At 37.6% G+C, this 57,671-nt stretch carries 54 protein-coding genes, 1 tRNA gene and 1 pseudogene (2 of these 56 only partly in view); 32 read left to right on the forward strand and 24 right to left on the reverse strand.

Annotated elements, in window-relative coordinates; all coding sequences use genetic code 11:
• Positions 1–794, reverse strand: the 5' portion of a protein-coding gene (locus B5X53_RS02020) for an MATE family efflux transporter (RefSeq protein WP_079711559.1). It extends 535 nt beyond the left edge of the window; only the first 794 of its 1,329 coding nucleotides appear in the window; its start codon is at positions 792–794; the stop codon falls past the left edge of the window.
• Positions 795–867: 73 nt separating this feature from the next.
• Positions 868–1,377: a GNAT family N-acetyltransferase gene (locus B5X53_RS02025; protein ID WP_079711560.1), complete on the reverse strand. Its 510-nt coding sequence runs from the start codon at positions 1,375–1,377 to the stop codon at positions 868–870.
• A 71-nt stretch (positions 1,378–1,448) separates the two neighbouring features.
• On the opposite strand from B5X53_RS02025, the gene B5X53_RS02030 reads away from it, so the two are divergent.
• Positions 1,449–1,522 (forward strand) — tRNA-Ala (locus tag B5X53_RS02030).
• A 294-nt stretch (positions 1,523–1,816) separates the two neighbouring features.
• On the opposite strand, the gene B5X53_RS02035 is transcribed toward B5X53_RS02030, so the two are convergent.
• From B5X53_RS02035 to B5X53_RS02055, 5 genes are all read right to left on the reverse strand, one after another.
• Positions 1,817–2,719 carry an alpha/beta hydrolase family protein gene (locus B5X53_RS02035; RefSeq protein ID WP_079711561.1) on the reverse strand — a complete coding sequence of 301 codons (903 nt, stop codon included), beginning with the start codon at positions 2,717–2,719 and terminating at the stop codon, positions 1,817–1,819.
• A 6-nt stretch (positions 2,720–2,725) separates the two neighbouring features.
• Positions 2,726–5,461 carry a PD-(D/E)XK nuclease family protein gene (locus B5X53_RS02040; protein ID WP_079711562.1) on the reverse strand — a complete coding sequence of 912 codons (2,736 nt, stop codon included), beginning with the start codon at positions 5,459–5,461 and terminating at the stop codon, positions 2,726–2,728.
• A 62-nt stretch (positions 5,462–5,523) separates the two neighbouring features.
• Positions 5,524–6,945, reverse strand: a complete 1,422-nt coding sequence (locus B5X53_RS02045; RefSeq protein ID WP_079711563.1) for an OmpA family protein — start codon at positions 6,943–6,945, stop codon at positions 5,524–5,526.
• A gap of 193 nt (positions 6,946–7,138) precedes the next feature.
• On the reverse strand, positions 7,139–8,332 hold the full coding sequence (kbl, locus tag B5X53_RS02050; protein WP_079711564.1) for a glycine C-acetyltransferase: 1,194 nt from the start codon (positions 8,330–8,332) through the stop codon (positions 7,139–7,141).
• A 32-nt stretch (positions 8,333–8,364) separates the two neighbouring features.
• Positions 8,365–11,496, reverse strand: a complete 3,132-nt coding sequence (locus B5X53_RS02055; protein ID WP_079711565.1) for a UvrD-helicase domain-containing protein — start codon at positions 11,494–11,496, stop codon at positions 8,365–8,367.
• A 166-nt stretch (positions 11,497–11,662) separates the two neighbouring features.
• Here B5X53_RS02055 and B5X53_RS02060 point away from each other — a divergent pair, with 166 nt between their 5' ends.
• On the forward strand, positions 11,663–12,271 hold the full coding sequence (locus B5X53_RS02060) for a superoxide dismutase (RefSeq protein WP_079711566.1): 609 nt from the start codon (positions 11,663–11,665) through the stop codon (positions 12,269–12,271).
• A gap of 765 nt (positions 12,272–13,036) precedes the next feature.
• Here the strand turns inward: B5X53_RS02060 and B5X53_RS02065 are convergent.
• The 4 genes from B5X53_RS02065 to purN form a co-directional block, all read right to left on the reverse strand.
• Positions 13,037–14,935, reverse strand: a complete 1,899-nt coding sequence (locus B5X53_RS02065) for an amidophosphoribosyltransferase (RefSeq protein ID WP_079711567.1) — start codon at positions 14,933–14,935, stop codon at positions 13,037–13,039.
• A gap of 63 nt (positions 14,936–14,998) precedes the next feature.
• Positions 14,999–15,922, reverse strand: coding sequence for a PfkB family carbohydrate kinase (locus tag B5X53_RS02070; RefSeq protein WP_079711568.1), 924 nt, complete (start codon positions 15,920–15,922; stop codon positions 14,999–15,001).
• A gap of 172 nt (positions 15,923–16,094) precedes the next feature.
• Positions 16,095–16,562: a ribonuclease HI gene (gene rnhA / locus B5X53_RS02075; protein ID WP_079711569.1), complete on the reverse strand. Its 468-nt coding sequence runs from the start codon at positions 16,560–16,562 to the stop codon at positions 16,095–16,097.
• Positions 16,562–17,161 carry a phosphoribosylglycinamide formyltransferase gene (gene purN / locus B5X53_RS02080; protein WP_079711570.1) on the reverse strand — a complete coding sequence of 200 codons (600 nt, stop codon included), beginning with the start codon at positions 17,159–17,161 and terminating at the stop codon, positions 16,562–16,564. Before purN ends, rnhA begins: the two co-directional genes overlap by 1 nt.
• A 148-nt stretch (positions 17,162–17,309) precedes the next feature.
• Here purN and B5X53_RS02085 point away from each other — a divergent pair, with 148 nt between their 5' ends.
• The 5 genes from B5X53_RS02085 (at position 17,310) to pyk (ending at position 21,589) form a co-directional block, all read left to right on the forward strand.
• Complete coding sequence (locus B5X53_RS02085) at positions 17,310–17,546, forward strand: acyl carrier protein (RefSeq protein ID WP_013069791.1); 237 nt, start codon at positions 17,310–17,312, stop codon at positions 17,544–17,546.
• 16 nt (positions 17,547–17,562) lie between these two features.
• Positions 17,563–18,816 (forward strand): beta-ketoacyl-ACP synthase II, encoded by a 1,254-nt coding sequence (gene fabF, locus B5X53_RS02090; protein ID WP_079711571.1) that lies wholly within the window; start codon positions 17,563–17,565, stop codon positions 18,814–18,816.
• A 9-nt stretch (positions 18,817–18,825) separates the two neighbouring features.
• Complete coding sequence (gene rnc, locus B5X53_RS02095; protein WP_079711572.1) at positions 18,826–19,557, forward strand: ribonuclease III; 732 nt, start codon at positions 18,826–18,828, stop codon at positions 19,555–19,557.
• A 113-nt stretch (positions 19,558–19,670) separates the two neighbouring features.
• Positions 19,671–20,159, forward strand: coding sequence for an IPExxxVDY family protein (locus B5X53_RS02100; protein ID WP_075325310.1), 489 nt, complete (start codon positions 19,671–19,673; stop codon positions 20,157–20,159).
• Entirely contained in the window at positions 20,159–21,589 is a 1,431-nt protein-coding gene (gene pyk / locus B5X53_RS02105; RefSeq protein ID WP_079711573.1) for a pyruvate kinase, read from the forward strand. Before B5X53_RS02100 ends, pyk begins: the two co-directional genes overlap by 1 nt.
• 57 nt (positions 21,590–21,646) lie before the next feature.
• Here pyk and dinB read toward each other — a convergent pair whose 3' ends face one another.
• Entirely contained in the window at positions 21,647–22,750 is a 1,104-nt protein-coding gene (gene dinB / locus B5X53_RS02110) for a DNA polymerase IV (RefSeq protein ID WP_101023001.1), read from the reverse strand.
• Positions 22,751–22,869: 119 nt separating this feature from the next.
• Here dinB and B5X53_RS02115 point away from each other — a divergent pair, with 119 nt between their 5' ends.
• The 6 genes from B5X53_RS02115 (at position 22,870) to B5X53_RS02145 (ending at position 26,304) form a co-directional block, all read left to right on the forward strand.
• A complete protein-coding gene (locus B5X53_RS02115; RefSeq protein ID WP_079711574.1) occupies positions 22,870–23,109 on the forward strand; it encodes a hypothetical protein in 240 nt (79 codons plus the stop codon).
• A 292-nt stretch (positions 23,110–23,401) separates the two neighbouring features.
• Positions 23,402–24,067: an NAD(P)H-binding protein gene (locus B5X53_RS02125; protein ID WP_079711575.1), complete on the forward strand. Its 666-nt coding sequence runs from the start codon at positions 23,402–23,404 to the stop codon at positions 24,065–24,067.
• Positions 24,068–24,535: a CYTH domain-containing protein gene (locus B5X53_RS02130; protein ID WP_079711576.1), complete on the forward strand. Its 468-nt coding sequence runs from the start codon at positions 24,068–24,070 to the stop codon at positions 24,533–24,535.
• Positions 24,536–24,543: 8 nt separating this feature from the next.
• Positions 24,544–25,044: a YciI family protein gene (locus B5X53_RS02135; RefSeq protein WP_079711577.1), complete on the forward strand. Its 501-nt coding sequence runs from the start codon at positions 24,544–24,546 to the stop codon at positions 25,042–25,044.
• A 35-nt stretch (positions 25,045–25,079) separates the two neighbouring features.
• Positions 25,080–25,361, forward strand: a complete 282-nt coding sequence (locus tag B5X53_RS02140) for a GNAT family N-acetyltransferase (protein ID WP_079711578.1) — start codon at positions 25,080–25,082, stop codon at positions 25,359–25,361.
• A 16-nt stretch (positions 25,362–25,377) separates the two neighbouring features.
• A complete protein-coding gene (locus tag B5X53_RS02145; protein ID WP_079711579.1) occupies positions 25,378–26,304 on the forward strand; it encodes a DUF5996 family protein in 927 nt (308 codons plus the stop codon).
• Positions 26,305–26,397: 93 nt separating this feature from the next.
• Here the strand turns inward: B5X53_RS02145 and trxA are convergent, their stop codons facing one another.
• The 7 genes from trxA to B5X53_RS02180 all read right to left on the reverse strand — a co-directional run bounded on the left by trxA (position 26,398) and on the right by B5X53_RS02180 (position 35,185).
• Entirely contained in the window at positions 26,398–26,697 is a 300-nt protein-coding gene (trxA, locus tag B5X53_RS02150; protein WP_079711580.1) for a thioredoxin, read from the reverse strand.
• A gap of 142 nt (positions 26,698–26,839) precedes the next feature.
• Positions 26,840–28,246 carry an efflux transporter outer membrane subunit gene (locus tag B5X53_RS02155; RefSeq protein WP_079711581.1) on the reverse strand — a complete coding sequence of 469 codons (1,407 nt, stop codon included), beginning with the start codon at positions 28,244–28,246 and terminating at the stop codon, positions 26,840–26,842.
• 2 nt (positions 28,247–28,248) lie between these two features.
• Positions 28,249–31,410 (reverse strand): efflux RND transporter permease subunit, encoded by a 3,162-nt coding sequence (locus tag B5X53_RS02160; RefSeq protein ID WP_079711582.1) that lies wholly within the window; start codon positions 31,408–31,410, stop codon positions 28,249–28,251.
• 9 nt (positions 31,411–31,419) lie between these two features.
• Positions 31,420–32,553 (reverse strand): efflux RND transporter periplasmic adaptor subunit, encoded by a 1,134-nt coding sequence (locus B5X53_RS02165; protein WP_079711583.1) that lies wholly within the window; start codon positions 32,551–32,553, stop codon positions 31,420–31,422.
• 20 nt (positions 32,554–32,573) lie between these two features.
• Complete coding sequence (locus B5X53_RS02170; protein ID WP_079711724.1) at positions 32,574–33,062, reverse strand: GbsR/MarR family transcriptional regulator; 489 nt, start codon at positions 33,060–33,062, stop codon at positions 32,574–32,576.
• A gap of 70 nt (positions 33,063–33,132) precedes the next feature.
• Positions 33,133–33,975 (reverse strand): phospholipase A, encoded by an 843-nt coding sequence (locus B5X53_RS02175; RefSeq protein WP_079711584.1) that lies wholly within the window; start codon positions 33,973–33,975, stop codon positions 33,133–33,135.
• 133 nt (positions 33,976–34,108) lie between these two features.
• The gene (locus tag B5X53_RS02180; RefSeq protein ID WP_079711585.1) at positions 34,109–35,185 is read right to left on the reverse strand and encodes an isoaspartyl peptidase/L-asparaginase family protein; all 1,077 of its coding nucleotides are present in this window, start codon (positions 35,183–35,185) and stop codon (positions 34,109–34,111) included.
• 200 nt (positions 35,186–35,385) lie between these two features.
• On the opposite strand from B5X53_RS02180, the gene B5X53_RS02185 reads away from it, so the two are divergent.
• From B5X53_RS02185 to B5X53_RS19580, 4 genes and pseudogenes are all read left to right on the forward strand, one after another.
• Positions 35,386–35,928, forward strand: a complete 543-nt coding sequence (locus tag B5X53_RS02185; protein WP_079711586.1) for a 3-hydroxyanthranilate 3,4-dioxygenase — start codon at positions 35,386–35,388, stop codon at positions 35,926–35,928.
• Positions 35,929–35,989: 61 nt separating this feature from the next.
• A complete protein-coding gene (gene amaB, locus B5X53_RS02190; RefSeq protein ID WP_079711587.1) occupies positions 35,990–37,543 on the forward strand; it encodes an L-piperidine-6-carboxylate dehydrogenase in 1,554 nt (517 codons plus the stop codon).
• A gap of 147 nt (positions 37,544–37,690) precedes the next feature.
• Positions 37,691–38,557 (forward strand): tetratricopeptide repeat protein, encoded by an 867-nt coding sequence (locus B5X53_RS02195; RefSeq protein WP_079711588.1) that lies wholly within the window; start codon positions 37,691–37,693, stop codon positions 38,555–38,557.
• A 385-nt stretch (positions 38,558–38,942) separates the two neighbouring features.
• Positions 38,943–39,047, forward strand: a pseudogene (locus tag B5X53_RS19580) (YkvA family protein); the annotation flags it as partial.
• 165 nt (positions 39,048–39,212) lie between these two features.
• Here the strand turns inward: B5X53_RS19580 and B5X53_RS02205 are convergent.
• The 3 genes from B5X53_RS02205 to B5X53_RS02215 form a co-directional block, all read right to left on the reverse strand.
• A complete protein-coding gene (locus B5X53_RS02205; RefSeq protein ID WP_079711590.1) occupies positions 39,213–40,217 on the reverse strand; it encodes an acyl-ACP desaturase in 1,005 nt (334 codons plus the stop codon).
• A 163-nt stretch (positions 40,218–40,380) separates the two neighbouring features.
• Complete coding sequence (locus tag B5X53_RS02210) at positions 40,381–41,109, reverse strand: metallophosphoesterase family protein (RefSeq protein WP_079711591.1); 729 nt, start codon at positions 41,107–41,109, stop codon at positions 40,381–40,383.
• Position 41,110: 1 nt separating this feature from the next.
• On the reverse strand, positions 41,111–42,247 hold the full coding sequence (locus tag B5X53_RS02215; protein ID WP_079711592.1) for an ATP-binding protein: 1,137 nt from the start codon (positions 42,245–42,247) through the stop codon (positions 41,111–41,113).
• A gap of 243 nt (positions 42,248–42,490) precedes the next feature.
• Here B5X53_RS02215 and B5X53_RS02220 point away from each other — a divergent pair, with 243 nt between their 5' ends.
• The 11 genes from B5X53_RS02220 to B5X53_RS02270 all read left to right on the forward strand — a co-directional run bounded on the left by B5X53_RS02220 (position 42,491) and on the right by B5X53_RS02270 (position 54,641).
• Positions 42,491–43,309 (forward strand): DUF4382 domain-containing protein, encoded by an 819-nt coding sequence (locus B5X53_RS02220; RefSeq protein ID WP_079711593.1) that lies wholly within the window; start codon positions 42,491–42,493, stop codon positions 43,307–43,309.
• 135 nt (positions 43,310–43,444) lie between these two features.
• On the forward strand, positions 43,445–44,449 hold the full coding sequence (locus B5X53_RS02225) for an AAA family ATPase (RefSeq protein ID WP_075325291.1): 1,005 nt from the start codon (positions 43,445–43,447) through the stop codon (positions 44,447–44,449).
• 67 nt (positions 44,450–44,516) lie between these two features.
• Positions 44,517–45,383, forward strand: coding sequence for a DUF58 domain-containing protein (locus tag B5X53_RS02230; RefSeq protein WP_079711594.1), 867 nt, complete (start codon positions 44,517–44,519; stop codon positions 45,381–45,383).
• 6 nt (positions 45,384–45,389) lie between these two features.
• Positions 45,390–47,024, forward strand: a complete 1,635-nt coding sequence (locus B5X53_RS02235) for an LPXTG cell wall anchor domain-containing protein (protein ID WP_079711595.1) — start codon at positions 45,390–45,392, stop codon at positions 47,022–47,024.
• Positions 47,024–48,028 (forward strand): VWA domain-containing protein, encoded by a 1,005-nt coding sequence (locus tag B5X53_RS02240; RefSeq protein WP_079711596.1) that lies wholly within the window; start codon positions 47,024–47,026, stop codon positions 48,026–48,028. Before B5X53_RS02235 ends, B5X53_RS02240 begins: the two co-directional genes overlap by 1 nt.
• A 20-nt stretch (positions 48,029–48,048) precedes the next feature.
• Positions 48,049–49,095 carry a VWA domain-containing protein gene (locus tag B5X53_RS02245; RefSeq protein ID WP_079711597.1) on the forward strand — a complete coding sequence of 349 codons (1,047 nt, stop codon included), beginning with the start codon at positions 48,049–48,051 and terminating at the stop codon, positions 49,093–49,095.
• A gap of 4 nt (positions 49,096–49,099) precedes the next feature.
• Positions 49,100–49,981, forward strand: coding sequence for a tetratricopeptide repeat protein (locus B5X53_RS02250; RefSeq protein WP_079711598.1), 882 nt, complete (start codon positions 49,100–49,102; stop codon positions 49,979–49,981).
• A gap of 58 nt (positions 49,982–50,039) precedes the next feature.
• Positions 50,040–51,794, forward strand: coding sequence for a BatD family protein (locus B5X53_RS02255; protein WP_079711599.1), 1,755 nt, complete (start codon positions 50,040–50,042; stop codon positions 51,792–51,794).
• Position 51,795: 1 nt separating this feature from the next.
• Positions 51,796–52,545 (forward strand): tetratricopeptide repeat protein, encoded by a 750-nt coding sequence (locus tag B5X53_RS02260; RefSeq protein WP_079711600.1) that lies wholly within the window; start codon positions 51,796–51,798, stop codon positions 52,543–52,545.
• 114 nt (positions 52,546–52,659) lie between these two features.
• Entirely contained in the window at positions 52,660–52,914 is a 255-nt protein-coding gene (locus tag B5X53_RS02265; protein WP_079711601.1) for a hypothetical protein, read from the forward strand.
• Between the two features lie 167 nt (positions 52,915–53,081).
• Entirely contained in the window at positions 53,082–54,641 is a 1,560-nt protein-coding gene (locus B5X53_RS02270) for a SulP family inorganic anion transporter (protein ID WP_079711602.1), read from the forward strand.
• Positions 54,642–54,769: 128 nt separating this feature from the next.
• Here B5X53_RS02270 and B5X53_RS02275 read toward each other — a convergent pair whose 3' ends face one another.
• Positions 54,770–55,315, reverse strand: coding sequence for a CvpA family protein (locus tag B5X53_RS02275; RefSeq protein WP_079711603.1), 546 nt, complete (start codon positions 55,313–55,315; stop codon positions 54,770–54,772).
• A 203-nt stretch (positions 55,316–55,518) separates the two neighbouring features.
• On the opposite strand from B5X53_RS02275, the gene B5X53_RS02280 reads away from it, so the two are divergent.
• The 4 genes from B5X53_RS02280 (at position 55,519) to B5X53_RS02290 (ending at position 57,566) form a co-directional block, all read left to right on the forward strand.
• The gene (locus B5X53_RS02280; protein WP_079711604.1) at positions 55,519–55,875 is read left to right on the forward strand and encodes a hypothetical protein; all 357 of its coding nucleotides are present in this window, start codon (positions 55,519–55,521) and stop codon (positions 55,873–55,875) included.
• A gap of 66 nt (positions 55,876–55,941) precedes the next feature.
• The gene (gene pheS / locus B5X53_RS02285; RefSeq protein WP_079711605.1) at positions 55,942–56,961 is read left to right on the forward strand and encodes a phenylalanine--tRNA ligase subunit alpha; all 1,020 of its coding nucleotides are present in this window, start codon (positions 55,942–55,944) and stop codon (positions 56,959–56,961) included.
• A gap of 42 nt (positions 56,962–57,003) precedes the next feature.
• Positions 57,004–57,171 carry a hypothetical protein gene (locus B5X53_RS18985; protein WP_157822059.1) on the forward strand — a complete coding sequence of 56 codons (168 nt, stop codon included), beginning with the start codon at positions 57,004–57,006 and terminating at the stop codon, positions 57,169–57,171.
• Positions 57,171–57,566 (forward strand): hypothetical protein, encoded by a 396-nt coding sequence (locus B5X53_RS02290; protein WP_079711606.1) that lies wholly within the window; start codon positions 57,171–57,173, stop codon positions 57,564–57,566. Before B5X53_RS18985 ends, B5X53_RS02290 begins: the two co-directional genes overlap by 1 nt.
• On the opposite strand, the gene B5X53_RS02295 is transcribed toward B5X53_RS02290, so the two are convergent.
• Positions 57,567–57,671 carry the end of an NAD(P)H-dependent glycerol-3-phosphate dehydrogenase gene (locus tag B5X53_RS02295; RefSeq protein ID WP_079711607.1) on the reverse strand. Its footprint extends 891 nt past the window's final position, so 105 of the gene's 996 nt are visible here — the last part of the coding sequence; the start codon falls outside the window, past its right edge; the stop codon is at positions 57,567–57,569. It lies immediately after the preceding gene.

Here is a 57,671-nt window from a genome sequence, read left to right on the forward strand (position 1 = left end):
CCGTAGTCTGTGGCGTAAGCATTGGCCAGGTAGATGGCAAAATTTAGGGCAGCTGTTCTTACGAAAAGATTGGCGGCCATAAGCAAAAGTCCTTTTAACCGCGGATTGATATTAAAACTCAGTTTTAAATGAAAAGGGGTCTTTTTAAAGAAAAACCAGAGTGCCATGATTAACATTGTAGCTTGTGCAGCAAGACTGGCATAAGCGGCTCCTTTAAGGTGCATTGCAGGAATAATTCCGTCTATGCCGTAAACGAGCAGGAAATCCAGCGCTACATTAATCCCGGCACCAGCGAGGCTGCATTTCATAGCCCAGAGGGTATTCTGAAGCCCGCGAAATACACCGAAAATTGCGAAAGTTACAAGCGTTAACGGATACCCCAAAGCACGAATCTGATAATATTCTTCTGAATATTGCAAGATCAAACCATCGGCGTTGTAAGCGCTAAAAATACTTTCGGCAAAAAAAGCGGTGGTAAAATAAATTACCAAACTAAAAGCAAAATTGAAATAAATAGCCTGCGGAATAAGAGTTTTTACAGCGTGAAGTCTGTTAGCTCCCAAATGCTGCGAAACAATGGCAGAAATTGCGGTTTTGGTTTGCGCTACTATCCAAATAATAGCTGAAAGAAATGAACCCACGATCCCGGCCGCCGCAAGTGCTTCAACCGAATTGTTTTCTACATTCCCAATTACCGCGATATCGGTAAGGGAAATGAGCGGTTCGGCAATTCCGGCGATAATCGCGGGAATGGCTATGCGGTTTATATTTTTAAAACTAACGGAAGACTCCAAAAACTGGTTTTTTTCAGCAGCAAATATAGAATGCTTTATTGTAAAGCTTTAAACAAGCCAGAATTTCTTATAATTAAACCTGATTTAATATTAATTCGTAGCAATGAAAAGGATGCTCATTTTTATGCGGAAAATAAACGTCGCCTAATTTCCTATATCCGCGGTTTTCATAGAATTTTTGATTCCGAAGGTTTTTACTGAAGGTGTCCAACCTGATAGAAATGAAATTTGATTTTTTAGCTAACTCTTCAGCAAAATCCATCATTTTTCTTGCATAGCCATATCCCCAGAATTCGGGGTGCGTAGCGAGCCTGTGAACGTATAAATTGTTACCGGTTTCGGTAAGCCATTCGATATTCTCATAAACCGCCTCCATTTTAGAGGTGAGCACCATAATAGCAATAATGCGATCCTGATCTTCGTAAACGAATAAATCTTCCCTCTGAATATCATTTTTGAGCTTTTCACGGGATGGGTAATTTTCGTTCCACTGAAAGATATTTTGCTCCTGAAGCGCTTCAGCACAAGCTTCAGTTAGTTCTTTAATTTTGTTGAGATCTTCTAAGCTTGCATTTCTAATCATTTTTATTCAGAATAATTAATAAAAGTTCTTGGTTGGAATTTACAGAAAATTATTACATTTGCCATCCAATTGGGGGATTAGCTCAGCTGGCTAGAGCGCCTGCCTTGCACGCAGGAGGTCATCGGTTCGACTCCGATATTCTCCACAAAACCACCGTATTTTACGGTGGTTTTTTGTTTCTGAGTTTTTTATTTCGATTTGTTAGGACCGGCTAGAGAATTCCTATGCAGGATCGGTAAATATTCCCTAGCATTCAATCGTATACTGCCACCAACTAATAAAATATAAAAGAAGCTATCTTAAAGGGCTTAATGGCGTCAAGCTGAACTTGTTTCAGCTTCTAACTTGTTTAGATTATCAACATCTTAGATTCTGAATTAAATTCAGAATGACGATTAAAAGCTTCTAGACAGCCTCAGTTATATATATATTGAAAAGCTTACGAATCAGCTTCGTCGTTATCTATGTATTCATCTTTGAGATCCTGAACGCTGGCATCGAGAAAAGTTGCGGTTCTATTTAATACGTGCTGAAATTCTTTGGTTAATTCATCTTTATTCCACGGGTGGGAAATTCCAAAAACGTGATCGGCATTCTCTACCAAAAGCAGTTTTGAAATCGCGCTCCATTCAAATAAATTTCCAGCATCTGCTATGGAAACGGTGGTGTCGTTACTTCCATGGGCAATAAAATGAGGAATGCCCAGCTTTTTGGTTGCTTTTTGAATATTTAAGCGCTCTCTGTTTTCTCTAAAATTCTTATAAAACTGGTAGTGATGCGGTAATTGCTGACCTGTTCTGGTATTTTTTATATACTGTACACCCTTTTTCTCCCAGGCCTCCAGTTCCTTTTCCTTGGGAAAACGGGAAGCAAAATCGCTTACCGCGGCAAGGGTAATTAGTTTATTAATCCTTTCTTCTTCAGCGGCTTTTAAAATGGCAATGCCACCACCACGGGAGTGCCCAATTAAGTTGATGCTTTTCACATCAATTTGCTGGGCTTCATTAAAATCGGGCGTTAAGAGCCAGTCTATCACTGTTTGTAAATCGTCTAACTCCTTTATATAATTATTATCTCCAAAAGCTTCAATATTTAAAAACTCGGTTGGATTATCCGGTGAAGTCCCGTTATGAGAAAAATTGAATTTCACGAAGAAATATCCTTTTTCAGCATAAAATTCTCCCATTTTATCCCAGGCGCCCCAATCTTTAAAACCTTTATAACCGTGGCAAAAAATCACGATTGGTTTGGGTTTTTTATCGTCGTTATAAATTAAATCTATAAGAATAGGCTTATTGTGCTTTCCATCTATCTGGATGTTGGTTCTTTTAGTAATTTCCATAGTTTTTTATAATTCTTTTTCCTTAAAAGGAATTTCAGGATCGCAAATTTCCGTAATTAATTTCTTTAATTCTATCTCAAATGCGTCCAGAATCTCTTTATTTATAGCAGTTTCTTTATTTTTTGTTCTTGGTTTATCTTTCTTGCCGAATTTCAGGAATCCGCTTTTTAAATTTTTAAATGAAATGATGCCAGCTTCAACCGGTAGCTCCAGTAAATTTTGGTCTTCCATCATTTTTGTGTACGCCAAAACCTGAAAACTCTTGCTGTATTTATCGTAATCTGAAGTGAGATCTTCCCAATCTACAATTTCAATTTTATCTTGGGTAACCTTCCCGGTTTTATAATCAATTATCCTGGTGGTACCGTTAGAATTTTCAGCGCGATCTACTTTACCGCGCATAAAGATCGGAAAATCAAGATGCTCTATCCTAATTTCAGATTTTAAAGTTTTCTCAATTTTTAGGATTTTAATCTCTTCGGTTTCAAGTCGATTTAATTCCAGGTTTAAAAAATTGCGGAGATAACGCTTTGCAACTTCATAAATCAGCAGATTTTTTCCCTGGTTCACCGGCCCGTTCATATAAGATTTTTTAAACTGAAGTGTGATTTCTTCTTCAATTCTTGCCTTAAATGCTTTTATATTTTCTGCTGTCAGAATTTTATCCTCCAGTGGTTTATAAAAGTTTTCAAGACTATCGTGTACCACGGTTCCCAGTGTGTTGTAAGCAACAGTTTCTTCTACTTCCTCCCGGTCACGAACGCCTAACACGTACTGACGATAAAAATCTAAAGGATTTCTAATGTAGGAAGTTAAGGCCGAAGGAGAAAAACCGGAACCAGCGAGGGATTTTAATTTCTCCATAATTTCGGGAGTTTTTTTTACTTCCCGAAGTTCATTTTTAATAGCAGGAACTTTTGGACTCACCATGGTGTGAGTGAGTTGATGTGCCGGTTGTTTCTCAATCTCCAATTGGGTAAGAAACCTGCTTTTTTCCCCCGAATTTAATCCGTCCGTTTCTGTGTTATAGAGCAAATGCACATTTTGAGCACGTTGCAGTAATCGATAAAAGTGATAGGTATAAACCGCGTCTTTTTCTTTGTATGTTGGCAGTTTGTAGGTTTGTTTTAAATCGAAAGGAATAAACGAACTCCCCGATTTCCCTGAGGGTAAAACGCCCTCATTCACAGAGCAAATAATAACATTTTTAAAATCTAAAGCCCGTGATTCCAGCATTCCCATAAGCTGTAAACCTTTAAACGGTCGTCCCTGGAAGTCTAAACTCTGGGTACTCATTATTTCTTTATAAAACTGGTAAAGCGATTTAACCGACTTTAAATGCGGATAGGTTTGATTTAAATTCTCCAGTTTATTGAAAAGAACGTGAAATTGATATAGAAACTCTAAACCGAGTTTATTTTGATCAGTTTTATAGTGATCCTTTATCTGATTAATTATTTGCTGAAAAGCTTCAATTGCTTTTAAAGGGGAATTCTCCAAGTCTTTAAAACAAGCTTCAATTAAAGGTTTTGCTCCAGCAGAAAACGAACTTATAATTTCCTTTTCTGAAAGATTTACCGTGTTTTCCGATTGAATTTTTTCTATAAAAATTTCGGTTTCCTGTTTTAATAGTTCGTGAAGGGCAGGATGATTAATAACCGAAATTACATCTTTATAATAATAACCTGAAGCGGTATTTTGATGTATTTGAAAAAGCCTGTCAAACAAGGAAGCAATTGGAGCATTTTTAAGCGGAAATCCCATAGTGATATTCAAATCTTTCACGTTGGGTGGCAAACTGTTTAATACCGGGAGCAAAAGGTCTTCTTCTCCCAACACAACGGCGGTTTCCTGAAGCGTTTCTTTATCTAAATTTGCTAATAGCTCACCTAAATATTTCGCCTGGCCTACGTTTTTTGGAACGCCGGTAACTTGAATATTTTTCGGTTTACTGTATTCACTTACATTAAGTTTTGCCTCTTTTTCCCGATAAACCGGCCAGTCTTTTACATACTGATTTATAAAAAGCGAAGCATCGTGTTGACGGTCTTTTACAAAAACCTCGTCTAAATCCCAGTAGATCTCTGCACGATCGTTTTCTACAAGATGTTGAACAATTAATTGCTCTGCCGTATTTAATGCGTTAAAACCAATAAAAACGTGCTTTGCGGTGTGTTTTTGGGTGTATTCGGGAATATTTTCTGAAGCTTTTCTATAAATTAATCCCTGGTAGCCGGTGTTTTTTGAAAGTAATTCCTCTTTTAAAGCTTCATAAAAAGCCGGTAAACTATTCCAAAACGATAAATAATTATTTATGAGATCTGTTTTGGGTTCCTGGATAGACCAGTGTTTTAGGTCTTGAATATCTGCCAGATAATTGAAAAAGCTTTTGTAATCTATTAAATATCGGTCTATTTCATTAAAATCGTGGATAAGGCTTTGTGCCCAGGCCGTAAAAGTTTCAAAATCTTCCTGTTCTTCTAGGGGCGTAATTTTTTTGTAGACGTTATAAAATTCAAAAAGTGTAAGGGTATTATCTACGGTTTTTGTTTCAGAAATAACTTCTGTGAACTCTTCAATACTGTAAACTTTAGGGGCGAAAATGTGATTTTCGCTCAAGGCAGAAAGCTCTTTTAATAGAAAACTTCCCGCACGTTTGCTGGGAAGAATAAAGATAATTTCTGAAATATTTTCTTCTGAGGAAATGAGTTCTTTAAGAACTCCTGAAATAAAAGATACCATAGGCTAAAAATAAAAAACGCCCCGGAAACCGGAGCGTTTTTCTATAATAATTATCTAACTAATTATTGATTATCGTCTTCCATAGAAGATTCAGAATCTTTTACTTCTTTATTCTTGTCTAAAGAAATTTCAACTCTACGGTTATCCTGTCTTCCGGCAGCCGTATTGTTAGTAGCAATTGGTCTTTCTTCACCATAACCTTCTGAAGTTAATCTGTTGCTTGGCACACCATTTTCTTCCAACCAAGATTCTACTGAAGCAGCACGCTCACGTGATAATTTCTCGTTGTATTCGGCACTACCTGTACTATCAGTATGGCCTTCAATATGGAATATTGTATTCGGATATTCATTCATTATATCAGCAATAGACTGAAGTGCTTCTTCTGAATCATCTCTAATTGTAGCCTTGTTCAAGTCGAACAATACAGTTTTAGAATATTCATTCAATTCAGAAATAACTTCTACGTCTGGTTCTGGACATCCGTTGTTAGCTGCAGTTCCAGCAACCTCAGGACAATCGTCGTCTTTATCTAAAACACCATCACCGTCCATATCTTCATAAGGACATCCGTCGTTTTCAGCAGGACCAGCTTCGTTTGGACAGTCGTCTTCGTTATCGGCAACTCCATCACCATCAGCATCAGGGCATCCATTAAGTTCAGCCAATCCGGCTACTTCTGGACAGTCATCATTAGGATCAGCTATACCGTCGCCATCGGTATCAGGACAACCGTCAAATTCAGCTAAACCAGCTTCATTAGGACATGCATCCATACGGTCTTCAATTCCGTCACCGTCAGAATCCGGACATCCGTTAAACTCAGGTAAACCTGGGGTTTCTGGACATTCATCATCTTTATCGTAGATTCCGTCACCGTCAGAGTCGGTTCCACCGAACATAAATTTCACACCACCTGCGTGTTGAAAGTGAGTTGCACCATCAACATCAAATACGTGCTTGTAGTTAGACTCAAGAGTTAAAGCAACATTATCTGTAAACCAGAAATTTAATCCGAATTTACCATTAAGAGTTGCTGCACTAAGATCTGAGATTGGGTAATCACCATTATCAGCAATGCTGGTGTAACCACCACCAATACCAACAAAAGGATCAAGCCAACCATCGTTTAGTAAAGCTCTTAAGCTATAATTAAAAGATCCATCTACAGCATAGTATGCCATTTGTGGAACGGCTTCAGCGCCATATTGTTCTATTTGGTTTACAGAACCCGCAAGTTCAAATACAAAACCACTTCCAATATAACGACCTACTGTTAATCTAGACATAGATGGCAAGATATTCCAGTGATCTCCAACGTTAAAATAATCGTCAAAAGTTCCTCCTACATCAGTGGTAGGGTGAAAATCTACCGCATTGGTCTGGATCCCTATAGACCAGGGATTGTTAGCATCCTGTGCAGATACCGAAGTAATGCCCAGAACCAACATTGTAGCGAATAAAATTTTGCTAAGATGTTTCATATTCAATAGTTTAGTTTTAAGTGTTAATTGTTAACAAAAGTAGACTGTTAAAGCTTATCGGCAAAGCATAAAATAATAAAGTTTTCTTAATAAACCCTTAGATAATGGCGTTTTTGAGAGCTTTTTAAGATTTGTAAAGCCTTGTTTTTGCTAATTTTTCATTATAAAGTTCAGCTACTCTTTAACATTGAAACTAAATTACTTCCAATTCTTTACCAACCTTAGTAAAGGCGGCAATGGCCTTGTCTAAATGCTCCTGCTCGTGTGCGGCAGATAATTGTACTCTTATCCTAGCCTTTTCTTTTGGAACTACGGGATAAAAGAATCCTATTACATAAATTCCTTCTTCCAGTAATCGCTCTGCCATTTTTTGAGATAATTTGGCATCGTAAAGCATTACCGGAACAATAGCCGATTCTCCATCTATAATATCAAATCCGGCATCTTTAATTCCTTTTTTGAAATATTGAGTGTTGCTTTTTAGTTTTTCGCGAAGGCTGTTGTCATTTTTAAGCATATCAAAAACCTTTAGCGAAGCGCCTACAATAGAAGGAGCCAGGGAATTTGAAAACAAATAAGGTCTTGAACGCTGTCTAAGCAGTTCTATAATTTCTTTTTTAGCAGTGGTATAACCGCCCATAGCGCCACCAAGTGCTTTTCCTAAAGTTCCGGTGATAATATCTACGCGATCCATCACTCCTTTTTCTTCCAGGGTTCCAATTCCTTTTTCTCCAATAAATCCTGTAGCGTGGCATTCATCTATCATAACCAACGCATCATATTTATCGGCCAGGTCGCAAATTTTATCCAACGGAGCTACAAGTCCGTCCATAGAGAACACACCATCGGTAACAATTAGTTTAAATCGCGCTCCTTTTTCGTTAGCATCCTGAAGTTGCTTTTCCAAATCTGCCATATCGCCATTCTGATAGCGATATCTTGCCGCCTTACATAAACGCACCCCATCAATAATAGAAGCGTGGTTCAATGAATCTGAGATTATCGCGTCTTCTTTGGTTAAAAGCGGTTCAAAGATTCCGCCATTGGCGTCAAAACACGCAGCGTAAAGAATGGTATCTTCAGTTCCGTAGAAATCGGCGATTTTTTGCTCCAGTTCTTTATGAATATCCTGGGTTCCGCAAATAAACCTAACGCTAGACATTCCAAATCCGTGGGTATCCATGGTGTCTTTTGCCGCTTTTATAACTTCCGGATGGGAAGAAAGTCCCAAATAGTTATTAGCGCAAAAATTTATCACTTCCTGTCCGGTAGAAATTTTAATTACCGCATCCTGCGGGCCGGTGATTATTCGTTCTTTTTTAAAAAGGCCGTCTTCTTCAATTTGTTTCAGTTCCTCTTGTAAATGTTCTTTTATCTTTCCGTACATAATTTTCTATTTTTTGCAAATTTACATTTCTTTTAAACAAGGCGCACTTTAAGCGCTTTATTTGTATACACAAGGTTTTTACTGCCAATTTGGTAACCCATATCCAGTAAAATCCCGGCGTAGCTATTAATTTGAGCTTCATGCGAAACATCAAACTTTCCGGTTTTATAATCTATAATATTCACCGTATTTCCTGCAAAATTAATTCTATCAGGTCTTAATCTTTTACCTTCCGGAGTTAAAATATCTCGCTCATTAAAACTTGTAGCGTTCTCTGTATAGTATTCTGAAAGCTGCGGATGGCTGGTGATTTCAATAAGTAGTTTCTCAATTTTTTCTGCGGAATCTTTAGTGATTATTCCATCGTTTACAGCTTGGGCAACCACGGGTTTTACCTGTTCTTTATAATCTATTTGCGCAAGTAATTCGTGCAGAATTTCTCCTTTTTCAATAGCTTCTTCCTGTTTGCTGTCCCAAAGCATTCCCGATTTAGTAACGATATTCACTGCTTGATTTTGCGTTGCTGAAGAATAAAATTTTTCGGAAATAATATTTGCTGACTGTGTTTCTTCTGAAGTTTTTGGGACTCCAATTTCTCCAAATTCATAAGTATTAATATTAGTATCCCATCTCCCAATTTCTTTTAAAAATCCGATTAATAAACCTGAAGTTTTATAAGACTTTTCGTTGCCTTTGGAATCAATTTCTTTCTTACTCAATAAATATAGCTGCTGGGAAGCCCGGGTACAGGCAACATACAGCACATTTAAGGTGTCGAGTTCCTTTTGATGTAATAATTCAGTATAGATATCTGAAGCTTTTGGCCCCCAATTCAGCATTTTGTCTGATGCGCTTAGATAACTCATAGGAATTTCATTTAATGGAGGCTCCATGGGCAACCAAAGCGAATCCATTCTCGTGCTTTTGGAATCTGAATTTGCATAAGGATAGATCACCACCGGAAATTCTAATCCTTTAGATTTATGAATGGTCATAATTTGCACGGCATCTTCAGCTTTTGGAACCACAATACTTAAACTCTCTTTTTCCTGAAGCCAGAGATCAATAAAATCGGAAATTCCTGCGGTTGCCTTTTGTGTGCTTTCAAAGATAAAATCCAGGAAAAACTGTACATAAGCATTTGATGTTCCTACCAGCGAAAAACTCCTGATAATATATTCTGCAGCTTCGTAAACCGAAAGGTGCCTTATTTCATCCAGGTCAAAACCGATATCATAATCCTTTAACCAGTGGAAAAATAATTTTCCGTCCTTCGGCAGATTAGATGAAATAATAGGGTAGCGGTTCTCTATTTTCAGAAAATCGGCCAGGAAATCAAAAAGTTCCAGTTTTAAAGTATTATCCTTCGGACTTAAAGAAAATTCCAACAAATTGGCAATAAAATTCACTTTAGGAGAATTGGCAACCAGCAAAGTTTCCGAAGAAACCACAGGAATATCATTTTCGCTCAAATAGCCGGCGATAGTAATACCTTCTTTCTTCTTTCTGGTTAAAATGCAGATATCTCCTTTTTTGAACTTTTTCTCCTCTAAGTTCTGAATAATTTCGAGGATTTTTTCAGGATAAATCTCGTGTTCTTTAGCAGCATTTTCGGCTTCAATAAAGTCAATATTTACATATCCAAAATTGCCTTTTTTTGGCTTTTGACCGCTTTCCTGAAATAAATTAGAATAAGCAGGATGTTGTAAGGTCCCGGCTGCAAAATTAAATAAGCTATTGTTGAAATTTACGATCTGACTTCCGCTTCGGTAATTATCTGGCAGATTCTCTACGCATTTTTCAATACTAAACGGGTTAGTATCCAAGCACAGGTCTATAAACTGTTCTGCTTTGCCGCCTCGCCAGCGGTAAATAGATTGTTTAGCATCCCCAACCAGCATCGCACTGGCCGGATCCTGGATATTTTCAGAAGAAAGTTTATTATCTATTAGCGGAATTAGGTTTTCCCACTGCATTTGCGAAGTATCCTGAAATTCGTCTATAAAATAATTTTGATAGCGTTCGCCGAGCCTTTCATAAATAAATGGTGCCGGCTGATTTTTAACCTGCGCGCTTATTTTCGGGTTAAATTCTGAAATTAAAATAAGGTTGCGCTCTTTTTTAATCAGTTCTACTTCCTTATTTATGGCGTTAAGCAAAGAAAGTTGGGTGAGGTTTTTTTTAATTGCGCTTAGAAAATCCAGGTTTAAATACGCTCTTTTGGAAATCTCGAAGAGACTAAAAATTAAAGATTGAATACTATCCAGCGCATCCTTTACCGCCTGGTTTTTATGCGATTTAGCATAAAGTGGAGCTGTTTCCAGTTTCTGCATCCAGGCTTTTTCAAAACCGTCTATGGATTTTTGATCTCTTAACTTTACAAAATGCTTATAAACATAACCGCCACTAAAATCTTTTTCTTCTATATTATTACTTTCAACAAGATCAAAAAATTCGTGGCTGGTTTCAGCAATTAAGGCTTCGGTTTTCTTAATTTCTGAACTTATTCTTTCCTTGAATTTTCGAAAATCTTCTGGAGTTTTTCCCTTTAATTTTTTTAGCGCTTCCTGGTGGTTTTCGCCAATAAGTAGTTCAGAAATTTCGAAAAGATCTTTTGCGATATCCCAGCTCTTATCGTCATCGGTTTTACTAATGGCAAAAGCGATAAGGACTTTGGTAAGATCTTTATCTGTGCCGGCTTTGCTTATAAGTCGCTCAACGGCTTCCATTAATATCTGCTGCGTATTCAGAGCAATTTCAAAGTTTACCGGAAGGCCAAGATCCTTGGCGAAAGTTCTAAGTACCCGGTGCGTAAATCCGTCTATGGTAGAAACTTCAAAAGCCGCGTAATTATGAATGATGTTTTTTAGGATTTTCGCAGCTTTGATTTTAAGCTCAGCTTCAGATAAACCGGTTTCTTCGGCAATAATTTTAAATAGCGGGTTGGTGGTAGTTGAGGTTTCTTCCGCAGTAAAATCTCTTAAACTGCTAATAATCCTGGATTTCATTTCATCTACCGCCTTATTCGTAAAAGTAATAGCGAGAATATTTTTGTATGCATCGGGTTTTTTGCTTTTAAAAAGCAATAGCAAATATTCTTTAACCAGGGTAAAGGTTTTTCCCGATCCCGCCGAAGCATTATAAATAGTAAAATTATTAGTCAAAAATGCTGGATTTTAATGAAAATTTTGAATTTTAAAGGTAAAATAAAAATGTTTTGTATTCTCTCCCGGCTTTTAAGTATTTTATAACATTAAAATGTTTTTATTAAATAGCTTAATACCTAAATTTGAGTGAATTTTATTACTAATCACTAAAAAATAGATACAAATGGCATTTGAGTTACCAAAGTTAAAATATGCATTTGATGCATTGGAACCACATATAGATGCGAAGACCATGGAAATTCACCATGGAAAACACCACGCGGGTTACACTAAGAAATTAAACGCTGCAGTAGAAGGTACCGATCTTGAGGGAAAAACTATAGAGAATATTCTTGAAAATCTTGATAAAGAAAATACTGCCGTAAGAAATAACGGTGGTGGATTTTATAACCATAACCTGTTTTGGGAAATAATGTCTCCAGACGGTGGCGGAAAACCAGAAGGCGATCTTGCAAAGGCAATAGATACCGCATATGGTTCTTTTGAAGCTTTTAAAGACGAATTTGCTAAAGCTGCTGCAGGACAGTTTGGTTCTGGATGGGCGTGGCTTTGTGTTCACCAGGGTGGAAAAGTAGAGATTTGCTCTACTGCAAATCAGGACAATCCATTAATGCCAGGAATTGGCTGTGGAGGAACTCCTATTTTAGGTCTTGATGTTTGGGAACACGCTTATTACTTAAACTATCAAAACCGTCGTCCAGATTATATCGATGCATTTTTTAATGTGATTGATTGGAAAGAAGTAGGAAGCAGATATGCGAAGCAGAAATAATAACTAAGTTATTATTCATTATATTAAAAAGACCGTCTTTTGGACGGTCTTTTTTTGCCAGAATGTTAAATAAAAAAAGGCGGATTTTTAGATCCACCTTTCTTTGCCCCAAATCTACCATGAACTTAACCTACTTATGTTATGGTGAGTCTAAAGTATATTGAATAAATCTTGCCCGCAAATTTTTTAGATCACTTAACCTACTTATGTTATGGTGAGTCTAAAGTATATTGAATAAATCTTGCCCGCAAATTTTTTAGATCAACGGCGTAAATATATGTTAAAGTATTGAAATTCAATATTTAATGTAAGAAAGTTTGAGTTTTTGTGTAAGATTCTGATTTCTGACGAATTTTCAAAATGTTAAATAAAAAAAGGCGGATTTTTAGATCCACCTTTCTTTGCCCCAAATCTACCATGAACTTAACCTACTTATGTTATGGTGAGTCTAAAGTATATTGAATAAATCTTGCCCGCAAATTTTTTAGATCAACGGCGTAAATATCTGTTAAAGTATTGAAATTCAATATTTAATGTAAGAAAGTTCGAATTTTTGTGTAGGTGAATTGTGTAAGGTTTTGATTTCTGAAGAATTTTCAAATTCGGGTAAAAATAAAAAAAGGCGGATTTTTAGATCCACCTTTTTTTGCCCCAAATCTACCATGAACTTAACCTACTTATGTTTATGGTTCTGCTAATGTATATAATCTTATTCCTCTAAAAAATCATTTTAGACGAAAGGCAGAAAAACTTGTTAAACTGCACTTAGTAGGCTCTTCCCGCGTTTCCTTCGTAAAAATTAATAAAAGCTCTATTTACTACACGGTTACCACCAAAGGTTGGATAATTCCCTGTGAAATACCAGTCACCCAGGTTTTTAGGGCAGGCGGTGTGCAAATTATCTACCGTTTGGTAAATCACTTTTACCTTTGCTTTCACATCGGTATCGCAAAGTAACTTTGAGATTTTATCCGAAATTTGCCCGTCGGTAAAAGGTTCGTAGATTTCTTTTACAAAATTCTTTACATCTACATCGGCAAGATCTACCTGTAATTTACATTTTTCGTAAACCTTCTCTACAATATCATATTGATTGTTATCCTTTAAAAGATCCAGTGCTGCTCTAAAAGCAACCAGGTCTTCCAGTCGCGCCATATCTATCCCATAACAATCTGGATAGCGAATTTGTGGTGCCGAAGAAACTACAACAATCTGTTTTGGATTTAACCTGTCCATCATTTTAATGATGCTTTTCTTTAAGGTTGTTCCCCTAACAATACTATCGTCTATAATTACCAAACTGTCTTCCGGTTTTACCACTCCGTAGGTTACGTCGTAAACGTGAGCTACTAGATCATCACGACTACTATCTTCAGTAATAAAGGTTCTAAGCTTAACATCTTTAATCGCAATTTTTTCGGTGCGTAAACGATGCGCTAAAATCTCCTGGAGTCTGGCATCGGTTAAAGTATCTCTTTCAGCAAGGATGGCATCGTTTTTCTGTTTATTCAATTCATCCTGTGCGGCTTCAACCATTCCGTAGAAGCTGGTTTCAGCAGTATTTGGAATAAAAGAGAAAACCGTATTAATGGTATCGTGATTTATAGATTTTAAAACCTCGGGCATTAATAAGCGCCCAAGCATTTTTCGTTCTTTATAAATTTCGGCATCACTTCCGCGGGAAAAATATATACGCTCAAAAGAACAGGCTTTTCGTTCCAGTGGCTCCAAAATTTGGGTGATATTTACTTCTCCACTTTTTTTGGTGATAATGGCGTGTCCCGGCGGGAGCTCATGTACATCATTAAAATCTACGTTGAAAGCAGTTTGAATTACCGGTCTTTCTGAAGCAACAACTACCACTTCATCGTCTTTATAATAATAAGCGGGGCGAATTCCTGCAGGATCACGAAGCACAAAAGAATCACCGTGCCCAAGCAAACCGGCCATAGCGTAACCACCATCCCAGTTTTTAGACGATTTTCTTAGAATTTTGGCAACGTTTAATTTTTCAGCAATGATAGGCGAAGCAGAAACTTTAGAATAACCTTCTTTTTTTAATTTCTTGTAAAGTTTTTGAACTTCAGAATCTAAAAAGTGACCAATTTTTTCCATTACCGTAACGGTATCGGCCTTTTCTTTGGGGTGCTGCCCTAATTCTACCAGGTTATTAAAAAGCTGGTTTACATTGGTCATATTAAAATTTCCGGCCACAATAAGATTACGGTGCATCCAGTTATTCTGCCGAAGAAATGGGTGTACACTTTCTATACTATTCTTGCCAAAGGTTCCGTAGCGAACGTGCCCAAGATAAACTTCCCCTACATATGGGAGGTTTTTCTTCTGCAAAGAAACATTATCGGCATACTCAGGATTGGCTTTAATCTCTTCGTTAATTCTGCCGTTAATCTGTTCAAAAATATCCTGAATGGGCTGAGCCGCATTAGATCTTATTCGGCTTATATAGCGATCTCCGGGAGCGGTATTTAATTTAATGTTGGCAAAACCGGCGCCATCCTGGCCGCGGTTATGCTGTTTTTCCATCATTAAATACATTTTGTTAATCCCATAAAAGGCGGTACCATATTTTTCTTTATAGTAATCCAGGGGTTTTAACAACCGTATTTGTGCAATTCCACATTCGTGTTTTAAGGCGTCACTCATAATTCGTGGCAGATTTTATTCCTGCTTTATATAAAAAATGCCCTGAAAATTCAGGGCATAAGTTTAGGTTAATTTTATTTCAAATTGAGTTAATTTCTTAAACTCTGCGAGGCGCGAATTTACTTCGGCGCCCGAAAGTTCCTCCATCCTCTCGGTTCCAAATTTCTCTACACAAAAAGATGCGAGATTGGAGCCGTAGATAATTGCGTTTTTCATATTCTCAAAGCTAATATCTCCTGTTTTGGCAAGGTAGCCTGCAAAACCACCTGCAAAAGTATCGCCGGCACCGGTTGGATCAAAAACTTCTTCCAGTGGAAGTGCGGGAGCGAAAAACACCTGCTCTTTGTGGAATAATAAAGCTCCATGCTCTCCTTTTTTTATCACTACATATTTTGGGCCCATTGTGGCGATCTTCTTAGCCGCTTTCGCCAAAGAATATTCGCCTGAAAGTTGCCGGGCTTCTTCATCGTTAATCGTGATTACATCTACTTTGGCAATTACCTTCATTAAATCTTCCAGGGCATTATCCATCCAGAAGTTCATAGTATCTAAAATGGCGAGTTTCGGAGATTTAATTTGTTCTAAAACGCTAAGTTGTACCAAAGGATGCAGGTTTCCAAGCATTACAATTTCAGCATCTTTATAAGCGTTTGGTACTACCGGGTTAAAATCGGCAAGTACATTTAATTGTGTGTCTAAGGTATCCCTGGAGTTTAAATCGTTATGGTAGCGGCCACTCCAAAAGAAGGTTTTTCCACCGGGAACCACTTCAATTCCATCTATATTTATATTGTTTTTGGTAAGCAGGTCAAGGTATTTTTGTGGAAAATCATCTCCTACAATAGATACCACTGCGCTGTCTACATTAAACTGTGAAGCCGAAAGCCCAATATAGGTACCTGCGCCTCCAAGAATTTTATCGGTTTTCCCAAATGGGGTTTCAATAGCATCAAAGGCTACAGTGCCTACAATCAGTAATTTACTCATAAATTGGTTTAAAAAATGTGCTGCAAATATACAGTTTGTTTTTCAAGGGCTCAATCAAAATTACCCGATAATCGAGATTTAAATGTTGTACGCTTTTCTTCGAAATCCATATATATTATTAATAATGTCTTTATGTCTTGCCTCAGCTAACTTACATATATAATAGTTCGCTTCAACTTTGCTGAAAACCTTCATCTATTAAAAGTCTTTTTTCTTTTGAGGCCGCCACCGCAAGCGCGTCACAACGTTCATTTTGTGGATGGTCATTATGTCCTTTTATCCACTTAAAACTTACATTATGTTTTCGAAATTCTTTTAGGAATTCTATCCAGAGGTCGGCGTTTTTTCGGTCTTTAAAATTTTTCTTTTCCCAGCCAAAAATCCATTTCTTATTAACGGCATCTGCAACATATTTTGAATCGGTAAAGACTACGGCAGAAACTCCGGGCTTTTTCAGTTTTTTTAGAGCCTCAATTACAGCAAGCAATTCCATCCTGTTGTTGGTGGTATGTTTAAAACCTTTTGCAAATTCTTTGCGGTATGCTTTTCCTACCCATTCCATCACAATGCCGTAACCGCCGGGACCGGGATTTCCTCTCGCGGCGCCATCTGTATAAATGTGTACCTGAGCTGTTTGCACTACTGTGATTTCTTTTGAAGTATTTGCTGAAGAATTTCGGGGAAATGTCTATACTCCAGTTTATGAATTTTTTGTGCGAGCGTGTCAGGCGTATCTTCTTCTGAAATTTCTGTTTTCGCCTGAAAAATCACTTCGCCTTCATCATAATTTTCATTTACATAATGAATGCTTATGCCGCTTTCTTTTTCTTTATTCTGAATTATAGCTTGATGAACGTGCATTCCATACATTCCCTTGCCGCCATATTTTGGAAGTAAGGCTGGATGAATGTTTATTATTCTGTTTGGAAAGCGTTTTAAAATGTCTGTTGGGAAAATCCACATAAATCCTGCTAAAACTATCAAATCTGGATTTATATCTTCTAAAATATGCAGAACATCGTGACTATTGTAGAGTGCATCACGGTCAAAATAAAGCGCTTTAACATTTAGATCGTGAGCTCTTTTCAGCACTTTGGCAGATCTTTTATTAGAGAAAACCGCCACCACACTGGCATCTGGCTGTTTTTGAAAATATTTAATGATATTTTCGGCATTGGTTCCGGAGCCGGAGGCAAAGACAACTATTTTTTTTTGTGCGGTATGCGTTGGATTGCTCAAAATAAGCTTATTAACAATTATTAGAATGTAAAATTAAGTCCTTTCAACTAAATTTATGTAAATTACGATCACATTTTTAAAGTAAAAATCGGTTTTAAAATAAAGTTTTTTATTTTTGCCACCTAATCAAAATTAAAATAAAAGTATTATGTCAGACATTGCATCAAGAGTAAAAGCGATTATCGTTGACAAGTTAGGTGTTGACGAGAACGAGGTTGTTAACGAAGCAAGCTTCACAAACGATCTGGGTGCTGATTCATTGGACACTGTGGAATTGATCATGGAATTCGAGAAAGAATTCGATATCCAGATTCCTGATGACCAGGCTGAGAACATTGCCACAGTAGGTCAGGCAATTTCTTATATTGAAGACGCAAAAAAATAAAAAGAGTATAGACCATATGGAGTTGAAGCGAGTTGTAGTAACGGGCCTGGGAGCCCTAACCCCCATTGGTAACAATATTGAAGAATATTGGGAGGCTTTGGTAGCCGGAAAAAGTGGTGGTGCACCTATTACCTATTTCGATACTGAAAAATTCAAAACCAAATTCGCTTGTGAACTCAAAAATTTTGACCCGCTCGATTTCTTTGACCGTAAGGAAGTAAGAAGGCTGGACAGGTTTGCCCAATATGCCATTGTAGCTTCAGATGAAGCAATAAAAGATTCCGGCATCAACCTTGAGACTGTAGACAAGTACCGGGTTGGTGTAATATGGGGGGCCGGAATTGGCGGATTGGAAACTTTTCAGAACGAAGTGATAAACTTTGCGACGGGAGATGGTACACCAAGGTTTAATCCTTTCTTTATCCCCAAAATGATTGCAGATATTGCCCCGGGTAATATCTCTATTCGTCACGGGTTTATGGGAGCAAATTACACTACCGTTTCAGCGTGTGCATCTGCAGCAAATGCTATGATAGATGCATTGAATAATATTAGGCTGGGACATAGTGATATTATTGTTTCCGGAGGTTCTGAAGCTGCGGTAACTATGGCTGGTATGGGTGGTTTTAATGCTATGCACGCCCTTTCTACACAGAACGAAAATCCCGAAACAGCATCAAGACCTTTTGATGCTACTCGAGACGGATTTGTGTTAGGGGAAGGTGCAGGTACACTTATTCTTGAAGAATATGAGCACGCCAAGGCCAGAGGAGCTAAAATTTATGCTGAAGTACTTGGAGGAGGATTATCTTCTGATGCTTACCATATGACGGCACCACATCCTGAAGGAAACGGGGTTGTTGCGGTTATGGAAAACTGTCTTCGAAATGCAGAGATGAAACCCGAAGATGTAGATGCCATTAACACGCACGGAACTTCTACTCCATTAGGAGATGTAGCCGAATTGAAAGCGATAAGTAAGGTTTTTGGTGAACACGCCAAAACGATGAATATCAATTCAACAAAATCAATGACCGGGCATTTGCTTGGTGCTGCAGGGGCCGTAGAGGCAATTTCAGCAATTTTGTCTATGAAACATGGAATAGTACCACCTACTATAAACCACGAACACAAAGACGAAAATATTGATCCTGAATTAAACCTTACCTTAAACAAGGCCCAGAAACGTGACGTAAAGGTGGTAATGAGCAACACGTTTGGATTTGGAGGTCACAACGCTTGTTTACTATTTAAAAGATTTGATGAATAACCTTTAAGTATGGGCGTTCTTCGAAATATATTAAATTCCCGTTCTGATAAAGGCGGGAATTTTTTTTCAATTTTATATAAAATTCTGGGTTTTAAGCCCAAAAATATACTTCACTACCGCAAAGCCTTTACCCACCGTTCTTTAAATATTAAAGATGAAAAGGGAAATGCGGTGAGTTTTGAACGCCTGGAATTTCTGGGAGACGCGATGTTAAGTGCTGTAATTGCTTCCCATCTTTTTAAAGCAGTACCCGGCGGTAACGAAGGTTATCTTACCAAGATGCGCTCTAAAGTAGTTAGCCGAAAGCATTTAAATGAACTTGGCAAAGACCTGAATCTTATAGACCACGTTCAAACCAATATTCCAAAAGATCAATTTGGATCAAATATTCATGGCAATTTATTCGAAGCCTTAATTGGTGCAATATATCTTGACAGAGGTTATAAATATTGTAAGCGCTTTATTTATGAAAGAGTGATAGATCCTTATGTGGATATAGAGCAATTAGAAGGCCAGGTAATAAGTTATAAAAGCCTGTTTATAGAATGGTGTCAAAAAGAAAAGCGGGAATTCGACTTTGAAGTTTATGAAGATACCGGGAACGACGAGATAAAACATTTTGCCGTAAAATTGCGGTTAGACGATAAGGTTGTGGCAAAAGCAAGGGCAACCTCAAAAAAGAAAGCCGAAGAAAAAACTGCGAAAAGGGCCTATTATGCACTTCAAAATAAAATCACTTAAAATTGTGAAAGTAGCGCAAACTATAACGTTTTCGTAGATAAATATGAAGTTTTGGCACTCTAAACCTTCATTTTTCTCAATCTTATCTTATCTTTAACCTTAAATTAAAAGCTATGCAATCTCATAAAATGCTGCTTGAGGATGTAGAAGAAGATGATTTTGGCTTAATAGCACTATACGGTGATTTAGAAGAATATAAGATGGCTTATTTATTAAATAAGCATCTTAAACTTCAATTAAAAAGAGAACGCAGGGATATAGACTTCAACCATAAATCGGTAGAAGCTTTCTACGCCCATTATACCTTTAAAGATCTGGCAAATTTCAGATCTTATCACCTTGTGGCCAATAAGTTTAAAGGAGAACCTAAAAAAATATTAAGTTCGGGTTCTTTGTTTGAAGAAGAAGAAGTGAGACCCTTGCAGGTAAACCTGGTACCTGAGTATAAAAAGGTTGATTTCTTTCTTAAAATAGACGAGGAGCTAAATCAAAAAGACCTCAATTTACTTGTTAATGCCATAAGTCAGATACCGCAGGTAATAGCGGTTTATAAAATTGACACAGATTTATTAAAATCTAAACAAAATTTAATTTTTGAATAATGCCAACAAATAAGAAGACTAAAATCGTTGCAACCCTAGGCCCGGCAACGAGTTCCAAAGAAACCTTAGATAAAATGCTCCAGGCCGGAGTAAACGTTTTTAGAGTTAACTTTTCCCACGCTAATTATGAAGATGTAAGAGAACGCATCAAAATGATTAGGGATCTGAACAAAGAAAAAGGGTATAACGCTGCAATTCTTGGAGATTTACAGGGCCCTAAACTTCGGGTAGGAGTCATGAAAGACGAAGTGGTAGTTTCTGAAGGTGATGAGATTATTTTTGCTACCGGAAAAGAATTTAAAGGAACCGCAGAACGTGTTTATATGAATTACGAAACTTTTCCGCAAGATGTATCAGCGGGAGAGCGTATTTTGTTAGACGATGGTAAACTTATTTTTGAAGTAGTAAGTACAAATAAAAAAGATGAAGTTAAAACCCTTGTTATTCAGGGTGGACCTTTAAAATCAAAGAAAGGTGTAAACCTTCCAAATACCAATATTTCCCTTCCTGCTTTAACTGAAAAGGATGTAAAAGACGCCATTTTTGCCTGTGAAATGCAGGTAGACTGGATGGCTCTATCATTTGTTCGTCATGCTGAAGATCTAAAAGAACTTCAGGATTTAATTAAAAAGCACAGCGAATATAAAATCCCCATTATAGCTAAAATCGAAAAACCGGAAGGTGTAGCCAATATCGATAAGATCGTGGCCTACTGTGATGGTTTAATGGTGGCTCGTGGAGATTTAGGAGTAGAAATTCCGGCGCAGGAAGTTCCGCTTATTCAAAAGAAATTAGTATTAACAGCTAAAAAAGCAAGAATTCCGGTAATAATCGCTACCCAAATGATGGAGACGATGATCACCAGTCTTACCCCAACAAGAGCAGAGGTTAACGATGTTGCAAACTCTGTAATGGATGGTGCTGATGCGGTGATGCTAAGTGGAGAAACTTCAGTAGGGCAGTACCCTGTGCAGGTGATTCAAAAGATGACACAAATTTTGGAGAGTGTTGAAAATTCACCATTGATTAAAGTTCCACACGATCCGCCACACGTACGCACCAAGCGTTATATCACCAAATCGGTTTGTTATCACGCGGCCCATATGGCTAACGAGATTAAAGCCAAAGCAATTTGTACCTTAACCAATAGTGGCTATACTGCCTTCCAAATTTCAGCCTGGAGACCGGAGGCGCATATTTTAGTGTATACTTCTAATAATAGAATCCTTTCACAACTCAGTTTATTATGGGGTGTAAAGGCTTTTCATTATGATAAATTTGTAAGTACAGACGAAACTATAGAAGATATTAACCGGATTGCAAAAGAGAAATCTTTTGTAGAAGTTGGTGATTTTACCATAAACCTGGCTGCAATGCCAATTGGTGAAAAAGGCATGGTAAATACTTTAAGAATTTCAGAAATAGAATAGTCCAGTAATATTTATAATTAAAAACCTCGGAATACAATGTATTCGGGGGTTTTTTGTTTAAAACTCAAATTTCAGCTGGACTTCAACTTTTTTTACTCCTTCCGGTTTCTTTTCGTTTTTATCGGTATTCAGGTTGGAAAGGGAAATTCCTAAAAGTCGCACGGAATTCTTCATTTTTTCCTGGTATAATAATTCTTTAGCATTTTCTAAAATAAGTTCCTTGCTGGAAACATAAAATGAAATGGTCTTACTGCGAGTCTGCAGGGTGAAATCACTGTATTTTATTTTAAGGGTTATGGTTTTTCCAGCAACATTGCTTTTTATGAGTCGGCGTTCTATTTCTTCGGCAATGTTTTCAAGCCTTTCCAGCATAAAAATTTCTGAAGAAATATTTTCATTAAAAGTCCTTTCCGCGCCGAGTGATTTTCTAATCCGGTTTGGTTTAACCTCGCTTAAATGAATGCCGCGAACCACGTTGTAATAATGGGCACCGCTTTTTCCGAATTTTTCGGTTAAATATTCCTGGGATTTCTGTTTCAGGTCTTTTCCGGTGAAAATACCCAGCATATACATTTTTTCAGCAGTCACTTTTCCCACCCCGTGAAATTTCCTGATATCTAAAATTTCCAGAAACTCTTCAACTTCTTCAGGATTTACCGTTTTTTGTCCGTTTGGCTTATTAAAATCGCTGGCAATCTTGGCAATAAATTTATTGACAGAAATTCCCGCTGAAGCATTTAAGCCCGTTTTCTTCTTAATTTTTCCCCGGATTTCTTTTGCAATAAGGCTTGCGCTGGGATTTCCTTTTTTGTTTTCAGTAACATCAAGATAGGCTTCATCTAAGGAAAGAGGCTCTACGAGATCGGTATATTCAAAGAAAATCTCCCGAATACGCTGCGAAATTTCGCGATAACGCTCAAAACGTGGTTTTACAAAAATCAGGTGCGGACAGTTGCGTTTGGCAATTACGCTGCTCATAGCGCTTTTAACGCCAAATTTGCGAGCTTCGTAACTCGCGGCACTAACAACGCCTCTTTGTGAACTGCCGCCCACAGCAATCGCCTTACCGCGTAAATCGGGATTGTCCAGTTGTTCTACCGAAGCGTAGAACGCATCCATGTCAATATGGATGATTTTGCGAAGAGGAAGGTTTTCGATCACTTTACAAAGTTAAAGAAACTTCATGTGGTCTGGAAAGCTATTTAATTCCCAAACCCGTTATAGAATCCTGCTACATCAGAAAATTAAAAATCGTAACTTTATAAAAATCAATTAAAAAAATGGTGAAAGAGAAAAAGCTTAAGCAACGGGTTTTGGCTTATGTTCAGGAAGCTGATGACGAATTGCTTCATCTTATAGCAAAAGTGGCTGAAATCTACAATGAGCAAAAAAAAGAAGATTGGTGGGATAAACTTAGCGACATTGAGAAAGCTGCTATTCAAAAAGGCTTAGATGATGCCGATAATGATAAAGTGCTCCCCAATGAAGAAGTAATGCGAATGTTTAAAAAATGGCATTAGCAATCTTTTGGACAGAAAATGCAAAAGCAGGTTGCAGAAATTGCTGGAATATTTAGAAGAAAATTGGACTGAAAAAGAAATACTTAAACTCGAAGAAAAGCTTAAAGTAGTTATTCAAATCATCATTGTAAATCCAGAGTTTTTCTTAAGTCCACTCAAAACCCTAAGCTTTTTAAAGCTTTGATAGATAAAAATAATTATATAGTTTATAGAGAAAATAAAGAAAAACAAAGAATTGAAATAATTAATTTTAGAGGAACCAGACAAAGACCGGTTCATTAATAAATAACATATGCCAAAAACAGCAATAATTTTAGGAGCTACCGGCCTCACCGGAGGAATGTTACTTGAGCAATTACTGGAGGATGACAGGTATGAGAAAATCAAACTTTTCTCTAGAAATTCGGTAGAAAAAAATCATCCTAAAATCGAAGAACATTTAATAGATCTTTTTAAGCTCGAGGAGCAGAAAGATAAATTTACCGGGGATGAGGTTTTCTGTTGTGTGGGTACCACCAAAAAGAAGACCCCAGATCAGAAGACGTACACAAAAGTTGATCACGGAATTCCAGTTACCGCGGCTAAACTTTGCAAGGCAAATAATATAAATACTTTTCTCGTGGTTTCTGCACTTGGTGCAAATCCTGAAAGCCGGGTGTTTTATAACCGTACCAAGGGGAAAATGGAGAAAGAGGTTTTAGCACAGGAAATCAAAAACACCTATATTTTGCAACCGTCGCTTATTACCGGCGAGCGAAAGGAAAGCAGGACTTTTGAAAAAATTGGAAAAGTAATGCTCAATTTTATTAACCCGTTTTTCCTGGGAACCTTACGAAAATATAAGTCTATTTCAGCTGAAAGTATTGCCAGGGCGATGGTTGCCATTGCGAATAAGCCCGAGTTAGACGTAGTAAGAATTCCTTCAGATGAAATTAAAAATATAGCACACAATAATTAAATGCAGGAAATTGAACGTAAATACCTTGTGCTTTCAGAAGATTTTAAAAAGGAATCATTTAAGAATTTCAGTATAAAACAGGGTTTTTTAAATACCGATCCTGAACGTACAGTCCGTTTAAGAATTACCGGAGATCAGGCTTTTTTAACCATTAAAGGGAAAACTTCTAAAAACGGACTTACACGGTTTGAGTGGGAAAAGAAAATCGATAAAAAAGATGCAGAAGCTTTATTTGATCTCTGCGAACCGGGAATTATAGAAAAAACACGGTATTTAGTGAAAGTAGGTGATTTTGTTTGTGAAATTGATGAGTTTCGAGGGGAAAATAAAGGTCTAATCGTTGCAGAAATCGAATTGAAGAAGGAAACAGATACTTTTAAGAAACCGGGGTGGCTGGGAGAAGAAGTCACCGGAGATATAAAATATTATAATTCCCAATTAAGCCAGAACCCGTATAAAAACTGGTAAAATTTAATATGAAGAAATTAATTTACATACTTGTTATTCCATTTTTAATAAATTCCTGTAAAGATATTCCAAAGCAGGAGCGTGGTATTCCCGGGCCGGAAGTAGTTGAGGAGAAAAAGCCTAAAATCAATATAGATTCTATTGCGAATAATCTAAATGAAAAAGGCTACCAAACCTTTTCCTATCAAGACAGCGATAGCACCTATTTGATGCAGCAATATTATATGGTTTTTCTGAAAAAAGGTGAAAACCGCAGCCAGGATTCTACTGAAGCTGCAAACCTGCAAAAAGAACATCTTGCTTATTTAAGCAGAATGGCAGAAGAGGGCTACGCGAGCCTGGTTGGGCCTTTTGGTGACGATGATGAAATTCGCGGAATTGTAGTTTATAATACAGCCACGCAGGAAGAAGCTGATAGTTTAGCAAATCAGGATCCTATGGTAAAATCCGGAAGGTTAAAAGTTGAAGTGCATCCCTGGTGGACAGCAAAAGGAGGGAAGCTAAATTAGAGCAGAAGCTTACGATAATCCAAAATAATTGAAATATGAAGATTGAACAACATGACGAAGAAAAAAAGGGCTTTTTTCAAGCTTTGATAAATGAAAAACAAGCCGGAAAAATAACCTATACCTGGGCAGGAAAAAATAAATTTATTATAGATCACACTGAAGTTGATCCGGATTTTAAAGGTGAAGGTGTTGGTAAAAAAATGGTAAAAGCCGCAGTAGATTTTGCCAAGGAAAATAAATTAAAGGTAATTCCGCTGTGTCCTTTCGCTAAAAAAATCATCGAAAAAACACCGGAATTTCAGGAAGTGCTTGCCTAATTTTAAAAGAACTATAATGGAAAATACTTTGCTTCCGGATTTAAAATATGTGGGTTTCGAAAAGGAGAAACTCACGCTCCATCTTTTCCTACAAATAGTTGGTAAAATCAAGTTGAAACTTACACCAAGAAAAAACCATTGGTGGTTTGTTACACATTATATCACTGAAAAGGGATTCAGCTCCGGGTCAATTCCCTATAATAATGGATTCAGCAGTTTTTCTATAGCTTTTAATATAGTTACACACCAACTGGAAATACATACCAGCGAAGGGGATTTGAGGACTTTAAATCTTGAAAATGGATTAAGTATAGCAGATTTTTATACTCAGGTTTTTGCAGTTTTAAAAGAACTAGACATCTGGGTGAAAATTCTAGATAAGCCTTATGACTTGGGAATTGAAAAAGAGTTTTCAGTGATTTCAGAATACTATCATTACGATGAATCTTATGTAGAAAAACTATGGAAAACCTTATTATGGACAGAAAGTGTTTTTAAAGAATTCAGCGGTAGATTTTATGGAAAAACCTCTCCAGTTCATTTATACTGGCATTCTATGGATTTGGCTGTAACAAGATTTTCGGGGAAAAAAGCTCCAAAAATGCCTGCAGAAGCAAGAATTTCAGATAAAGATGCCTATAGTCATGAATGTATAAGTTTTGGATTCTGGCCTGGAGACGATAAGGTGCTGGAACCGGCATTTTATTCCTATACTTTTCCTAAACCCGAAAATATTCAAAATGAAAAGTTACGACCGGCTTCAGCGAGCTGGGAAATGAGCAATGGCAGTCCAATGGCTATACTTACTTACGCGAATCTTAGGGAAGAAGAAAACCCACGCCAGGTCTTGCTGGATTTTATGGAAAGTGCTTATCAGGCCGGCGCCCGACTTGCAGATTGGCCGATAGATGATTTAAATGTTCAGGATCTTAAAGATTTATAATTCAGAAAAATAAATTACTAATATCTTATGAAATCGTCATTGGAACCCAATTTCGTGCGAAGCAATCTGTTAATGATCAGTAAGTAATAATTTTTATGAATTAGAATTGATCACTTCAATAATTTCTGCTTTCTGTAAAACCCCAGATTGTCTCCAAAGTTGTTCTCCGTTTTTAAACAACATCATTGTTGGTACACCGCGCACCTGGTATTTTCCTGCCAGTTCCTGGTTTTTATCTACATCTATCTTTACAATTTTCACGCCGTCTCCCAATTCTGCTTTTACGTCTTTTAGAATTGGCGCCAGCGTTTTGCAAGGGCCACACCAATCGGCAAAAAAGTCCACTAAAACAGGTTTTTCGTCTTTTATAATATCGCTAAAACTACTTTTCATTTTTTATAAATTTTAAGCTTTCTTAAAGTTACTGAATTTACCGGTTTAGTCGAAAATAAAATTGAATTTCAACAAAAAACAGCCCCAAAATTTAATTCTGGAGCTGTTTATTCACAAATTAACAAAACAAATTCAACACAATTTATTGCCAGCCTCCACCAAGGGCTTTATAAAGATTTACGATGGAATTTAATTTATTGTATTCAGCATTAATTAAGTTTAGCTGTGAGTTTAAAGCATTCTCTCTGGCTGTTAAAACTTCAAGGTAATTTACCATACCATTATTAAGTAATTCTTCTGAATAGCCCGATGCTTTGTTGTAAGCTTCAAATTCGTTTTCAAGAATTTCTATACGTTCTGTACTGGCCTGGTAATTAGAAAGTGCATCTGAAACTTCCCTTCCAGCCACCAAAATGGCCTGTTTAAAGTTAAGCAAAGCTTCTTCCTGCTGTGCCTGCGAAACTTCATATTGAGTTCTAATTTGCCGTTTATTTACAATGGGCTGCAAAAGCGAAGCGCCCAAATTAGCAAAAAGGGAATTTGCATTTAGTAATTTATCCAGTTCTAAACTTTGAAAACCACCTGCAGCGGTTAAAGTAAGCGACGGATAAAAGTTAGCACGAGCCGCATTAGTAAGCTCAAAAGCATTAATTAGTCCGTATTCGGCGGCAATCACATCTGGCCTGTTTCTTAGCAATTGTGCAGGAACTCCGGTATTCAATGGGCTCACAATATTTTGATCAGATAAGTCGGTTCGTTCTATTTCCTGTGGCCCAGCGCCTAGTAAAATTGAAAACGAATTCTCCAGTAAGCGAATTTGGTTTTCAAGCTGAACTACCAAAGCTTCGGCCGTATGCAGCTGGGCTTTGGTTTGTTGTACTCCAACTTCGGTAACATTCCCGGCATCTTTAAGAGCCTCTGTAGTTTCCAAACTGCTTTTCCTGGTTTCCAGGGTTTCTTTGGCTATCCTAAGTTGCTCGTCCAGACTAAGTAATTGATAATAATTATTAGCAATATTGGAAATAAGCTGAGTTTTTACCGCTTTATGCGCAGCTTCACTCTGCAGGTAAGCGGCGGTAAAAGCACGGTCGTTACTTCTTATTTTCCCCCAGATATCAGCTTCCCAAGAGAGGTTCCCGGTGATATCGTATTGTGTAATACTTCCGTCAAAGAAAGAACCAAACTGGCTGTTAGGAGATAAAATTTGATGGTTTACAGATGGCCCTGCGCTAAGCGTTGGAAAATAACTTGCTTTTCCTTGTTTTACGTACGCTTCTGCTGCCAGCATTTGTTGTATTGCAATGCGTATATCTATGTTATTCTCCAGCCCATCTTCAATATGGTTTTTCAGAATAGGATCGGTAAAAATTTCGGTCCAGGAAATCGTTGCCATATTTAAGGAATCCTGCGGAAGATTATCTGTTCTATACAATTCTTCAGAAATCTCTTCTATTTCAGGACGATCGTATTCTTTAGCTGCAAAACAGGAAACCAGTAAAAATGGTAGGGCTCCCCCAAGCAAAAGTTTATATATACTGTTCTTTCTCATTGTTATTCTTTTTCAGAAATTGATTTATTTTCTGTTTTAGCTGCTTCCGGTACACCGGTTATTTTTTCCTGTAAATGTTGGAAAATGATATAAAGAATTGGAATAATAAAAACTCCCAGAATGGTGCCAACTAACAAACCTCCAACAGCTCCGGTACCTATAGAACGGTTACCTGCAGCACCTGTACCGCCAGCAAATACTAAGGGAAGTAAACCAATAATAAATGCAAAGGAAGTCATTAAAATAGGTCTTAAACGCACCCTGGCACCATCTAAGGCGGCATCTACAATAGAAAGGCCGGCTTTTCTACGTTGCATCGCAAATTCAACAATAAGAATTGCGTTTTTGGCCAGCAGCCCTAGCAGCATTATTAAAGCAATTTGGAAATAAATATTTGCCTGAAGCCCTGTAAATTTAGTAACTAAATAAGAACCCATTACCCCAACCGGAAGTGATAGTAACACGGCGAATGGAATTAGGTAACTTTCATATTGCGCTGATAGAATAAAGTAAACAAATAGGATACTTAAAATCAAAATGAAAGTAGACTGTGAACCTGCCGAAACTTCTTCCCGGGTAAGTCCGCTATAATCCACGCTAAAATTAGATGGTAGCGATTCTGCACTTACTTCCTGTACTGCGGCAATAGCATCTCCCGATGAATATCCGGGTGCAGGCGCACCGTTTATGGTAGCCGAGTTAAACAGGTTGAACCTGGTTACAGATTGCGGACCGTAAACACGTTTTAAGCTTACAAATTCACTTAAAGGCGCCATTTCTCCATTTGAATTTCTTACAAATAAAGAATTCAAATCATCGGTGCCGGCGCGATCTTCAGGTAAAGCCTGTACATACACCCGATATTGTTTACCAAATCTGGAGAAATCTGCTGCGTAAATACTTCCAATATAACCTTGCAGCGTAGAGAAGATGGTAGAAATATCCACTCCGGCTTCTTTAGCTTTCGGAATATTTAAATCCATTTCATACTGCGGATAATTCGTATTGAAAGAACTTTGTGCATACTGAATTTCCGGTCTTTGGGAAAGTGCTGCAATATAATTTTGGGTTTGGTTGTCCAGTTCCTGGAAAGTACCTCCCGATCTATCTAATAATTTTGCTTCAAATCCTCCTGAAACTCCAAACCCTGGAATACTGGGAGGAGAGAAAAATAACATTTCGGCATCAGAAAACGAAGCGCCAATTTGAAATAATTGTCCCTGGATTGATTCAACCGATAAATGATCTTCTTCGCGTTCACTCCAATCGTCTAATTTAATAAAACCAAGCGCATAGTTACTACCTGCTCCACCAATTAAACTATAACCATTTACCAAAGAAACTCCTTGTACACCTTCTATTTGCTGAGCTTTTTTCTCTAATTCTGAAGTAATTCCTACGGTTCTGTCTAAAGAAGCACCGGCAGGTAATTCAACATTTACAAATAATATTCCACGGTCTTCATCTGGTACAAAACCGGTTGGAGTAGTTTTAGCTCCCCAAACTATAGCAAGAACTGCAGCTAAGATTATAAGTCCTGTAATCCACTTATTTTTACTTAAAAATGAAAGGGAATTTACATACTTGTCAGTGGTTACTTTAAAAGCGGTATTAAACGAGCTAAAGAAGCGCTGTAAAAAGTTCTTTTTCTTATGTTCTTCGTCTTCACGATGTGGTTTTAAGAAAATAGCACAAAGCGCGGGACTTAAAGTTAAAGCGTTCACTGCAGATATTGCAATGGCTACGATTAAAGTCACACCAAATTGTTCGTAGAAAACCCCGGTGGGCCCCGTAATAAAGGTTACGGGAATAAATACAGCACCCATTACCAGGGTAATTGAAATAATGGCTCCTGTAATTTCGTCCATCGCTTTTCTTGTGCCACTAACTGCGTCTTTGGCTCCTTCTTCCATTTTTGCGTGTACGGCTTCTACAACTACAATGGCATCATCAACCACAATACCAATAGCCAGTACCAGCGCAAATAGCGTCAACAGGTTTATGGAATACCCAAAAAGGTTTAAGAAAAAGAACGTCCCAATTATGGAAACCGGTACTGCAATGGCAGGAATAAGGGTAGACCTAAAGTCCTGAAGAAATATAAAAACTACTATAAATACCAGAATGAACGCTTCAATAAGCGTTAAAATCACTTTATCTATAGAGGCAGTAAGAAATTCGTTGGTATCAAAATTTATATAAACTGAAAGCCCGGTTGGAAAATCTTTTTCCATTTCGTCCAGCTTTTGGTGAATATTCTCAATAATTTCCTGTGCATTAGAACCCGGCGTTTGGTAAACAGCCATATTCACTCCCGGCTTGCCATTGGTATACCCAATAACATTATAACCTTCGGCATCAAGCTCAACTTCTGCAACATCATCTAACCTTAGGTATTGCCCGTTATCCAGGGCTTTTATAATAATATCCCTATATTGGTCTTCGTCCTGATATCTACCACTATAACGAAGTACATATTCAAAAGCTTCAGCATTATTCTGACCTAAAGATCCGGCGGCTGCTTCCTGACTTTGTTCATTAATAGCCGCAATAACATCGGAAGGAATTAAGTTATAAGCCGCTAATTTTTCAGGCTGAAGCCAGATTCGCATCGCATATTTCTTGGCGCCAAAAACATTTACATTACCCACCCCGTTAATACGCTGCAATTCCGGAATCACGTTAATATTCAAATAATTCTGAATAAAAGTTGCGTCATATTCTTGGTTGTCTGAAAGTACGGTAAAGAACATTAAGGCACTGGTTTGTTCTTTTTGCGTGGTTACCCCAGATTGCGTTACTTCCTGTGGTAGTAAAGGTGTAGCCCGTGCTACACGGTTTTGAACATTTACCGCGGCGATATCTGGATCTACTCCCTGATCAAAAAATATCTGTATACTGGCACTACCGTTGTTACTGGCTGTTGAGGTAATATAATCCATTCCCTCAACCCCGTTAATTTGCTCTTCAATAGGAATAATTACACTTTCCAGTACTGTTTGAGCATTAGCCCCAGGGAAATTGGCCGAAACCTGAACCGTTGGAGGGGCAATATCTGGATATTGCGTTACGGGAAGGGTTGATATTCCCAGCACACCCAATACCACAATTATAATGGAAACAACCGTAGATAATACCGGTCTTTCTATAAATTTCTTTAGCATCTTAAAGTCTTATTTAAATACTGTATTAATAGAATTCGCAATACTATCAAAAGGAATTTCTTGCGGTTTTATTGGAGTGTTATTTCTTAGTTTCGCTACGCCCTGCGCAACAATTTTATCGCCTTTTTTAAGCCCGGATTCCACCACAATAAGATTATTTACTCTTGAAGTTTCTGTAATAGGTGTAGAAACGGCTAAACTATCGCCCTGGACTTTGTAAACGTAAGTTCTTCCCTGTTGCTCAAAACTTGAAATTTCGGGTACTACAATTACGTCTTCAAAAGTTTGTGGTACTCGAATCTTACCACTATTCCCGTTGGATAATAGTTGATTTGGATTAGGAAATTTCGCTCTGAAAGTAACCGTCCCTGTAGAAGGATCAATTTGTCCTGAAATTGTTTGAATTCTCCCTTTTTCCTCATATTCTTTACCGTTGGCCAGTATTAGACTTACTTCTGGGAAATTAGCTATCTTTTCTTGTATACTGCTGCCTGAAGTTTCTTGAAGAAAGCTCATATAATCTTTTTCGTTCATAGAAAAGAAGGCATAAACCTCGTCGGTTTGTGAAACTGTGGTAAGTGGCGTTGGGTCTCCTGGAGAAACGAGCGCTCCATTTCTAAAATTTATATTACCTACATAACCATCTACCGGGCTTTTAATATTTGCGTAATCAATATTTGCGGCGATACTGTTATAATTAGCCTGGGCCTGGGAAAGTTGTGCTTTTGCAGTTTCCAGTTGCACCTCACTAATAATATCTTTTTCAACTAAAGGTTTTAGTTTTTCAACTTCAACCCGGGCTGCGTTTACATTTGCCTGTGCGGCTTCGGCATCTCCCGATAAAGATTCGGTTTCAAGCTTAAAAAGCCTTTGGCCTTTGGTTACTTTTTCACCGGCATCTACTAAAACATCAGTGATATAACCAGAAACTTTTGCTCTAACTTCACTATTAACCACACCTTCTATGCTCGTAGGGTAAGAAGTATAACCGGTAACTGTTTTTGTTTGCACTTCTAATACCGGGTGAGGTTGTGGGCCTTGTGCCTGGGCCGCTTGCTGCGCTTCTTGTTCTTCCTTCCCGTTGGAACAAGAAGTGAAAACGGCCGCGCTTATAAACAAACTGAAATAAATTATCTTTTTCATTGCTTTTTAATGTGTTGTAATTAATAGATGTTGATGTTCTTCTTTAATTTATTAAGCGCTGCGGTTGCTTCATCTAAAAAGTCTAACAGGCTTTTTTGAAATTCCAAATCGAAAGGCGGATCTTCTTTATTAAGTTCGTTGCTTCTTTGCTTGTATTCCAGAACCTCTTTATGAATACATTTTTGTGCTTCCCACTTAGCGGTCAGCTCATCAACATGGTTTTCCATCAGGTCTGGTTTCACAATAAAATACCGTTTTCTATCTCCAGATTTTGTGTAATATTCAATACGGTTGGTTGTCTGAAGATGCTCTAAATGAGTAGAAACCGTACTTTTTCCTGCATTTAAATCGGTTACCAGTTGCTCAAAAGTGATCCCTTTTTTACCGGTGACGATAAGCGTGGCAAAGATCCTGGCTGCAACCGGAGCTAACTGGTGCTCTTTTTCAAACTGGACACCCAATTTTTCAATTAAACGTGTTCTTTGTGCTTGTAAGTCCGTTTTGTTCATTTTCATAAATTGAAGGCGCGAAATTAATATTTAGTTCCGAAAAACCCGAACCAATAATCTAAAAGGTTTGTTAAATTGCGTCTGGGAGGGATTTCAGAAAGTTTAATTCGTCTGCTTTTAGAACGAATCCGGCGCGAATCATACTTCGGTTTTCTTCAAAGTTGATAAGGCTTTCTGCATTTCCTTTATACCACTCCAGCATTAAATTGAAATTTGAGGAATCAAAAGGTTTATAAAGAAGCCTGGTTCGTACTGTTCCATTCCAGTCTTTAATGCCCTTTCTAAGCATAAGATCTACGAGTAATTTGTCTGGAATTATGTTATAGGTTAAGCTTAATTTACCATAGCCTACATAATCAATTAGCTCCGGATTGTCTTTTTTGTAGCGAAATGGTAACCAGCCTTTAATACTTAATAACAGGTTCTCATTTATCGCGGTGTGATAACTCAAAGAAAGGGAATTCCAGCTGCGGGAATAAATACTATCCCGCCCGTTAGATTCGTGTTCCAGCTGTAAATACGCCATTCCTGCCATACGATTACTTTTATTATAAACAGGTTTTCCTAATCCTACACCCGGATTAAAATTAAGTTCACGAAAAGGGCTTGAAAACTCATAAACATTCCAAAAAGCCTTCTGGGTGTACGTAAGAAACAAGTGCGTATCAAATGGCAAGGTATTACGTGTAAGTAATGCTTTAAAACTAATTTGATATTTTGCATCTGCAGTTTTGGAATTGAGGTCTTTATTTGTAGAAATTCCGGTTATAAAATAATTATCCTTATGATTAGAAAAAGTGGGCATTTTCTCTATAGTATCATTTATTTTCTCACGTGATAAGCGTTGGGAAAAAACCTGTCCATAGCAAAAATTGAATACTAATATTAAAATTACAGTGTAATTATTCTTCATTTTAGCATGTATTTAGAGTTTGCAAAACTAAAATTAGTTCGGGATTTTCAGAACTAACAAGATTTAAAATTGAGTTAAAAAAGAAAAGCCCAACTTTTTGGGTTGGACTTTTGAAAGTTTAAAATTAAGATAACTATTCGCTGTAGATGCCTATTTCAAGCTCCCCGTCTTTATTCATTTTTGCACGGTACATTCCGGCGGTATTGAATTCCATAGAAACATTTCCCTCGTGGTCTATCGCTATAATACCACCGTTTCCTCCCAGGTCGGGGTTTTTGTTTTGAATCACTTCTTTGGAAGCTTCAGCAAGGCTTATTCCTTTATATTCCATCATTGCTGAAATATCGTAAGCTACCACACCACGAATGAAAAACTCGCCCCAGCCTGTAGCCGAGATCGCTGCGGTTTTATTATTGGCGTAAGTACCTGCGCCAATTATTGGGGCATCGCCTATACGTCCCCATTTTTTATTCGTCATTCCGCCGGTTGAAGTTCCAGCGGCAAGGTTCCCGTTTTTATCTAATGCGGCGCAGCCTACTGTGCCGAATTTAGAATCTTTAATAAACGGATCTACAAAGGCAGTTTTCCCATCGTGATCCAGTTCTGTTTTTTCAGAATCTTTTGCTTTTAAACGTTCCAAACTTTTAAATCGGTTTTCGGTAAAGAAATATTCGGGGTCTACAATTTCCAAACTGCGTTCTTCGGCAAATTGCTCAGCGCCTTTTCCCGAAAGCATCACGTGCTCTGAATTCTCCATCACTTCCCAGGCTAAATTTATTGGATTTTTAACCGTGGTAACACCGGATACAGCTCCGGCATTTAGCGTTTCGCCATCCATTATGGATGCATCAAGTTCGTTTTTACCTTCATTTGTAAAAACAGCTCCTTTTCCCGCATTAAATAAAGGGGAATTTTCCATCACATTTATGGTGCGTTGAACGGCTTCTATCGCGGTACCGCCATTTGCTAAAATTTCGTGCCCGGTTCTAATGGCTTCTTCCAGCTTGGCTTTATAAGCCCGTTCCAGGGAATCACTCATATTTTCTTTTAGAATTGTGCCAGCACCACCGTGAATAACAATCGCGAAATTCTCTACGGAATCCTGAACTTTTTCAGCTTCAGAAGTTTGATTTATTTCGGTTTCTTTTTCAGTTGAAGTATTGCAGGCTAAAATGAAGGACAGGCTTAACAATATAAATATTTTTTTCATAAAAGATAGATTTTAAGTCGAAGATACGCATTTTGCTAAGTTTTTTATTTTGCGCCAGGGATAGCGGCGTAAAGCCCACAGGAGCCTTTAGGCGACCAGGACTTGCAGCGTATAGCCCGGTAAGGCACTCAAAAAGATAAGAAAATGGGTCTTTTGTCTAAGCTTTAAGTTGTAATTTTAAGGAATATAAATATGAAATCATGGCAGTAAATAAACCTTTTAATCTCAATAAATGGATTGATCAAAACCGGGAATCTCTTAAACCGCCGGTGGGAAATCGAAATCTTTACAAAGAATCTGAAGATTATATCGTGATGGTGGTTGCTGGGCCAAATGCGCGCAAGGATTATCATTATAACGAGACCGAGGAGCTTTTTTATCAATTGGAAGGCGAAATTGAAGTTCATATTCAGGAAGATGGTAAGAAAAAGACGATGCGATTAGGTCCTGGAGACATGTATTTGCATCCCGCAAAAGTGCCACATTCGCCGGTTAGAAAAGAAGGTTCTATAGGTTTAGTGGTAGAACGAAAACGGGTGCAGCTCGAAGCAAAAGACGGACTTTTATGGTTTTGCGATAATTGTAACCATAAATTGTATGAAGTTTATTTTCCCTTGGAAGATATTGAAACAGACTTTTTAAAGCATTTTAAGCATTTCTACGGAAGTAAAGAATTACGAACCTGTGATAATTGCGGGGAAGTTATGCCGGTAGATGAGCGTTTTGTAGCCGAAACGGATTAGCATAAAAATTTTATTATTTTAGCAGGAAACACACAAAAGAACAGATAAAATTTACAATTTAATGAGTGAAGTAGCACAAAAATTCGGAATTAAACAAGCTTTAAAAGATCTCGGTTTACAGGAGACCAATAATGGAACCTCAACCGGAAAAGATTTTTTTAGCAGTGGAGAAGTAATTGAATCTTATTCGCCTGTAGATGGCGCCTTGATAGGAAAAGTAAAAGCCACTACTAAAGAAGATTATGAGAAAGTAATTAAAACTGCTGAAGCAGGTTTTAAAGAATGGCGTACCTGGCCGTCCCCGCAGCGCGGAGAAGTGGTTCGTCAATTCAACGACGAATTAAGAAGATTAAAAGAACCTTTAGGAAAATTGGTTTCCTACGAAATGGGAAAATCTTACCAGGAAGGTTTAGGAGAAGTTCAGGAAATGATAGACATCTGTGATTTCGCGGTTGGACTTTCCCGGCAGTTACACGGCTTGACCATGCATTCGGAACGTCCCGGGCATAGAATGTACGAGCAGTACCATCCTCTTGGTGTGGTTGGAATTATTTCGGCATTTAACTTTCCTGTGGCGGTTTGGTCGTGGAATACGGCTTTAGCCTGGGTTTGTGGCGATGCTTGCATTTGGAAAGGTTCAGAGAAAACTCCCTTAACTTCGGTTGCCTGCCAGAATATCGCTGCCCGCGTTTTTGCAGAAAACGATGTGCCGGCAGGAATTTCTTCATTAATCACCGGTGATTATACAGTCGGGGAAATGATGACCAATGATAAACGTGTGCCTTTAATTTCGGCTACAGGGTCTATTAGAATGGGAAAAATTGTTGCCCAGGCGGTGGCCGCAAGATTAGGAAAATCGCTTCTTGAGTTAGGCGGAAATAACGCAATAATCGTAACCCCGGATGCTGATATTAAAAATACGGTAATTGGTGCTGTATTTGGTGCTGTAGGGACTTGCGGACAACGGTGTACTTCAACCCGAAGATTAATTATCCACGAATCTATTTACGATAAAGTAAGAGATGCGATCGTAAAAGCATATAAGCAGTTGCGAATTGGGAATCCGTTAGATGAGAACAATCACGTAGGACCGCTTATCGATAAAGATGCGGTTAAAAATTATCAGAATGCTTTAGATAAAGTAGTAGAGGAAGGCGGAAATATCCTTGTTAAAGGCGGGGTGCTGGAAGGTGAAGGTTACGAAAGCGGATGCTATGTAAAACCTGCAATTGCCGAAGCTAAAAATGAATTTAAAATAGTTCAACATGAAACTTTTGCACCGGTACTTTATATTATGAAATATTCGGGTGATGTATCTAATGCTATTGAATTGCAAAACGGAGTGGTGCAGGGACTTTCTTCAGCAATTATGACCAATAATTTAAGGGAAGCCGAGCGTTTTCTTTCCGTAGAAGGATCAGATTGCGGAATTGCCAATGTGAATATTGGAACTTCCGGAGCTGAAATTGGCGGTGCTTTTGGCGGTGAAAAAGAAACCGGCGGCGGTAGAGAATCCGGCTCTGATGCCTGGAAGATCTATATGAGACGTCAAACCAACACGATTAATTATACAACCGAGTTGCCATTGGCGCAAGGTATTAAGTTCGATTTGTAGTCTTTTGAAGAACTTAATTTATACAATCTAAAAACCTCACAGCACTCAAAGCTGTGAGGTTTTTTAATATTTTAAATTGAAATATCTTGTAACACCTTAAATTTTATATCGTTTTTATTATAAAGTACTCTTTTCAAATTATTAATTATGAGATATTTCTACAGTATAATTTTATGTTCACTTTTTATTTTCAATTCTGTAAATGCACAGAATAACGAGGAATTACAAAAAATGGCTGATGCCGACCAGGAAGAGCGCATGTCTGGGACTGACTGGAAAACAATTAATACCAACGATAGTATCAGGCTGGCCAAAGTAACCCAAATGTTTAAAGATAGAAATTTAAATACGGCCAAAGATTATTTCAATGCTGGTATTATTTTTCAGCATGGAAGGGATACCCTTGCGTCCGGTAGGGCTGTAAAAACTTTTAAAAAAGCTATAGAAATAGATTCTACACTTAACAGATGGTGGTATGCAGCTGCCGTAGATCGCGATTTAATGCGAAGGGGAGAACCACAAATTTATGGCACCCAACACGTATTGGATAGTGAAGGTAACCCGGTAAAATATAAAATGGATACTACCAGAGTTTCAGACGCAGAGAGAAAGTATTACCGTGTACCAAGCCTTGCCCAACAACGGGAAAATGACAGGTTAAGAGGATTGAAGCAGGTATCTTCTTTTTATGCTGAAAACTCAGATATTAATAAAACTATTTCTTTAATTGAATCACAGTTTAAAAAAGGTGATGAGAGCGAGTACAACGTGTCTGAAAATACTATTAATAGTTTCGGCTACCAGTTAATTTCAGAAAATAAGCTGGAGGAAGCTTTAAAAGTATTACAGTTAAACACAGAGTTATATCCCGAAGCTTCCAACCCGTGGGATAGTTATGGTGAGATTTTACTGAAGCTAGGTAGAGAAAAAGCAGCAATAAAAGCTTATCAAAAATCACTGGAGTTAGATCCGAATAATGAAAATGCGATAAAAGTTCTGGAAGGTTCAGAGTAGACTATCTCAAACCAAGCTCGTGAGGCATTTATTGGAATCCTTGTTTAATTTTCGAGGCTAGTCTGGGGCATTTTAATCTGGATTATCGAGTAAATTATAATTCACTCTTAAATTATAGTATTTATACCCGAAATTTTATATTTTGCTGTTATTCAAAAATAAAACCATGAGCAAAATAGATAAAGAAACTATTAGGAAAGAACATAAAAAGCGTCAGGACGATTTTGAAGAAGAAGATATAGATGATGTGCTGGAAGATGAAGATGCGATAAAATCTAAATTTGAAAATAAAGGAAAGTTACAGCGTTATTTAGATGATGCGGTTATACTTTTTAGTTTGCTAAAGGATTATGCAAAAGGGAATTACAGGGAAGTACCCTTTAACGTAATTGCAGCCATTGGTGGCGCTCTTCTTTATGTGCTTTCTCCCATAGATTTAATCCCAGATTTTATTCCAATTATCGGTTATTTAGACGATGCTGCGGTAGTTGCTTTTTGCCTTAATTTGATAGAAAAAGATCTAATAACTTATAAGCTCTGGAAAAAGAAGAAAGTTTAATTTATTAGATTTTTGAAGAAAAATTTTCAATAAAAAACCTCACAGTAACGATTGTATCGAAACCGTGAGGTTTAATTTTTTTATAGAAAAAGTGTCTTAAATTCTTCCGTTAGGTTCAACCCATTTAAAGATATGTTGATCTTCCGGTATCGCCATACGGTCTGCAATTCTTCGCATTCTATCCGGTAATCTCATAAGATAATCCCTCGCTTTTTCAGCTTCATCGGTCAGGGAACGCATTTTATCTATTTCCCAGTATCCATTTAATTTTTCAAGAATTTCAATATAATCGTAAGTAGTATATACGCCTAGTCTTTGTGCTGCATTAGAGAAGTTTTCAAAAGCTTCAGCAATTCCCTGTCCGCTTTCGCGTAAGAATTGCGCGGGCATAACAATCTTCTTTTTCATCATATCGTGAAAAGCAAGCATCATTTGGCTGGGATCGTGTTCAAAAATGGTTTTTACAAATTCCCTATACGCCATATAATGCCTCATCTCGTCTCCGGCAATAATATTACACATTTTTCCCAGCATTTTATTACCTTTCTTTTTGGCTAACTGGCCAACACGCTTGTGTGAAATATTGGTGGCCAATTCCTGAAAACTGGTATACACAAAGTTTCTATAAGGATCACGACCGGTTCCAATATCAAAACCATCGTTTATTAAATACTGTGTGGTTTTTTCAATTTCACGCATATTTACACGACCCGAAAGATAAAGGTATTTGTTAAGCGTGTCTCCGTGGCGGTTTTCTTCTCCCGTCCAGTGGCGAACCCATTTAGACCAGGCGTTTTCTTCACCACGGCTTTTACCGTGCTGCTTTACACCTTCCATGTCCATAAGCCAGGATTCATAGGTAGGCAGGGCTTCTTCGGTAACCATATCGGCAACTAAAACAACCCAAAAATCGTATTCAAGTTCTTTTGCTTCTTCCCTAATTTGGGTAAGCTCATTCATATAATCTTCTCCCTGTAAATTTGGAAGTAAATCTGTAGGTTGCCAGATTTCTTCTACCGGGATGAGATATTTTTCAATGAAACCGTCTACCTCTTTCTCAACGGTGTTCATTACTTCTAATCTAATATTATCGAGGGCCATTGTATGTTGATTGGAGCAGGCATTTAGGAATCCTGCTGGGATTTATAATTATGCTACAAAAATTGCGCTTAAGTTTTTACTAATATAATTTAGCTTAAATAAAAGTCAAAATCTTTAAAGTACAAAGATATAAAGAGTAAAGGCGTTTTCTGGTAAAATCGTCTTAATTTCTGCCTTCCTCATCGGGATATAGCTTAAAAACCGGCTCACTTTGCCAAATTTCCTTTGAATTTACATCTATAGCCGATAATTTACCCATAAAAGCAGCGCCGGTATCTACATTCCAGATGTTTGCCCGTTTTACCGGCACATCTTCGTTAATTCGGGTCACCGGGGTATGCCCAATAAAGATTTCATCAAAAAGTCTTAGGCGTTTTGGGTAATTCATATCATCTGGCTTTATATTTTTATCTAAAGAAAGTGCCATTTCCCATAAAGTTCTATCCCAGTAAAAACCGGTGTCATGGTATTCCTGTTCGGGCCCATGTTGATTGGTAAAACCTGCGTGTACAAAGAGCCTGTTCTTCTTATCTACGTAATAATTAACCATCTGTTTAAAAAACTGGATATGCGCTTTTATTTCTTCCGAAGAAAAACTGCGGTAAGCATCAATACTGGATTGCCCGCCGTGTTCCAGCCATTTTTCGTTCAGCTCATCCGATTCCAGCCAGCGATGAGTGAGATCGTCGTGATTTCCACGGATGAAAATACAGGTGTTTTGCTTTGCGAATTCTATTAAATAGGAAACGACGTTAGCTGAATCACTCCAACCATCTACATAATCACCCAGGAAAATTAGCTCATCATCTGGGGTGATTTTAATTTTTTCAAGGAGCTGTATTAAAGCTTTTAATCCACCGTGAATGTCTCCAATAGCAATACTTCTACCCATATTAATTGTATTTTACTTTTCTTAAAATTCGCATACTTTCTTTATAATAATTATAAACTTCCTGGCTGTATTGTTTTAAAAATGGTTTTGCTTCTTCCAGTTTATCTATTGCCTTCTCAAAGTTATTTAAATAACAAAGTAAATAAGTTGAAGGCAAATTTTTTAGATCTTTTGTTTGTTGTTTATCTAACGGAAGTTTCTTTTTAAGTCTTTCCAGAAGTGTATTGTTAATGTTGTAAATATGATAAAGCGTTTTTTTGTCGAAATCCGGTGGCTCAAATAACAATTTGCTTTCTATATCATAACTTACGCTGTCTTTAAAGCGAATAATCACTTCTTCTAACGGATAAAACTGATATTTATCGTGTAGTCCCAATTGCACATATTCCAGGATTATAAATTGTTCTTCAGTAAGACTTATGCTCACCTGGTCCAAATCTGAATAAAATAATTTTACCTGCTCATTTATCAATTCTATATCTACGCGAGAATAAAATGTTTCGTTTTTTGCCTGAATCTTTTTCCCCGCCCAACATACCACAAAATATTCTTTAAAAACTTTATAAGTAGCGTTATAGTCTTTTCTTTTCTGAAGAAAATCAAAAACTCCATCCAGTGTTAATTCTATATTGTTATGCGAATGTTTTTCTATGGAATCTACGGTTTCAGAATTCACATCGGTTATTTTGATATCAAATACCTTTGGCATACTAATACTACCATCCCGTAAGAAAACCGAGCCGCCATAGTACTTCCAGATATTCTTTCTAAGTGAACATATTTTCCCGTGATTGGGTTTAATGGTTACCAGGCCAACCACTAAATTTCCCGGTAAATGAGGAAAAGGAATATTTTCATAAGAAATTAGCGGCGGATTGCTTAAATAAGCATTTACAAGATTTTGAATTTTACTGTCGTCAAAGAAATCGGTGCCTACAATACTGTTATCTTCATCCTGTACCCCAATTACGATGTATGAATTATTCTCGGGATTAGAATTAGAGAGTGCACAAACGTGCTTTAAAAACTTGGCTTTTCCTTCGCGTTCGCCAATATTGAGCTTCAGCTTTTTATCGTAAAAGCTGTTTTCGTCGTTATGAGCGAGTAGGTTTTTTATTAAAAGCCGTTTGTTAATCATAATAAACTTGTCGTTTCCGCGAAGACGGAAAAAGCTATTAAAATTTTATATTTTTTTATCAATCATTACACCATTCTCTTCTGCAATAAACATTTCAACTAAATCTGTTATGCCTATAAGAAACTGGCTTGAGATTATAAAATGCAATTTAAAATCCTGTTAAATTTAGTTAATCTAAACACCTGGATAAAATTTAATTGATGATGCTGCGTTTTCCTGTCTAAACAATTAATAAACCTTTTTATGAAAAGAACGATGAAGAACCTAAAATTAAAAAGCTTATTGCTGGCAGCAGTAGTTGCTTTTGGATTTACCAGTTGTAGTGATGATGATGAAAATGGAATAGAAGAAGGCAACGCCCAGTTAACGGTTAGAATGACAGATGCTCCCGGAGATTACGATGAAGTTTGGGTAGATGTTCAGGATGTTATGATAAAAACCGAAGCCGAAGTTGGTGAAGAAGAAGGGGAATGGGAAAGCCTTTCTAATGTAGAAACAGGCCGCTATGATCTACTTGAATTAACCGGCGGAGTATCACAATTACTGGCCGATGTAGAAATTCCTGCAGGTTATCTTGATCAAATACGTTTGGTTTTAGGACCTGACAATGTTGTAGTTATAGATGGAGAGGAAAACCCTATGGCTACTCCTAGTGCGCAACAATCTGGATTAAAATTAAATATTCAACAGGAACTTGAAGCAGGAGAAAGTTATGAATACCTTTTAGATTTTGATGTAGACGAATCTATTGGAACTACCGGGAACGGCGGATATATTCTTAAGCCAGTAATTAGAATGTCGGCTATGGCTAATACCGGATCAATTGTGGGAGAAGTACATCCTAGCGATACTAGATCTTTGGTAAAAGCACAGAATGCTAGCCATACTATCTCAGCATATACTGATGAAGGTGGGAATTTTGCACTACACGGTGTTCCGGCCGGAACTTACCAGGTTACCATTACTCCTGATGCTGAAACCGGCCTTGAAATGGTGCCCGTTGATAATGTAGAAGTAGTACAAGGGGAAGCAAAAGATCTTGAAATTATTTATTTGGAATAACTAATAGATTTCCCTTATAAAAAAAGAGCGGCTATTTTTAGCCGCTTTTTTGTTTTTTAACCATACATTAACAGCAGAAACGCTAATAATTTTCCAATTTGCGGCCTCGAATTCAAGGTCTTAAATACGCATAAAATGATAGATAACAACGCCTCTGTAGATATTGCAAGTTTAAATGAAAAAATAGAGAGGGAAAGTGCTTTTGTAGATTTACTAAATACCGAAGTCAATAAGGTAATAGTAGGACAAAAGCATATGATGGAACGCTTGCTTATAGGTTTATTGGGGCAGGGTCATATTTTGCTGGAAGGGGTTCCCGGTTTGGCAAAAACCCTGGCAATTAATACACTTTCTCAAGCCGTTCACGGTAGTTTCAGCAGGATTCAGTTTACCCCAGATCTTTTGCCTGCAGATGTTGTGGGAACTATGATCTATAATATGAAGCTGAATGATTTCAGCATTAAAAAAGGACCTATTTTCGCCAATTTCGTGCTGGCAGATGAGATTAACAGGGCTCCCGCTAAGGTTCAATCGGCTTTGCTGGAGGCTATGCAGGAAAAGCAAGTAACCATAGGCGAAGAAACTTTTATTTTAGACAAACCATTTTTAGTAATGGCCACGCAAAACCCGGTGGAGCAGGAAGGGACCTATCCTTTGCCGGAAGCCCAGGTTGACCGTTTTATGCTGAAAACAGTTATAGATTACCCTGAAATAAACGATGAGCAGTTAATTATGCGCGCCAATTTACGAGGGGAATTTCCAAAGGTAAATCCTGTGGTGAGTATCGAGCAAATTTTACGTGCACAACAAGCTGCTAGGGAAGTTTATATGGATGAAAAGATTGAAAAATATATCCTTGATATTATTTTTGCGACCAGAAATCCTGAAAAATATAATTTAAAAGATCTAAAACCTTTAATAAGTTTTGGCGCCTCCCCAAGGGGAAGTATTAACCTGGCCAGAGCTTCAAAATGTTATGCGTTTATAAAGCGTCGTGGTTATGTAATTCCCGAAGATGTTAGGGCGGTGGTCTTAGATGTGCTTCGCCATAGAATTGGAATTACCTACGAGGCTGAAGCCGAAAATGTAACTTCAGAAGATATTGTGCATAAAATAGTGAATGAGATAGAAGTTCCATAAAACTTATAGTTCGCCAAATTATCGCATTTTCCAATTAATTGCTGTGTAAAAACACAACCGCTTCCTGATGGATACCAAAGAGCTTTTAAAAAAAGTAAGAAAGATTGAAATAAAAACCCGGCGTTTGAGCGATCACGTTTTTGGCGGGGAATATCATTCTACTTTTAAAGGCCGGGGGATGACATTTAGCGAAGTGCGGCAATACCAGTTTGGTGACGATGTTAGAAATATAGATTGGAACGTAACCGCCCGCTACAGCGAACCTTTTATTAAGGTTTTTGAAGAAGAGCGCGAACTCACCATGATGCTTATGGTAGATGTTTCGGGTTCAGAATTCTTCGGAACTCAAAATCAGCTTAAAAAAGATGTGATTACTGAAATTGCTGCAACTTTAGCTTTTTCGGCAACACAAAACAACGACAAGATTGGGCTGATGCTTTTTTCAGATAAAATTGAACTTTATATTCCGCCAAAGAAAGGGCGTTATCACGTATTGCGAATAATCAGGGAGTTAATAGAGTTCAAACCGACATCTAAAAAAACCGATATAGCGGTCGCCATAAAATACCTATCTAATGTGATGAAGAAAAAGGCCATTGTCTTTATGCTTTCAGATTTTATGGACGATAATTATCAGCAGACTTTAAAGATTGCGGGCAATAAACACGATGTTACGGGAATCAGGGTTTACGATTCGGCTGAGGAGGAAATCCCAAATTTAGGATTGGTACAAATGTTGGATGAGGAAACTGGCGAATATGTTACCGTAAATACTGGTTCTAAATCGGTTAGAAGAAATTATGCTGAATATTATCGCGGAAGAGCAGCTTATTTCAATGAAAGTTTTACCCTTAGCGGCGCAGGCGTGATCAATAATCGCGTCGATGAAAGTTACGTAAAAAAATTACTGGGTTATTTTAAAAGAAGAGGTTAGAAACAAATGAATAAAAGATTTACAACAACCATAAAAAGTTATAAAGCGGCAGCCTTACTGCTTTTTCTGTTGTTATCTTTTCAGGTTTTTGCCCAGCAACCTCAAATTAATGCCGAAATAGATTCTTCTTCCATCAAAATCGGCGAGCAAATCATTTTTAGTATTGAAGTAGAAACCGATTCTACCGATTTAGTAGTTTTTCCTGAAGGACAAACTTTTGATCCTATGGAAATGGTAGAATCTTTAGGCGCCGATACGACTACGGTAGAAGACCGCTATAGGCTTTTAAAGAAATATTCACTTACCCGGTTCGATTCCGGTGCATACACCATTCCTCAGCAAAAAGTTATTATTCAAAATCGTGAATATTTAACCGATTCTTTTAGAGTTGAGGTGGCCGATGTAAAGGTTGATACCACCCGCCAAAAAATGTATCCTATAAAACCGGCGGTAGATGTTCCAAAACCTTTCAGCATTCCAAACTGGATTTGGTGGCTGCTGGCTGCTTTAGTGATTCTTGGACTTGCTTTTTATTTTTTCAGAAGAAGAAAGAAAAGAAAAGAAGCAGAGCCCGAATTACCACCTTACGAACAGGCTATGTTCGAGCTTAAGCAATTAGATAATTCATCTTTATTACAAGACCGGGAAATCAAGGAATATTACTCCCAACTTGCATTCATTGTAAGAAAATATCTGGACAGGAAAATCTATGACAGGGCGCTGGAAAGCACAACATCAGAACTTATCGCTTACCTGGAGTTAAGAAAACAATCGGGAGAATTAAGTCTGAAAGATAAATCTATAGATAACCTCCAGCAATTACTAAAGCGTGCCGATTTAGCCAAATTTGCTAATTCGCGCCCGGATGTAATTACCGCAAAAAGTGATAGAACTAAAGCTGAACACCTTATAAAAGACATTCGCCAGGTAGTTCCCGAACCAACCGAAGAAGAACTGATGTTGGATGAAAAATATCGAACCGAGAAATTAAAGCGCAAAAGAAGAAATAAAATCCTGGCTATAATTGGTGGCGTATTGATTTTAGGAATCATTGTCATAGTGGTTTTAGTAAACACCCGGGGCTTTGATTATGTGAAAGATTCAGTTTTAGGAAATGAAACCAAAGAATTATTGGAAGGCGATTGGATTAGAAGTGAATATGGTACGCCAACGGTTACCATAACCACGCCTGAAGTGCTTGTAAGAAAAGCGGTGGATCGTGACGATGAGCTTCAAGAAATGTTGCTGGGTAGTGAAACTTTTGATTCCGGAACGCTGGAAAGCAATCTATATATTTTACTAATTACCGGGCCTGTAAATCCGGAAGGTGATTTTAACCTTGATAAAGCGGTAGATGGAATTTATGAAAATTTAGAAAACCAGGGTGCCAGCAATATTATTATGAAAGAAGAAGATTTTTCTACCATTAATAATGCAGAAGGAATTAAGGTTTTTGGAACTTTTAATCTTGAAAACCCAATTACCGGCGGACCGATTCAAAAAGAATATGCTATACTGAATTTCGGTGAGAATGGTGGTTTTCAGCAGGTGATGGTGGTCTTTGATGAAGATGATGAATATGCCGAAGAGATATTACAACGCGTAGAAAATTCTATAGAATTAAAAAATCAGTCTAATTAATGTTTGCTAACTATACATTCGAAAATCCGGAATTTTTCTGGCTGTTCTTGCTGCTTTTGCCGGCAACGGCCTGGTATTTCTGGAAACGAAAACAGCAAACGCCAGAACTTAGAATGTCTAGCGTAAAAGGTTTTAAAGTAAAGCAATCGCTGCTTTCAAAATTAAAACCAATATTATTTGTATTGCGATTACTGGCCTTAGCATTATTAATTGTTGCAATGGCGCGACCAAGAACGGTAGATGTTACCACGCAAAGCAGCAATATAAGGGGTATAGATATTGTAATGGCCATAGATGTTTCGGCAAGTATGCTGGCGCGCGATTTTGAACCAAATCGCCTGGAATCTGTAAAAGAAGTTGGAGCGGAGTTTATAGAAAATCGGCCTACAGATAGAATTGGCCTGGTGCTTTTTGCAGGTGAAAGTTTTACAAAAACGCCTATTACTAGTGATAAAGGCATTGCACTTAGGGCTATTGAAGAAATTGAATACAGCGATGTGCTGCAAAACGGGACGGCAATTGGTTCAGGTTTGGCTACTTCGGTTAACCGGTTAAAAGATAGTGATGCAGAAAGTAAAGTGATCATTTTACTGACAGATGGTGTAAATAATTCAGGATTTATAGATCCTAAAACCGCCAGTGAATTAGCGGTGGAATTCGATATTAAAACTTATACCATTGGCGTGGGAAGCAATGGTAATGCGCTTACCCCGGTAAATATATTAGCTAACGGAAAGTTTCAATATGGGGTCCAGAAAGTGGAGATAGATGAAGCTTTATTGCAGCAAATTGCCGCAGATACCGGTGGAAAATATTTTAGGGCAACTGATAATGAAACGCTGGAAGAGATCTATGAAGAAATAGATAGCCTGGAGAAATCTGAAATAGAAGAATTTAGGTATTATAATTATACTGAGAAATTCAGGCCTTATGCTTTACTGGCTTTAGGTTTACTGCTTTTTGAAGTTATTTTGAGATATACTTTATTTAGAGGGTTTATTTAAAAATTGGAAAGAAAATTTTAATGATTTTAGAAGAGAAAATATATTTATGGCTTTTACTACTTATTCCGGTAGTAATCTTGCTGTACCTTATTTTCAGGCTTTGGCAAAAGCGTTCGCGCTCAAGATTTGCCAAACCCGAACTTCTAATTTTTTTATCACCAAACAAATCGGCATTTAAGCCTGTTGTAAAATTACTGCTCATCCTTGGCGCTTTTGCTAGCTTAATTTTTGGCCTTGTAAATCCCAAATTAGGTTCACAGTTAGAAACAGTAAAACGCGAAGGTGTAGATATTGTGTTTGCGGTAGATGTTTCAAAAAGTATGGAGGCCGAAGATATTGCGCCCAATAGATTAGAGAAATCGAAACAATTAGTACGGCAAATTATAGGCAATTTAGGAAGTGATCGCGTAGGAATTATAGCCTATGCAGGGAGCGCTTTTCCGCAGTTGCCAATTACTACAGATTATGGTTCGGCAGAGATGTTCCTGGAAAGTTTAAATACCGATATGATTTCTTCCCAGGGAACCGCAATTGGGGATGCTATAGATTTAGCTACCGGTTTTTTTGACGATAACCAGCAAACTAACCGCGTAATGTTTATTCTAAGTGATGGTGAAGATCACGAAGGAAATGTTGAAGATATGGCCGAACGAGCCGCCGAAGCCGGGATTAGAATTTACACAATAGGGGTAGGAACAACTAAGGGAGGACCAATTCCTATTAAGAGAAATGGAGTAGTTCAGAATTATAAAAAAGACAGCCAGGGAGAAACAGTAATTACAAAACTTGATCCCGCAATTCTTGAAGAAATTGCTAAGGAAACAAATGGCGAATATATAGATGGAAGCGTAACTGCTGAGGTAACCGAAAAAGTTCAGGAAGAGTTGCTTACCATTGAAAAAACAGAATTTGAAGCAAAACAATTTGCCGATTATAAATCCCAGTTTCAGTGGTTTGTTGGTTTGGCAATCTTATTGCTTTTACTGGATGTATTTATGCTGGAAAGAAAAACCGGCTGGATAAGGAAGCTTAATTTATTCAACGAAAAAAGAAAAACAGAGGAGTGATTCAATGAGAGGTTTTTCAGCAAACATATTATTAATAATTTTTGGGTTTTTGCTTTCCTTGCCGGTTGTTGCCCAGCAACAAAGTGATAAGGAAAGAGAAAGAGCTCAAAAAGAAGCCCGGCAATTGATGCAGGATGCCGATGTTGCTTTAGGTGAAAATAATTTTCCAGAAGCCGAGGCGGCTTATAGAAAAGCCATCGCCAAGGATCCTGAGAACGCTGAGGCGAGGTATAATATGGGGAATATGTATTATACCCGTGAGAATACCCCGCAAGCTGCACAACGTTTTAAAGAGGCTGCAGAGGTTGCAGATACTAAGACTGCCAAACACAAGGCCCACCATAATTTGGGGAATGCTTATATGAAGCAAAAAATGTATCAGGAAGCGGTAGATGCTTATAAAGATGCATTGAGAAATGATCCCACTGATGATGAAACCCGGTATAATTTAGCGCTGGCCAAAAAGATGTTGGAAGAAGAGCAGGAGCAACAGGACGATAACCAGGACGGTGGCGATGATGAAAATGAAGATCAGGACGAGCAAGACCAGGAAAATCAGGATCAGGACCAGGAGCAGGAAAACGAAGATCAGCAGGATCAGGATGGTGAGGGTAATAATGAAGGTGATCAGGATCAACAGAACCAGGATCAGGAAGAGCAGGAAGGCGACCAGGACGAGCAGGAGCAGCCGGAAGGCCAGGGTAACCAGGAAGATGAGGAGCAGCAACCCGAGGACGGGCAACCTCAACCTTCTCAGGGACAATTGTCACCAGAGCAAATTCAAAGTTTACTGGAAGCAATGAGTAATGAAGAAAGAAAGGTGCAGGATAAAGTAAATGCGGAAAAACAAAAAGGTGCCAAAGTGCAATCTGAAAAAGATTGGTAAAATTTTTGATACACTTCTTTCCAAAATCATACTTATCTTAAAGAAAGGAATTTTATAGATGAAGTTGAAGTTTTTAATACTTAGCATTTTATTATTTGCCGGCTTTGGTTTACAGGCCCAAGTAAAGTTCGAAGCCAAAGTGAGCAAAGACAAACTTGGTGTAAACGAACGCCTTAGGGTAGATTTTGAAATGAACCAGGATGGCGATAATTTTCGTCCTCCTTCTTTTGATGGTTTTACAGTTGTGGGTGGTCCAAACCAGTCGGTGAGCAATCGCTGGATTAATGGCGATCGTACTTATTCAAAGACGTATTCTTATTATTTACAGCCCAATTCCCGCGGGAGCAAGACCATTGCCCAGGCTGAAATTACTATAGATGATAAAACGTATAAAACCACACCAATAGATATCCAGGTAACCGCTGCGGTAGACGAACCTAAAGATGGCGATAATTCAGATCTAATAGCTTCAGATAATCTCCATTTAGTTGCCGAGGTTTCTAATCCTAATCCTTATTTAAATGAAGGAATTACCGTAGTTTATAAACTATTTGTGAGTCCGCGAATTAGTGTGAGCAATTTCAGGGAAGTAGACAGCCCTAAGTTTTCAGATTTCTGGAGTCAAAATATTGAAATAAGGGAATTGAGACCGGAAAATGGTGAGTATAGAGGAGAACCTTATCGATATGTGGTACTTAAAAAAGCAGTCCTTTATCCGCAGAAAACCGGTGAGCTGGAGCTTGAACCGCTCACTTTGTCAGTTTCTGTAGATGTTCCCAGTGACAGACGTGACATTTTTGGTAGCAGGATTTATAAAACCGTTAATAAAACTGTTGCGGCCGGCACCCGAACAATAGACGTAAAACCCTTACCTGATGGTAAACCGGCGGGGTTTACAGGTGCAGTAGGACAATTTAGCTTGGATGTAAGTACCACTAAAGATAAGCTTGATGCTTCGGAATCATTGGAAGCAAAGGTTGAAATTAGAGGAAACGGGAACTTAAATTTATTTGAATTACCCTCACTTCAAGTTCCATCTTCGCTTGAAATGTACGATCCCCAAAGAGCCGAAAACGTTACTACCACTTTAAATGGAAAACAGGGCAGTATTATAGATTCCTATACTATTGTGCCCACGAGAAAAGGTCAATATCCAATTCAGCCATTAACTTTTTCCTATTTTGATCCTGAGACGCAAACTTATAAGAGTGTGTCTTCCCAGGAGATTTTAATAGATGTAGAAGAAGGTCCGGTTAATACGTCGGGCGGCGGAATTGCAGAAAACAATAAGCGCTCGGTTAATTTACCTTCCGAACAATTTAGGTTTATAAAAACGCAAACCAATCTTAGGCTGTTAGAACAACAAGCTTTTTTTAGGTCCTGGACTTATTGGAGTAGTCTACTTTTACCATTGGCCGCCATTCCACTCTTTATTTTATTCGGAAAAAAGAGAGAAGCTATCGCAGCTGATGTACATGGAAACCGACTTAAGAAAGCGAATAAACTGGCAAGAAAATACCTTTCTGAAGCCAAAAAGAACCTGGGCGATCAGCAGGCTTTTTATGAATCCCTGGAGCGTGCAATGCATAATTACTTAAAGGCGAAACTTCAGATTCAAACTTCTGAAATGAGTAAAGAACGCATTTTAGAAATTCTGAATGAAAAAAACGTTCCCGATGAAACCTCTACTGAGTTTATTGAGGTTTTAAAAAGCTGCGAATTCGCAAGGTACACTCCGGCATCAAATTCTACCCAGCAGGAAGATTACGATAAGGCGGTAAAGGTAATTGCTAAACTGGATAAAGAAATTTAATATGAAAAAGCTGGTATTATTTTTCCTGGTACTTGTTTCTGCCACTTCGCAGGCGCAGAATTCTACGCTTTTTGAAGAAGCTAATGAAGCCTATTCAAACGATGATTTTGAAACTGCCATAGCTAAATATGAAGAAATCCTCGAAAATGGAGAAACTTCAGTAGCTACCTATTATAATCTTGGAAATGCTCATTATAAATTGAATAATGTAGCTCCAAGTATTTATTATTACGAGAAAGCATTGCAGTTAGATCCTACAGATGAGGATGTGCAAAATAATATTGAATTTGCACGTAGTATGACTATAGATGATATTCCGGTGGTAGAAGAAACCGGTTTTGAAAAAAGGATTAATCAATTTCTTTCTACTTTTTCCTATAATACCTGGGCATATTTTTCAATTGCTTTATCAATAATTTTTGTGGTACTTTTCTTATTCTACTATTTCAGTAGAAAACCGCTTATAAAACGTACGTTGTTTGCTTCTGCAGTTTTCGTATTTCTATTAGGAGGAATTTCAGTATTCTTTGCATTCCACCAGCAGGAAATTCAGTTCAACAATCAATTTGCTATAATTTTTACTGAAGAAGCAGCCGTGAAAAATGAACCTTCCCCTCGGGCTGAGACTGCTTTCAGCCTGCATGAAGGTACAAAAGCTAAAGTGCTTGAAGATTACCAGGGATGGGTGAAATTAGAGCTTTCTAACGGCACCCAGGGATGGATAGAAAATAATAATTTGAAGCGACTATAAGAAAAATTGATATTAGTTTAACATTAAAGTATGAGTATTTCTTGCTAATTAGAAGCATTTCTTATTATTTTTGCCGCTGTGAAAACACTGGTCTACATCCTCACTTTTATCTTTATGGCATTTTTAGCAACGCCTAGCATTGTTGCCTATATAGATAATTCTGTAGATGTTTCTTTTGCCTTTAATGTAAATGAAGAGGAAAGTTCTTCAAAAAACCAGATTAGCCTGGAGTTTAATGTTGAAGAGCAAAACACCAATTACGCCAGTATTCATTTTCTTCAGGAACAGGATTATACCGGTGATTTCTATACCGAAAGTTATCCTGTAGTATTTTTAGACGTTATCTTTCCCCCGCCCAAAAACGCTTAATCTAATTTAACTTTTTCTGGATTTTTATAAACTTACTGCAAATTTTGCAGTGGCTATAACATTCGTATTTAGGTTGTTATAAAAAATTCTATTCAATTTTTAAAAATTAGGTATAGAGACACTACTAAGCTAATTTTGCTTAGGTCTCAATTAATAAAGCGTTTTATATGTTTAAGCATTTTAATAAAGATTTCCCGGCAAGTATTGTAGTATTCTTCGTAGCGATTCCGTTATGTTTAGGAATTGCACTTGCCAGTGGAGCCCCATTGTTTTCCGGTTTAATTGCCGGTATGGTTGGGGGTATTGTTGTTGGTAGTATTTCTAACTCTCAATTAGGGGTTAGTGGTCCAGCAGCCGGTTTAGCGGTTATTGTTTTAGGAGCGATACAATCGCTTGGAAGTTTTGAAATATTTCTTGTTGCCGTTGTTCTTTCTGGTATAATTCAAATAATAATGGGAGCCTTAAAAGCCGGAATTATTGGGTATTATTTCCCCTCATCAGTAATTAAAGGAATGTTAGCGGGTATAGGTATAACAATTGCGATATCACAAATTCCAAATGCTCTTGGTTTCGCCAGTGATATGGAGATTTTCTCTATAGATCAGGGAGTTGGCCCGGCATTCAGTCAATTAGCCAGCAGTCTTCATTTTGGTGCAATTTTAATTACCCTTGTAGCCATTGCTATTCTACTTTTATGGGAGAAAGTCCTTACCGGGAAACATAAGATTTTCAGTATTGTACCAGGTCCTTTAGTTGCTGTAGCCATAGGAGTTATTTATTACCTTGTTGTAGAAGGTCCTGCTTTTGGAATTCAGGATTATCAATTGGTTACTGTACCGGTGCCAGATAGTGCTGCTTCTTTCATTGGGCAATTCTCTTTCCCGAATTTTGCCGAAATAGTGAATTCTGAAGTTTGGATTGTAGCTATTACACTTGCTATTGTTGCCAGTTTAGAGACTTTATTAAGTGTGGAAGCGATTGATAAATTAGATCCACTAAAAAGAACTACAAACACCAACCGCGAGCTCTATGCACAGGGAGCAGGTAATATGATATCAGGACTTATTGGTGGGTTACCGGTAACCCAGGTAATTGTAAGAAGTTCGACAAATATGCAATCTGGAGGTAGAACGAAACTTTCTGCCATTTTACACGGATTTTTAATTCTTATTTCCATTATCGCCATTCCAACAGTATTGAATATGATTCCTTTAGCAGTATTGGCTGCTGTACTTTTAATGGTAGGTTATAAACTGGCGAAACCGGCCTTGTTTAAGCAAATGTTTAAATTGGGAAAAGGACAATTCCTTCCTTTTATAATCACCATTCTGGGGGTTGTATTTTTAGATCTTTTAATGGGTATAGGACTTGGACTGGCAGTAGGTATTGCAGTTATTTTAATTAATAGCTACAAAAACTCTCACTTCCTGCATAAAGAAGGTTACGATGTTAATGACGGCGAGTACAAGATCACTCTTGCAGAAGAGCTATCTTTCTTAAACAAAGGTGCAATTCTAAGAGAATTAAATGAAATTCCAGAGAACTCTACAGTAATTATTGATGTAAGAAAAACCAGGGTATTAGATTATGATGTACTGGAAATTTTAGATGAATTTGCTATCAAAGCTAAACGAAAGAATATTACTATTAAACTTATTGCGAATAAAGGTGAAGTAGTAAATCCTGATAGTTTTAGAAGATTTTTTGGACTGGACGTTCCGGTTTAAAACTATAGAATAGAATTTTTTTAGAGGAAGTTTGAGAAGTTTTTTTAATTCGTCATCCTGAACTTGTTTCAGGATCTAAGCTGAAAAAGCCCAAAGTGTGGGTGCAGCTGGAGAAATCAAAAAGCTTTTTAAACTTCCTCTTTTTCATTTCCGAAGAAATCATTTTCTTCATTCAAAATATCTCTTTCCCGGGCTTCTCGAATAATTGAGGGAAGTATTGCCGGCGCGATGGTTTTTACAGGAGCGTATAATTTAGATTCCTCAAGGCTCTCTTCGCTAACTAAATCTATTTCCTCGTTAGTTGCGCCAAAAAACATAATAACCACGCTGGTTAAAAATGCCATTTTTAATAACCCAAAAGCACCGCCAAGTAATTTATTTACAATACCAAGAGCGGCAAAACCTGCCATTTTGGTTAAAATCTTTCCGGCAAGGGAAATTAGAAAAACAATAAGAATAAATGTAATGGCGAATGCTATTAGGTTAACATAATCTGAATCCCAGTTCATATTTTCAGAAAAGAAATCGCTTAAAATATGAGAAAAATGAATGGCACCGTAAATTCCGGCTACAATACCTACCAGGGAAGCAATTTCGGCCAGAAGGCCTCTAAAAAAACCTCTAACGAGTCCGTAAAGCAGGATTAAAGCCAGGACGATATCTACTGTGTTCATATTTCAAATATAGTAAAAACTACCTCGGAGCAAGCTTACGAGGTACTCATTAGAGCCATTATTTAATTTTTAGTGGCAAGGCTCTGAAATTTTAAATTTTTATTATTGAGTAAAACAACTTTGCCAAAATTTTCGCAAATTAATTCAAAGAAATCAGTCCTGTGAAGGAGTAATTACAAATACTAAGATATTATCTTTGTGGCATGACAAGAGATGAAAATTTGAAAGGTAGATGGGAAGGCTTGCAAAAAAAGCTTTCCAACCAGTTTGCCGATGGCGAAGCAATGGATTTGGATGCTATAATTTATGTAATTGGCGTTCAGGAATTAGGTCAGCCACACAAGAAATTTAAAAAAGACCATAAAATAGATTTAATGCATATTGCAATTTGCCGTTTACTGGAACCTTATGGATATTATGAATTTGATTATTTTGATGAAGAAGGATGGCCACATTATAAGATTTTAGAACAATTACCTACTTTAAAAGCCGGTGAGCAATCGGTTTTAATGAAAGAGGCCATTGTAAATTATTTTATCAATAACGGATACATAGATTAAAGGCGCCACGTGCTGCCTAAAACTACATTTTTACTAAATTTGCCCTTCTGAAAAGAAAAGGATCTCATGATAGATAAAATAAAGCAACATATAGCTGAAGTAGAAGCTTTTAAAACCGAATCGGCCAAGGAAGTAGAAGCATTCAGAATTAAATATCTTGGTAAAAAAGGAATTTTAAATGATTTCTTTGCTTCATTTAAAAAAGTTCCCAACGAGCAAAAAAAGGAGTTTGGCCAGGCGGTAAATTCGCTTAAAAAAGCTTCGGAAATTAAGGTTGCTGAACTTAAGGAAATCCTGGAAAGTAAAGAGGAAGAGAGCGGAGTTTACGGCGATCTTTCAAGACCGGGAGAACCTATAGAGATTGGAGCGAGGCATCCTATTTCTATCGTTAAAAACCAGATTATTGAAATCTTTTCCAACATCGGTTTTAATGTTTCTGAGGGTCCCGAAATGGAAGATGACTGGCACAATTTTACCGCTTTGAACCTTCCGGAATATCATCCGGCTCGTGATATGCAGGATACCTTTTTTATTCAAACAGACCCGGATATATTATTACGTACCCATACCTCTTCGGTTCAGGTCCGTTATATGGAAGATAACAAACCGCCAATTAGAACAATTTCACCGGGAAGGGTTTTTAGAAATGAAGCAATTTCGGCGCGTTCCCACTGCATTTTTCACCAGGTAGAAGGACTTTATATTGATAAAAACGTAAGTTTCGCCGATCTTAAGCAAACTTTGCTTTATTTTACAGAGCAATTATTCGGAAAATCGAAGATAAGGTTAAGACCTTCTTACTTTCCGTTTACCGAGCCAAGTGCCGAAGTAGATATTTACTGGGGCCTTGAAACCGAAACCGATTACCGAATTACAAAAGGCACCGGTTGGCTGGAAATTATGGGCTGCGGAATGGTAGATCCCAATGTGCTTAGAAATTGTAATATTGATCCTAAAGAATATTCGGGATTTGCTTTTGGAATGGGTATAGAACGTATTGCAATGTTGCTTTATCAAATAGGCGATATTAGAATGTTCTATGAAAACGACCTAAGATTCCTGGAGCAGTTTAAATCGTCGTTTTAATTAACCTGCCTTGGCCGAAAGCTAAAGCAAAATAACTTTTTTATGAAAAAAATTGGTTTAGTAATTTTCGGAATTCTTGCCCTTGGGGTAATTATTATTTTGGTAGCCGTAGAGATAATTGAATTTGCTTTAGGGGCCATTTTATTGGTTATTGCAGCACTTATTCTTTGGGGCTTGTTCAAATGGGCGAAAAATAAGATTGAAGACTAGTGAAGAAAGACATTAATATACCAAAGCTTGAAAAAGTTTATGTAGCGGCGGTAAAAGTCTACAACGAAGCTTTTAAGGTAGAGGAGTGGAATGCATATCTTATAAACGATAAAGATGAAGCTATTGAGATGGCTTTAATTGTGAGTAAGGGTTTTGATGAAAACAAAGTAACCTCTACCATTCGCCATAAACTGGAACATTTACCTGCAAAATCTTTCGCTAAAATCGAATTCATACAGGATGAAGTGCTTGCCCTGAATAATCAGTTTCAGGTGACTTTCTTTTCTGAAGGTAAAATGTATGAGAAGAAATATGTATTCAGGAAAAACAGCGTAAACGAAAAAGCTTTGCGCGAACTCCCAATTATCCCAAACAAAGGAATTTTAGCCGAATAACTAAGTAAGCTTTTCTGCCAGTTTTTTAATTACTTTTTTGGGGTTTTTTCCTTCGTAAAGAATGCCATAGACAGCGTTGATAATTGGTGTTTTTGCACCTTTATC

Source organism: Salegentibacter salinarum, from assembly GCF_900168115.1.
Classification (GTDB): Bacteria; Bacteroidota; Bacteroidia; order Flavobacteriales; family Flavobacteriaceae; genus Salegentibacter; species Salegentibacter salinarum.

What these genes read in the sequence shown, in the direction of transcription:
- B5X53_RS02125 (WP_079711575.1), top strand. Translation starts at nt 23,402, where the DNA reads ATGCCAAAAACAGCAATAATTTTAGGAGCTACCGGCCTCACCGGAGGA.
- trxA (WP_079711580.1), bottom strand. Translation starts at nt 26,697, where the DNA reads ATGAAAAGTAGTTTTAGCGATATTATAAAAGACGAAAAACCTGTTTTA.
- B5X53_RS02160 (WP_079711582.1), bottom strand. Translation starts at nt 31,410, where the DNA reads ATGCTAAAGAAATTTATAGAAAGACCGGTATTATCTACGGTTGTTTCC.
- B5X53_RS02025 (WP_079711560.1), bottom strand. Translation starts at nt 1,377, where the DNA reads ATGATTAGAAATGCAAGCTTAGAAGATCTCAACAAAATTAAAGAACTA.
- B5X53_RS02045 (WP_079711563.1), bottom strand. Translation starts at nt 6,945, where the DNA reads ATGAAACATCTTAGCAAAATTTTATTCGCTACAATGTTGGTTCTGGGC.
- B5X53_RS02260 (WP_079711600.1), top strand. Translation starts at nt 51,796, where the DNA reads ATGAAAAAGCTGGTATTATTTTTCCTGGTACTTGTTTCTGCCACTTCG.
- B5X53_RS02235 (WP_079711595.1), top strand. Translation starts at nt 45,390, where the DNA reads ATGAATAAAAGATTTACAACAACCATAAAAAGTTATAAAGCGGCAGCC.
- B5X53_RS02175 (WP_079711584.1), bottom strand. Translation starts at nt 33,975, where the DNA reads ATGAAGAATAATTACACTGTAATTTTAATATTAGTATTCAATTTTTGC.
- B5X53_RS02165 (WP_079711583.1), bottom strand. Translation starts at nt 32,553, where the DNA reads ATGAAAAAGATAATTTATTTCAGTTTGTTTATAAGCGCGGCCGTTTTC.
- B5X53_RS02170 (WP_079711724.1), bottom strand. Translation starts at nt 33,062, where the DNA reads ATGAACAAAACGGACTTACAAGCACAAAGAACACGTTTAATTGAAAAA.
- B5X53_RS02100 (WP_075325310.1), top strand. Translation starts at nt 19,671, where the DNA reads ATGCAATCTCATAAAATGCTGCTTGAGGATGTAGAAGAAGATGATTTT.
- amaB (WP_079711587.1), top strand. Translation starts at nt 35,990, where the DNA reads ATGAGTGAAGTAGCACAAAAATTCGGAATTAAACAAGCTTTAAAAGAT.
- B5X53_RS02215 (WP_079711592.1), bottom strand. Translation starts at nt 42,247, where the DNA reads ATGATTAACAAACGGCTTTTAATAAAAAACCTACTCGCTCATAACGAC.
- B5X53_RS02130 (WP_079711576.1), top strand. Translation starts at nt 24,068, where the DNA reads ATGCAGGAAATTGAACGTAAATACCTTGTGCTTTCAGAAGATTTTAAA.
- B5X53_RS02210 (WP_079711591.1), bottom strand. Translation starts at nt 41,109, where the DNA reads ATGGGTAGAAGTATTGCTATTGGAGACATTCACGGTGGATTAAAAGCT.
- B5X53_RS02230 (WP_079711594.1), top strand. Translation starts at nt 44,517, where the DNA reads ATGGATACCAAAGAGCTTTTAAAAAAAGTAAGAAAGATTGAAATAAAA.
- B5X53_RS02275 (WP_079711603.1), bottom strand. Translation starts at nt 55,315, where the DNA reads ATGAACACAGTAGATATCGTCCTGGCTTTAATCCTGCTTTACGGACTC.
- B5X53_RS02085 (WP_013069791.1), top strand. Translation starts at nt 17,310, where the DNA reads ATGTCAGACATTGCATCAAGAGTAAAAGCGATTATCGTTGACAAGTTA.
- pyk (WP_079711573.1), top strand. Translation starts at nt 20,159, where the DNA reads ATGCCAACAAATAAGAAGACTAAAATCGTTGCAACCCTAGGCCCGGCA.
- B5X53_RS02035 (WP_079711561.1), bottom strand. Translation starts at nt 2,719, where the DNA reads ATGGAAATTACTAAAAGAACCAACATCCAGATAGATGGAAAGCACAAT.
- rnc (WP_079711572.1), top strand. Translation starts at nt 18,826, where the DNA reads ATGGGCGTTCTTCGAAATATATTAAATTCCCGTTCTGATAAAGGCGGG.
- B5X53_RS02140 (WP_079711578.1), top strand. Translation starts at nt 25,080, where the DNA reads ATGAAGATTGAACAACATGACGAAGAAAAAAAGGGCTTTTTTCAAGCT.
- B5X53_RS02225 (WP_075325291.1), top strand. Translation starts at nt 43,445, where the DNA reads ATGATAGATAACAACGCCTCTGTAGATATTGCAAGTTTAAATGAAAAA.
- B5X53_RS02270 (WP_079711602.1), top strand. Translation starts at nt 53,082, where the DNA reads ATGTTTAAGCATTTTAATAAAGATTTCCCGGCAAGTATTGTAGTATTC.
- B5X53_RS02245 (WP_079711597.1), top strand. Translation starts at nt 48,049, where the DNA reads ATGATTTTAGAAGAGAAAATATATTTATGGCTTTTACTACTTATTCCG.
- B5X53_RS02280 (WP_079711604.1), top strand. Translation starts at nt 55,519, where the DNA reads ATGACAAGAGATGAAAATTTGAAAGGTAGATGGGAAGGCTTGCAAAAA.
- B5X53_RS02145 (WP_079711579.1), top strand. Translation starts at nt 25,378, where the DNA reads ATGGAAAATACTTTGCTTCCGGATTTAAAATATGTGGGTTTCGAAAAG.
- B5X53_RS02135 (WP_079711577.1), top strand. Translation starts at nt 24,544, where the DNA reads ATGAAGAAATTAATTTACATACTTGTTATTCCATTTTTAATAAATTCC.
- B5X53_RS02155 (WP_079711581.1), bottom strand. Translation starts at nt 28,246, where the DNA reads ATGAGAAAGAACAGTATATATAAACTTTTGCTTGGGGGAGCCCTACCA.
- B5X53_RS18985 (WP_157822059.1), top strand. Translation starts at nt 57,004, where the DNA reads ATGAAAAAAATTGGTTTAGTAATTTTCGGAATTCTTGCCCTTGGGGTA.
- kbl (WP_079711564.1), bottom strand. Translation starts at nt 8,332, where the DNA reads ATGTACGGAAAGATAAAAGAACATTTACAAGAGGAACTGAAACAAATT.
- B5X53_RS02040 (WP_079711562.1), bottom strand. Translation starts at nt 5,461, where the DNA reads ATGGTATCTTTTATTTCAGGAGTTCTTAAAGAACTCATTTCCTCAGAA.
- B5X53_RS02220 (WP_079711593.1), top strand. Translation starts at nt 42,491, where the DNA reads ATGAAAAGAACGATGAAGAACCTAAAATTAAAAAGCTTATTGCTGGCA.
- B5X53_RS02250 (WP_079711598.1), top strand. Translation starts at nt 49,100, where the DNA reads ATGAGAGGTTTTTCAGCAAACATATTATTAATAATTTTTGGGTTTTTG.
- B5X53_RS02065 (WP_079711567.1), bottom strand. Translation starts at nt 14,935, where the DNA reads ATGAGTGACGCCTTAAAACACGAATGTGGAATTGCACAAATACGGTTG.
- B5X53_RS02240 (WP_079711596.1), top strand. Translation starts at nt 47,024, where the DNA reads ATGTTTGCTAACTATACATTCGAAAATCCGGAATTTTTCTGGCTGTTC.
- B5X53_RS02180 (WP_079711585.1), bottom strand. Translation starts at nt 35,185, where the DNA reads ATGAAAAAAATATTTATATTGTTAAGCCTGTCCTTCATTTTAGCCTGC.
- B5X53_RS02115 (WP_079711574.1), top strand. Translation starts at nt 22,870, where the DNA reads ATGGTGAAAGAGAAAAAGCTTAAGCAACGGGTTTTGGCTTATGTTCAG.
- B5X53_RS02255 (WP_079711599.1), top strand. Translation starts at nt 50,040, where the DNA reads ATGAAGTTGAAGTTTTTAATACTTAGCATTTTATTATTTGCCGGCTTT.
- fabF (WP_079711571.1), top strand. Translation starts at nt 17,563, where the DNA reads ATGGAGTTGAAGCGAGTTGTAGTAACGGGCCTGGGAGCCCTAACCCCC.
- B5X53_RS02205 (WP_079711590.1), bottom strand. Translation starts at nt 40,217, where the DNA reads ATGGCCCTCGATAATATTAGATTAGAAGTAATGAACACCGTTGAGAAA.
- pheS (WP_079711605.1), top strand. Translation starts at nt 55,942, where the DNA reads ATGATAGATAAAATAAAGCAACATATAGCTGAAGTAGAAGCTTTTAAA.
- B5X53_RS02195 (WP_079711588.1), top strand. Translation starts at nt 37,691, where the DNA reads ATGAGATATTTCTACAGTATAATTTTATGTTCACTTTTTATTTTCAAT.
- B5X53_RS02185 (WP_079711586.1), top strand. Translation starts at nt 35,386, where the DNA reads ATGGCAGTAAATAAACCTTTTAATCTCAATAAATGGATTGATCAAAAC.
- B5X53_RS02060 (WP_079711566.1), top strand. Translation starts at nt 11,663, where the DNA reads ATGGCATTTGAGTTACCAAAGTTAAAATATGCATTTGATGCATTGGAA.
- B5X53_RS02265 (WP_079711601.1), top strand. Translation starts at nt 52,660, where the DNA reads ATGGCATTTTTAGCAACGCCTAGCATTGTTGCCTATATAGATAATTCT.
- B5X53_RS02070 (WP_079711568.1), bottom strand. Translation starts at nt 15,922, where the DNA reads ATGAGTAAATTACTGATTGTAGGCACTGTAGCCTTTGATGCTATTGAA.